Source organism: Vibrio sp. 970 (assembly GCF_033339075.1).
This window is the reverse complement of the sequence record NZ_JAWOTW010000003.1, coordinates 1-57,671: the sequence shown is the minus strand read 5'-3', so window position 1 is coordinate 57,671 and position 57,671 is coordinate 1. Positions and strand designations below refer to the sequence as shown.

At 43.3% G+C, this 57,671-nt stretch carries 55 protein-coding genes and 2 pseudogenes (1 of these 57 running past the window's edge); 18 read left to right on the top strand and 39 right to left on the bottom strand.

Features of this window, described 5'->3' with window-relative positions:
• The 3 genes from R7Q11_RS05155 to R7Q11_RS05145 all read left to right on the top strand — a co-directional run.
• Positions 1 to 658, top strand: the 3' portion of a protein-coding gene (locus tag R7Q11_RS05155) for a DMT family transporter (RefSeq protein ID WP_225466251.1). 254 nt of this gene lie to the left of the window's left edge; only the last 658 of its 912 coding nucleotides appear in the window; its start codon lies beyond the left edge, outside the window; its stop codon occupies positions 656 to 658.
• Positions 659 to 854: 196 nt separating this feature from the next.
• Positions 855 to 1,316 carry a carboxymuconolactone decarboxylase family protein gene (locus tag R7Q11_RS05150; RefSeq protein WP_005376442.1) on the top strand — a complete coding sequence of 154 codons (462 nt, stop codon included), beginning with the start codon at positions 855 to 857 and terminating at the stop codon, positions 1,314 to 1,316.
• A gap of 104 nt (positions 1,317 to 1,420) precedes the next feature.
• Positions 1,421 to 2,161, top strand: a complete 741-nt coding sequence (locus tag R7Q11_RS05145) for a helix-turn-helix domain-containing protein (RefSeq protein ID WP_005376444.1) — start codon at positions 1,421 to 1,423, stop codon at positions 2,159 to 2,161.
• A 119-nt stretch (positions 2,162 to 2,280) separates the two neighbouring features.
• On the opposite strand, the gene R7Q11_RS05140 is transcribed toward R7Q11_RS05145, so the two are convergent.
• The 5 genes and pseudogenes from R7Q11_RS05140 to accD all read right to left on the bottom strand — a co-directional run bounded on the left by R7Q11_RS05140 (position 2,281) and on the right by accD (position 5,588).
• A complete protein-coding gene (locus R7Q11_RS05140; protein ID WP_149192049.1) occupies positions 2,281 to 2,775 on the bottom strand; it encodes a YcxB family protein in 495 nt (164 codons plus the stop codon).
• 224 nt (positions 2,776 to 2,999) lie between these two features.
• On the bottom strand, positions 3,000 to 3,260 hold the full coding sequence (locus R7Q11_RS05135) for a DUF5062 family protein (protein ID WP_005376453.1): 261 nt from the start codon (positions 3,258 to 3,260) through the stop codon (positions 3,000 to 3,002).
• An 82-nt stretch (positions 3,261 to 3,342) separates the two neighbouring features.
• Positions 3,343 to 3,579: pseudogene (locus R7Q11_RS05130) on the bottom strand (threonine aldolase); the annotation flags it as partial.
• Positions 3,580 to 3,619: 40 nt separating this feature from the next.
• Positions 3,620 to 4,480, bottom strand: coding sequence for an immunity 49 family protein (locus R7Q11_RS05125; protein ID WP_149192050.1), 861 nt, complete (start codon positions 4,478 to 4,480; stop codon positions 3,620 to 3,622).
• Positions 4,481 to 4,718: 238 nt separating this feature from the next.
• A complete protein-coding gene (accD, locus tag R7Q11_RS05120; protein WP_149192051.1) occupies positions 4,719 to 5,588 on the bottom strand; it encodes an acetyl-CoA carboxylase, carboxyltransferase subunit beta in 870 nt (289 codons plus the stop codon).
• A gap of 109 nt (positions 5,589 to 5,697) precedes the next feature.
• Between accD and R7Q11_RS05115 the strand changes: the two genes are divergently transcribed.
• Positions 5,698 to 6,603: a LysR family transcriptional regulator gene (locus R7Q11_RS05115; protein WP_165439074.1), complete on the top strand. Its 906-nt coding sequence runs from the start codon at positions 5,698 to 5,700 to the stop codon at positions 6,601 to 6,603.
• 204 nt (positions 6,604 to 6,807) lie between these two features.
• Here the strand turns inward: R7Q11_RS05115 and R7Q11_RS05110 are convergent, their stop codons facing one another.
• On the bottom strand, positions 6,808 to 9,450 hold the full coding sequence (locus tag R7Q11_RS05110; RefSeq protein ID WP_149192053.1) for a hypothetical protein: 2,643 nt from the start codon (positions 9,448 to 9,450) through the stop codon (positions 6,808 to 6,810).
• 311 nt (positions 9,451 to 9,761) lie between these two features.
• Here R7Q11_RS05110 and R7Q11_RS05105 point away from each other — a divergent pair, with 311 nt between their 5' ends.
• Together R7Q11_RS05105 and R7Q11_RS05100 are read left to right on the top strand one after the other, a co-directional pair.
• The gene (locus R7Q11_RS05105) at positions 9,762 to 11,522 is read left to right on the top strand and encodes an ABC transporter ATP-binding protein/permease (RefSeq protein WP_225466250.1); all 1,761 of its coding nucleotides are present in this window, start codon (positions 9,762 to 9,764) and stop codon (positions 11,520 to 11,522) included.
• Positions 11,523 to 12,014: 492 nt separating this feature from the next.
• On the top strand, positions 12,015 to 12,407 hold the full coding sequence (locus R7Q11_RS05100; RefSeq protein ID WP_064354741.1) for a hypothetical protein: 393 nt from the start codon (positions 12,015 to 12,017) through the stop codon (positions 12,405 to 12,407).
• Positions 12,408 to 12,447: 40 nt separating this feature from the next.
• On the opposite strand, the gene R7Q11_RS05095 is transcribed toward R7Q11_RS05100, so the two are convergent.
• From R7Q11_RS05095 to R7Q11_RS05080, 4 genes and pseudogenes are all read right to left on the bottom strand, one after another.
• On the bottom strand, positions 12,448 to 13,452 hold the full coding sequence (locus tag R7Q11_RS05095) for a metal-dependent hydrolase (protein ID WP_154204330.1): 1,005 nt from the start codon (positions 13,450 to 13,452) through the stop codon (positions 12,448 to 12,450).
• A gap of 328 nt (positions 13,453 to 13,780) precedes the next feature.
• Positions 13,781 to 14,239 (bottom strand): hypothetical protein, encoded by a 459-nt coding sequence (locus R7Q11_RS05090; protein ID WP_005388759.1) that lies wholly within the window; start codon positions 14,237 to 14,239, stop codon positions 13,781 to 13,783.
• A gap of 93 nt (positions 14,240 to 14,332) precedes the next feature.
• Entirely contained in the window at positions 14,333 to 15,361 is a 1,029-nt protein-coding gene (locus R7Q11_RS05085) for a phospholipase A (protein ID WP_017820977.1), read from the bottom strand.
• Between the two features lie 226 nt (positions 15,362 to 15,587).
• Positions 15,588 to 16,091 (bottom strand): annotated as a pseudogene (locus R7Q11_RS05080) (DUF2938 domain-containing protein).
• A gap of 84 nt (positions 16,092 to 16,175) precedes the next feature.
• Between R7Q11_RS05080 and R7Q11_RS05075 the strand changes: the two are divergent.
• A complete protein-coding gene (locus R7Q11_RS05075; protein WP_165439075.1) occupies positions 16,176 to 16,583 on the top strand; it encodes a helix-turn-helix domain-containing protein in 408 nt (135 codons plus the stop codon).
• A 72-nt stretch (positions 16,584 to 16,655) separates the two neighbouring features.
• Here the strand turns inward: R7Q11_RS05075 and def are convergent, their stop codons facing one another.
• The 7 genes from def to R7Q11_RS05040 all read right to left on the bottom strand — a co-directional run bounded on the left by def (position 16,656) and on the right by R7Q11_RS05040 (position 22,318).
• Positions 16,656 to 17,162, bottom strand: a complete 507-nt coding sequence (def, locus tag R7Q11_RS05070; protein ID WP_017635324.1) for a peptide deformylase — start codon at positions 17,160 to 17,162, stop codon at positions 16,656 to 16,658.
• Between the two features lie 234 nt (positions 17,163 to 17,396).
• Entirely contained in the window at positions 17,397 to 17,861 is a 465-nt protein-coding gene (locus R7Q11_RS05065; RefSeq protein WP_149192055.1) for an ABZJ_00895 family protein, read from the bottom strand.
• A gap of 32 nt (positions 17,862 to 17,893) precedes the next feature.
• On the bottom strand, positions 17,894 to 18,223 hold the full coding sequence (locus R7Q11_RS05060; protein ID WP_017820979.1) for a YceK/YidQ family lipoprotein: 330 nt from the start codon (positions 18,221 to 18,223) through the stop codon (positions 17,894 to 17,896).
• A 391-nt stretch (positions 18,224 to 18,614) separates the two neighbouring features.
• Entirely contained in the window at positions 18,615 to 19,154 is a 540-nt protein-coding gene (locus R7Q11_RS05055) for a tetratricopeptide repeat protein (protein ID WP_033906511.1), read from the bottom strand.
• A gap of 1 nt (position 19,155) precedes the next feature.
• The gene (locus R7Q11_RS05050) at positions 19,156 to 19,926 is read right to left on the bottom strand and encodes a hypothetical protein (RefSeq protein WP_136977145.1); all 771 of its coding nucleotides are present in this window, start codon (positions 19,924 to 19,926) and stop codon (positions 19,156 to 19,158) included.
• Between the two features lie 296 nt (positions 19,927 to 20,222).
• The gene (locus tag R7Q11_RS05045) at positions 20,223 to 21,668 is read right to left on the bottom strand and encodes an AGE family epimerase/isomerase (RefSeq protein WP_225466249.1); all 1,446 of its coding nucleotides are present in this window, start codon (positions 21,666 to 21,668) and stop codon (positions 20,223 to 20,225) included.
• 107 nt (positions 21,669 to 21,775) lie between these two features.
• Positions 21,776 to 22,318 carry an AAA family ATPase gene (locus tag R7Q11_RS05040; protein ID WP_213911920.1) on the bottom strand — a complete coding sequence of 181 codons (543 nt, stop codon included), beginning with the start codon at positions 22,316 to 22,318 and terminating at the stop codon, positions 21,776 to 21,778.
• Positions 22,319 to 22,355: 37 nt separating this feature from the next.
• Between R7Q11_RS05040 and R7Q11_RS05035 the strand changes: the two genes are divergently transcribed.
• Positions 22,356 to 22,625, top strand: coding sequence for a hypothetical protein (locus R7Q11_RS05035; RefSeq protein ID WP_225466248.1), 270 nt, complete (start codon positions 22,356 to 22,358; stop codon positions 22,623 to 22,625).
• Here R7Q11_RS05035 and R7Q11_RS05030 read toward each other — a convergent pair.
• A complete protein-coding gene (locus R7Q11_RS05030; RefSeq protein ID WP_213911919.1) occupies positions 22,602 to 23,945 on the bottom strand; it encodes a magnesium transporter in 1,344 nt (447 codons plus the stop codon). The two genes, R7Q11_RS05035 and R7Q11_RS05030, sit on opposite strands and share 24 nt — an antisense overlap.
• Before the next feature lie 215 nt (positions 23,946 to 24,160).
• Here R7Q11_RS05030 and R7Q11_RS05025 point away from each other — a divergent pair, with 215 nt between their 5' ends.
• Positions 24,161 to 25,036 (top strand): universal stress protein, encoded by an 876-nt coding sequence (locus R7Q11_RS05025; protein WP_225466247.1) that lies wholly within the window; start codon positions 24,161 to 24,163, stop codon positions 25,034 to 25,036.
• Positions 25,037 to 25,079: 43 nt separating this feature from the next.
• Here the strand turns inward: R7Q11_RS05025 and R7Q11_RS05020 are convergent, their stop codons facing one another.
• Positions 25,080 to 25,469: a MazG nucleotide pyrophosphohydrolase domain-containing protein gene (locus R7Q11_RS05020; protein WP_047101463.1), complete on the bottom strand. Its 390-nt coding sequence runs from the start codon at positions 25,467 to 25,469 to the stop codon at positions 25,080 to 25,082.
• Between the two features lie 26 nt (positions 25,470 to 25,495).
• Positions 25,496 to 25,924 carry a PaaI family thioesterase gene (locus R7Q11_RS05015; protein WP_186585354.1) on the bottom strand — a complete coding sequence of 143 codons (429 nt, stop codon included), beginning with the start codon at positions 25,922 to 25,924 and terminating at the stop codon, positions 25,496 to 25,498.
• A 211-nt stretch (positions 25,925 to 26,135) separates the two neighbouring features.
• Here R7Q11_RS05015 and gloA point away from each other — a divergent pair, with 211 nt between their 5' ends.
• Both gloA and R7Q11_RS05005 read left to right on the top strand, forming a co-directional pair.
• Positions 26,136 to 26,522 carry a lactoylglutathione lyase gene (gene gloA / locus R7Q11_RS05010; protein ID WP_005376490.1) on the top strand — a complete coding sequence of 129 codons (387 nt, stop codon included), beginning with the start codon at positions 26,136 to 26,138 and terminating at the stop codon, positions 26,520 to 26,522.
• Positions 26,523 to 26,533: 11 nt separating this feature from the next.
• Positions 26,534 to 27,634, top strand: coding sequence for an alkene reductase (locus tag R7Q11_RS05005; RefSeq protein ID WP_054866340.1), 1,101 nt, complete (start codon positions 26,534 to 26,536; stop codon positions 27,632 to 27,634).
• A 117-nt stretch (positions 27,635 to 27,751) separates the two neighbouring features.
• Here R7Q11_RS05005 and R7Q11_RS05000 read toward each other — a convergent pair whose 3' ends face one another.
• Positions 27,752 to 28,027, bottom strand: a complete 276-nt coding sequence (locus R7Q11_RS05000) for a nitrogenase-stabilizing/protective protein NifW (RefSeq protein ID WP_104980619.1) — start codon at positions 28,025 to 28,027, stop codon at positions 27,752 to 27,754.
• Positions 28,028 to 28,268: 241 nt separating this feature from the next.
• On the opposite strand from R7Q11_RS05000, the gene R7Q11_RS04995 reads away from it, so the two are divergent.
• Complete coding sequence (locus R7Q11_RS04995) at positions 28,269 to 30,119, top strand: acyltransferase family protein (RefSeq protein WP_213914871.1); 1,851 nt, start codon at positions 28,269 to 28,271, stop codon at positions 30,117 to 30,119.
• 79 nt (positions 30,120 to 30,198) lie between these two features.
• Here R7Q11_RS04995 and R7Q11_RS04990 read toward each other — a convergent pair whose 3' ends face one another.
• The 4 genes from R7Q11_RS04990 to R7Q11_RS04975 form a co-directional block, all read right to left on the bottom strand.
• The gene (locus tag R7Q11_RS04990) at positions 30,199 to 30,669 is read right to left on the bottom strand and encodes an RES family NAD+ phosphorylase (protein ID WP_005376497.1); all 471 of its coding nucleotides are present in this window, start codon (positions 30,667 to 30,669) and stop codon (positions 30,199 to 30,201) included.
• A gap of 1 nt (position 30,670) precedes the next feature.
• Positions 30,671 to 31,123 (bottom strand): antitoxin Xre/MbcA/ParS toxin-binding domain-containing protein, encoded by a 453-nt coding sequence (locus R7Q11_RS04985; RefSeq protein ID WP_017820987.1) that lies wholly within the window; start codon positions 31,121 to 31,123, stop codon positions 30,671 to 30,673.
• Between the two features lie 153 nt (positions 31,124 to 31,276).
• On the bottom strand, positions 31,277 to 33,451 hold the full coding sequence (gene katG, locus R7Q11_RS04980) for a catalase/peroxidase HPI (RefSeq protein WP_017820988.1): 2,175 nt from the start codon (positions 33,449 to 33,451) through the stop codon (positions 31,277 to 31,279).
• A 186-nt stretch (positions 33,452 to 33,637) separates the two neighbouring features.
• Positions 33,638 to 35,179: a glutamate synthase-related protein gene (locus R7Q11_RS04975; protein WP_047101447.1), complete on the bottom strand. Its 1,542-nt coding sequence runs from the start codon at positions 35,177 to 35,179 to the stop codon at positions 33,638 to 33,640.
• Between the two features lie 156 nt (positions 35,180 to 35,335).
• Between R7Q11_RS04975 and R7Q11_RS04970 the strand changes: the two genes are divergently transcribed.
• Positions 35,336 to 35,815, top strand: coding sequence for an aminoacyl-tRNA deacylase (locus tag R7Q11_RS04970; RefSeq protein ID WP_005376501.1), 480 nt, complete (start codon positions 35,336 to 35,338; stop codon positions 35,813 to 35,815).
• 174 nt (positions 35,816 to 35,989) lie between these two features.
• Here R7Q11_RS04970 and R7Q11_RS04965 read toward each other — a convergent pair whose 3' ends face one another.
• The 3 genes from R7Q11_RS04965 to R7Q11_RS04955 all read right to left on the bottom strand — a co-directional run bounded on the left by R7Q11_RS04965 (position 35,990) and on the right by R7Q11_RS04955 (position 38,663).
• Positions 35,990 to 37,402 carry a coniferyl aldehyde dehydrogenase gene (locus R7Q11_RS04965; RefSeq protein WP_017820990.1) on the bottom strand — a complete coding sequence of 471 codons (1,413 nt, stop codon included), beginning with the start codon at positions 37,400 to 37,402 and terminating at the stop codon, positions 35,990 to 35,992.
• 125 nt (positions 37,403 to 37,527) lie between these two features.
• Positions 37,528 to 38,100, bottom strand: coding sequence for a GNAT family N-acetyltransferase (locus R7Q11_RS04960; RefSeq protein ID WP_047101443.1), 573 nt, complete (start codon positions 38,098 to 38,100; stop codon positions 37,528 to 37,530).
• Between the two features lie 104 nt (positions 38,101 to 38,204).
• A complete protein-coding gene (locus R7Q11_RS04955) occupies positions 38,205 to 38,663 on the bottom strand; it encodes an NUDIX hydrolase (RefSeq protein WP_191115916.1) in 459 nt (152 codons plus the stop codon).
• A gap of 168 nt (positions 38,664 to 38,831) precedes the next feature.
• Here R7Q11_RS04955 and R7Q11_RS04950 point away from each other — a divergent pair, with 168 nt between their 5' ends.
• The gene (locus R7Q11_RS04950; RefSeq protein WP_005376505.1) at positions 38,832 to 39,737 is read left to right on the top strand and encodes a DMT family transporter; all 906 of its coding nucleotides are present in this window, start codon (positions 38,832 to 38,834) and stop codon (positions 39,735 to 39,737) included.
• Positions 39,738 to 39,816: 79 nt separating this feature from the next.
• On the opposite strand, the gene R7Q11_RS04945 is transcribed toward R7Q11_RS04950, so the two are convergent.
• A complete protein-coding gene (locus R7Q11_RS04945) occupies positions 39,817 to 40,131 on the bottom strand; it encodes a DMT family transporter (RefSeq protein WP_005376506.1) in 315 nt (104 codons plus the stop codon).
• Between the two features lie 394 nt (positions 40,132 to 40,525).
• Here R7Q11_RS04945 and R7Q11_RS04940 point away from each other — a divergent pair, with 394 nt between their 5' ends.
• A complete protein-coding gene (locus R7Q11_RS04940; RefSeq protein WP_225466246.1) occupies positions 40,526 to 41,890 on the top strand; it encodes an endonuclease/exonuclease/phosphatase family protein in 1,365 nt (454 codons plus the stop codon).
• 283 nt (positions 41,891 to 42,173) lie between these two features.
• Here R7Q11_RS04940 and R7Q11_RS04935 read toward each other — a convergent pair whose 3' ends face one another.
• The 4 genes from R7Q11_RS04935 to R7Q11_RS04920 form a co-directional block, all read right to left on the bottom strand.
• Positions 42,174 to 42,707 (bottom strand): hypothetical protein, encoded by a 534-nt coding sequence (locus R7Q11_RS04935; RefSeq protein ID WP_025767838.1) that lies wholly within the window; start codon positions 42,705 to 42,707, stop codon positions 42,174 to 42,176.
• Positions 42,701 to 43,087, bottom strand: coding sequence for an MAPEG family protein (locus R7Q11_RS04930; RefSeq protein WP_005376510.1), 387 nt, complete (start codon positions 43,085 to 43,087; stop codon positions 42,701 to 42,703). The genes R7Q11_RS04935 and R7Q11_RS04930 overlap by 7 nt, the downstream gene beginning before the upstream one ends.
• Before the next feature lie 209 nt (positions 43,088 to 43,296).
• Positions 43,297 to 44,202, bottom strand: coding sequence for an EamA family transporter RarD (rarD, locus tag R7Q11_RS04925; RefSeq protein WP_025767839.1), 906 nt, complete (start codon positions 44,200 to 44,202; stop codon positions 43,297 to 43,299).
• A gap of 103 nt (positions 44,203 to 44,305) precedes the next feature.
• Entirely contained in the window at positions 44,306 to 45,028 is a 723-nt protein-coding gene (locus R7Q11_RS04920) for a sulfite exporter TauE/SafE family protein (RefSeq protein WP_225466245.1), read from the bottom strand.
• 444 nt (positions 45,029 to 45,472) lie between these two features.
• Between R7Q11_RS04920 and R7Q11_RS04915 the strand changes: the two genes are divergently transcribed.
• Positions 45,473 to 46,003 (top strand): prepilin-type N-terminal cleavage/methylation domain-containing protein, encoded by a 531-nt coding sequence (locus R7Q11_RS04915; protein WP_053303523.1) that lies wholly within the window; start codon positions 45,473 to 45,475, stop codon positions 46,001 to 46,003.
• Between the two features lie 49 nt (positions 46,004 to 46,052).
• Here the strand turns inward: R7Q11_RS04915 and R7Q11_RS04910 are convergent, their stop codons facing one another.
• Positions 46,053 to 47,033 (bottom strand): chemotaxis protein, encoded by a 981-nt coding sequence (locus R7Q11_RS04910; RefSeq protein WP_025998672.1) that lies wholly within the window; start codon positions 47,031 to 47,033, stop codon positions 46,053 to 46,055.
• A gap of 682 nt (positions 47,034 to 47,715) precedes the next feature.
• On the opposite strand from R7Q11_RS04910, the gene R7Q11_RS04905 reads away from it, so the two are divergent.
• On the top strand, positions 47,716 to 48,324 hold the full coding sequence (locus tag R7Q11_RS04905) for a response regulator transcription factor (RefSeq protein WP_017821556.1): 609 nt from the start codon (positions 47,716 to 47,718) through the stop codon (positions 48,322 to 48,324).
• Here the strand turns inward: R7Q11_RS04905 and R7Q11_RS04900 are convergent.
• The 5 genes from R7Q11_RS04900 to R7Q11_RS04880 form a co-directional block, all read right to left on the bottom strand.
• Entirely contained in the window at positions 48,321 to 49,208 is an 888-nt protein-coding gene (locus R7Q11_RS04900) for a LysR family transcriptional regulator (protein ID WP_017635345.1), read from the bottom strand. The genes R7Q11_RS04905 and R7Q11_RS04900 overlap by 4 nt on opposite strands.
• A gap of 157 nt (positions 49,209 to 49,365) precedes the next feature.
• Positions 49,366 to 50,736, bottom strand: coding sequence for a GGDEF domain-containing protein (locus tag R7Q11_RS04895; protein ID WP_225466244.1), 1,371 nt, complete (start codon positions 50,734 to 50,736; stop codon positions 49,366 to 49,368).
• 9 nt (positions 50,737 to 50,745) lie between these two features.
• On the bottom strand, positions 50,746 to 51,342 hold the full coding sequence (locus tag R7Q11_RS04890) for a response regulator transcription factor (RefSeq protein ID WP_017635347.1): 597 nt from the start codon (positions 51,340 to 51,342) through the stop codon (positions 50,746 to 50,748).
• Positions 51,335 to 52,501 (bottom strand): EAL domain-containing protein, encoded by a 1,167-nt coding sequence (locus tag R7Q11_RS04885; protein ID WP_005376519.1) that lies wholly within the window; start codon positions 52,499 to 52,501, stop codon positions 51,335 to 51,337. Before R7Q11_RS04885 ends, R7Q11_RS04890 begins: the two co-directional genes overlap by 8 nt.
• A complete protein-coding gene (locus R7Q11_RS04880) occupies positions 52,485 to 56,150 on the bottom strand; it encodes an ATP-binding protein (RefSeq protein WP_025767845.1) in 3,666 nt (1,221 codons plus the stop codon). Before R7Q11_RS04880 ends, R7Q11_RS04885 begins: the two co-directional genes overlap by 17 nt.
• A gap of 447 nt (positions 56,151 to 56,597) precedes the next feature.
• On the opposite strand from R7Q11_RS04880, the gene ylqF reads away from it, so the two are divergent.
• Complete coding sequence (gene ylqF, locus R7Q11_RS04875; protein WP_005376521.1) at positions 56,598 to 57,542, top strand: ribosome biogenesis GTPase YlqF; 945 nt, start codon at positions 56,598 to 56,600, stop codon at positions 57,540 to 57,542.
• Positions 57,543 to 57,671 lie beyond the last annotated feature (129 nt).

The window sequence follows — 57,671 nt, the reverse complement described above, 5'->3', positions numbered from 1 at the left end:
CTCTATTTTCTCTGCAATGAGATTTACTACCCCAGTTAACGCAGCGGTTGTTCAGGCAAACCTACCACTTGTCACTATCTTGTTGTCGGGCTTTATTCTCAAAACTTCCATTTCGGTTAAAACTATTTTAGGTGCACTAATCAGCTTTTGTGGAGTGGTAATCGTCATTACAGGGGGAAATATTCATTCTATTAGCAGCAATAGTAATATTGGTGATCTATACATGTTATTTGCTTTAATTAGTGGGTGTTTATACACAATTCTAGCGAAGCGTTTAACATCTCATATCTCAGTAACTCAGCAGTTACGTTGGGTGTTAAGTATTGGTGCCATTCAAATGGTCGCTATAGCGATGTACCACGGCGACTTTAGCCGTAGCTTAAATGCCATAACATTTAAAGACCTAGCATTAATAGCTTACATGAGCCTGTTTGGAACTTTGATTGCTTATTACTTTTGGATGAAAGGCGCTATCGTTCTTGGTCCAGATAAGATGTCTCCATTATTTAATATTATGCCGGTATTCACTCTACTGATTTCGTTCATTTCTGGTGAGCAGGCTCAATGGGAAAATGTTTTAGGCGTCTTTATCGTTGCGGCTGGTGTGTATATAGGTAACTCAGCACCTTTTGCTCGTTTACGGAAGGTGGTGGAGTAAAAATAGACGCCAACCTTAAGTCGCATTATTTAGAGCAATACTTTGTTAATTGGCATAAGTTTTCTTGGTTTCCAATAGGTACACTTTTCGCTTTCGTCGTTCACTCTTTTATCTAATTTTATTGAGTGCATGTCGAAAATCTTCAATCTTTTGCTAAGAGCGTTTTTTACTATGTAAAAAACAGAGGAGAATGACCATGAAAAAACGACTCAACTATATTGAAGTAGCGCCAAAAGCAATAGAAATCCTATACGCTCAGGAAGCTTACTTCCATGAACAATTTAGCCAATCAGAAACTATGAACATGATCATATGGGAACTGGTTAAGTTACGCATATCGCAAATCAATCAATGTGCATTTTGTATCGACATGCATAGTAAAGATGCGCTTAAGTTAGGTGAAAAGCCGGAACGCATATGGGGGCTTAGTGCATGGAAAGATATGCCATTCTACAGCGATGCAGAACACGTTGCGCTTGGCTGGGCTGAATTACTAACTGCTGGCCTACCAGTAGATGATGATACCTATCAGCTGACCTTGAATACCTTTGGAGAAGAAGCTATGGTCAACCTAACAATTGCGATCAACGCGATCAATAGTTGGAACCGAATAGTTAAGGCATTTAAGCCAAAGGTTGGAGTCTATAAACCTCGATAATTCTATTTGACGGTTCTTACTTGTAAGCCACTGCTTATGCCTCAACTTTATATGATGAAAAGTACATGTGTATCACTTTCTCATTTAAGTTGAGGTTAAATAGGATGATTCATTTGAACTTAGAATTTGATATTTTAAAACCTCAAAAGGCTTTAGCTGGCTATGTTCAAGCCATTTGGTCAGCATCCGTCAAACCTGATACGACGCAAACCGTACGTAAACAATTACTCAGTGATGCTGGTACAGGTGTGGTATTCATTTTACAGAATGAAGTACAAATGGATGGTGAGTGGCAAACGCCGGGGGTTGTCCTACTGCCTATAAGCATTCTCGCACATCAGGTCTGCCTACCGCCAGGCGCGGTGATGACTGGCGTACGCTTTCATCCTGCTGTTGGTTATCAACTATTTGGTAAACGTCTAGAACAGCTATTGCGGATTCAAGACGACCACCCTTTGGCTTCTTCTGCGCTAGCAACATTTGAGTCTCTGCAAACAGCGCGTTCGCCATATGCAAGGATTTCTACGTTATATCGCTGGGTTCAAACACTGATTGAGGAATATGAACCGCAGTATGTCGGCCACATTATTGAACAACCTACAGGGACCATCAGTCAGCGCCAGAGAGAGCGCAATTTTCAGAAATGGTTGGGGATTACTCCTAAACATTACCAACGCATTAAACGAGTGAAGCACACTTTAGAGCAACTCCGAGCGCAACCCGATCTTACTTTATCGGAATTGGCGCTGGAGCAAGGTTTTTCCGATCAAGCACACATGACTAGAGAGTGTAAGCAGATTGCGCGCATGACACCGAAGCAGTATGTCCGAAAGAGAAACCTCTAAGCCTTATTAGCTTTCTACATCAAACCCCATTGATTCAGAATCGACCATATACTTGTTACAATGTTCGATCATATATCACCTACTTTTTCGATCGCTCATTCCAGCTTGATATGAGCTGGTTAGCTCGCTTTTGATGCTGCGTGCTGCTCTACCATAAACGCGATCACTTCTTCGTTTAAGCAAGATTTGCTGATGTATTGGCGTTGTTTACCAAGATGAAGGATAAAGCCCAAATCGGTTTGTTCGAGTTGGTCGATTTCACTCCAAGCGAGGCTGCGATCGATTTTACCGCTTTTATAGCGCACGCCATCTGCATTAACTTCAAACACTACTTTGCTGCCACGGCTTGAACTGATGGTTTGACGCCATAGCCACCAGGTTCTTTTGAAGTAAACGCTACACGCTTCAATCACACTCAATACGATAAAGAACCAACCGACATAACCGTTAGGTAGCAGTTCAAACTCCAATAAGACCACGCCAAAAATTAGAAACAATATCGCTTTTAGGTAAGCATGCGGGAACTTCGTTGGCTGGCTAGTTTGATCATAACACTCAGCAAAGAAAGGCTTGTCGAGTGTGTATTCTGTAGTGAATTCGAAATCTTTAGACATGTATGGTTACTTTAAGGCTTCTGTAAATGAGTATTCTTGGTTGCACTCTTGCAACGCGAGCATTGTAGCGCTTCTCTGGCTTTATCTTTAGCCCTTTTGATGCTGTTTTGTAAATCAATAATAACGAAACATTAGAAGACCTCGGTGCACTTGCCAAGATCAGACAAGGCGAACCATCTGGCTCGCCTTGTTAATTAATGACCTATGTAACTTCTTCAGGCTTTCTACTTTAGAGGGTCGTTGTCTGGCAACGCACTGTGTATCCATACTGCTAGTCGGTGTTTGATGCTTGCGCCATCTAGCTTGCTTTCCGGTAATGGCGTGATCTGTTTGGCATCGACCAAGAATAGGTAAATCGCTTTTACTCTTAGAGGTTGTGGTGACTGTGGAAGATCAAAGCCTTGTAGCTTCGCCATCTTCCCACCAATCTCTAGTGCCTTCTTAACCAGTTTGTCTTCATTGTGAAGCTTGGAGCTTTTTGACATTGATAAATCCTCTTCTTCGCTTCAATTAAGAATACATGAAGTGTCACGTATGGCGTGTTAGTAAGCTCGCATATTGATAAGTTTATGTCTTACCACCGAGTAACTGGTTGAAAAATAACCTTAATTCTTCGTCACCAAGGCTGAGCAGGTAGTCACCGACATACCATTCAACGATGGATTGATGTGGATGTGCCGTGACTTGCGGATTACCAAACCAAATGCCCTTTTCTGTAGCGAAAGTATGTTGAAGTTCTTTCAACTTTTCACAGCTGAAAGGCAGGATAAGGTGCAACATGTTTGCTCGAGGTGCTGCCGAACGGCATTGCTGCAGACACTACATAAGGTGTTCTATTAATGATTTATTTAGAACAAAGATCCTGTTCACCGTAAACGAGCCATTTCGGCAAATATGCGGTTTCTGGAATTGTCCAGCCATACTTATCGTATGCCAATGCAGCAAGACCAATCAGTTTCAAAGAAACATTCCCTTTTGGCGAATAACGAACATCTTCATTCATGTAGAACTGGTAATGCGCCTCTAACGCATCTTTCAGTGCTTCTTGATAATGCGCCTCATCGCCATCGATAATGGCAACAAACACATTCACAAATGGAATAAACAAAGAATGTACATAGGGCACTCTGGTTGATTCTAAGTATTGCGGAGAAGATTTCTCCATCACAGTTTGCAATAACTCAGGTAACGCTGATGAATTGCTAAATACACCGTTAACGAACTCGACTAGCGCAACATCGAATGGATCTTTTAAACGCACTAACGACTCATCCATGATGGTCATCAGCTCTACGCCGCGCCAATCTCTCGCGGCCATCGTTAAACAGATTTCATCCAACCAAGCATCCATCGTTCCCCCTGCAACAGAACGGTTACCTACTTCCGAACAATGTCGGTGCCCAACGGAGAATTCAACAACTTGCTCTGAATGATTGGCCAGTAAGTACACGTTATTCAGTAACTCAAGCGCTCTTTTTATATAAGCTGGCGAGGCATGATGTTGTCCATATTTTGAAGCAGTGAAGAATGAGCGGAGCGAATGCCAAGCATCGCCTTTCATTCTTTTGAGAGGTTGCTGATAAAAAGATTGTTTTTCATCAAGCATTTTTTCCCAAAAACTATAGAAACGTTCGTCTTCTTCACGAAAAATACGCAATTTTCTTTCTTCAGGTATCTCTAAATAGTGATTTTTCATTGGTTCCATCGTTCCCTAGCCTCGCATTATAAGTTGTTCTAATTTTTGCCGTGATGATAATCATCCTCAAAATCAAGCATTGAATGATGCCGAAGTTGTTTTATGAAATCAATTTATAATCAGTATCTTATATCGAAAAGCAATACTTAATTGAAATGAATCGAAAAGCCGCCTTTACGCTATTAAATCAATCGATTGCATATCAGTAAATATCTCAAAGAACATATAAAGCATGAGCCAACCGCAATTACTTAACTTCTAGTCGGATGCTTGTATTAGTGAGTTTTGCTATCAACCCGCCTATCCTCTCGCGCATATCGTGCCTTTGCACAATCATATCTAAAGCGCCATGCTCAAGCAGAAACTCGCTTTGTTGAAAGCCATCCGGTAGCTTTTCTCGCACGGTTTGTTCAATCACACGACGCCCTGCAAACCCGATTCTTGCCTCAGGCTCACCAATATTGATGTCCCCCAGCATTGCCAAGCTTGCCGAGACGCCACCAAAGGTTTGATCGGTCAATACCGAGATATAAGGCAAGCGCGCATTGGATAAACGCTCCAACGCAGCGCTGGTTTTTGCCATTTGCATTAAAGCCATCAGCGACTCTTGCATACGTGCGCCACCACACGCATAAAAGCAAACTAACCCGCAATTTTCCTCTATCGCCGTATTCACGGCATCAACAAAACGAGCACCCACAACCGACCCCATCGAGCCAGCCATGAAAGAGAACTCGAACGCGCAAGCCACGATGGGTAAGCCCAACAGCTCGCCTTTCATTACGACCAACGCATCTTTCTCGCCAGTACTTTTTTGAGAGAGAGCAAGACGCTCTTTGTAGCGTTTCTTGTCCTTAAAGTTGAGCAGATCTTTCGGCTCATATTCGCTAGCAAGCTCTATACGCTCACCTTTGTCCAAGAAGCTATCTAAACGATGTCGCGCAGACATTCGCAAATGGTATTGACACTTGGGGCAAACTTCCAAGTTTTCCTTGAGCGCGATGCGATACAGCACTTGGTCACAAGACGGACACTTAGTCCATACGCCTTCCGGAATCGACGCTTTACGCGTATTAATGATGTTCTTTTTATCTAATAGTTTTTCTAACCAACTCATTGGAAAACCTTTATGCCCAAACAACGGTAACTCGCATTGTATAAACCTGTTTTAAGTAACAAAGTGCAACTTATTGGCTTTATAATCCAACCAAATGGGATTAATGGAGATGCTTGAGAAAATTGATCAGCAATGGCTAAAAAGCTTCCATTGTGTCTACGAGAACAATAGCTTCAAAAGAGCCGCCGAGTTTTTATCTCTGCCGACATCAAATGTCAGTCGCCATATTGCGTTACTTGAAGAACAGCTTGATGTGCGTTTATTCGACAGAACGACTCGACGAATCTGTGCAACAGACGCTGGAGAACAGCTCTATTTACGCACACAGCCTTTGTTAGACAAACTGAATGATGCGCTTGAAGAAGTGACGCAACACTCTCGTGAGGTCATGGGGCAGCTCAACGTTGTCATGCCAGATTCACCAGAACTAGCTAAAGCCGTCGTCTCTTTTTGTGCTCAGTACCCTGCTATTTCATTGAATTGCGAGACGAACCTAAGCCCTAAAGAGGACTTGCTCGATGGGTTTGACGTTATCTTGAGTTTTCACCGCGGCAAGCTTGAAGACAGCAATTGGATTGCAAAAGAGATCAAGCGTTGGCCGAGTATTGTGGTCGCATCACCTAAGCTATTGCACACACGTCAGAGACCTTTCAAAATTACCGATTTGAAGCACGTTCCTTGTATCAGCAGCTTTACTGCATTGAAAGGAACACCTTGGGTTTTCAGAAATTCGGAAGGAGAACTGATAAGTCAACGAGTACAATCTGCATTTAAGGTCAACAGTGGGCAACTTGCAAAAGCCGGCGCGTTAGCAGGATTCGGGTTTGCGATTCTACCTGTCGAGTTTTGCCATGAAGAAATCGAATCAGGAGATCTGGAAGTGATCGAACTGGAATATGAACCCGAAGATTTGGTGCTGTATGCCTTTTACGCTTCAAGAAAACACTTAGCCAAGAAGATCCCGGAGTTTATCGAGCACTTAAAACGCCAAGCGAATAACGAAACAAGTGGGTAACTGTCAGATCAGGTCTGAATTAGTACCAAATTAACACAAGTAACCTTATCCGCTCTTCTTTGACTTAGGGTAAGTCTTGCATTTAGCAAAACGCAAAACTTGCCCCCATGATTAGAAACTTATCAAACCATTCATTCTCGTTATTAGCTTGACACAAAATTTAAGTCAGATCGCAAAGATTCACCCTTGCGCAATTTCTTCGCTTCATGCCATTAAGTTTTTAAGACGATGCGCATCCGGATGATTTTCCTGAATAAGTACCCGACTCAATGCTTCAACGAATTCACGCTTCATGACATCAGTCGATGCTTGCTCAGGTTGCGTCATTGTTAATACTGCAAACGGATTGGGTGCAAGGTGAATGTCTTTCCAGATACTTCTACAAATCTCCGCATGAAGATGTTGAGGTAATTGTCCTGATTGTAAAAACAACCCCATGATACTGTCATCATTCACAGACCATAAATGACGATAAGCACCTTCAAATAGTTGCGATGGATGGAGTTTTCCCCTGAACCCTTGACAGCTGTACAAGACATTTAACACATCTGCACTCCATTGCTGCCAAATATCTTCAGGCAAATGAGTTTTCAGGTTGGCATACTGACTGATAATCCAGATTGAATCGACATACATAGAGTCTCCACGAACTAGCTCACTCAAAGTCATAAACCAGGATTCTATTTCCGACTTATTACGTTCGTTATACCCTTCTACTTCTAACGTGCCTTTTAATACTCCCAAGTAGAAAGTCACATGATCAAAACGTCGTCGATATCCCTTCTGTTTCACTGCCAATATTTCAGTCATCAGCTCAGCACGAGATGGCATAGAAAGCCGACAACTTAATCGACTTAACTGGAAAAATAGCTTCCACACCCATTGAGGGAATACTTTAGCAACCTCATTCAATAATGAAGTCAATAATTCAGGTGTTATTTGTTCAGGGCAGTCATTTAAATAGTCAAGAACAACCTTTAGTGGCTCCACTGCATAATCACCATCGCCTGGCTTACTTTTCCCTTTGTTCACTGAAGGTATCAATGCGACAGCCTGATCCACTCTACCTGCGACAATAAACAGCTGAATGATAGCACTGCGATCGTCATAGTTTTTTTGATATTTCTTCAACTGAGCTGCTTTTAATACTGCATGAACAAACGCTTCATCCTGCCAGTGCTTCTTGACAGCGTCTAATAGTGCAGTTGCAGTTTTACATGTTTTAATGACCGAAGGAATATCTGCAACCTCTCCCGAATAAGGCCGTTCATTCTTACTATTTTCGCTTTCACCAATAGTGATGAACGGTTTATCTGCACGGAACCCTCTACGATAATACGGCGTCCACTCTTCAACTGACGTCGCCTTACCAAGTTTACCAATAACTCTTGTCGCTTTTAACAAATCTCCCTTTGTAAACCAATAAGCAGCAAGTAACGTTAGAGGTTTATTTTGTTCACTCTCTACATAGAATTTTTCTGCCTTATCTAACAACTCCGTAGTTAAATAGGGAAGAAGACGCTTTGTGTAGTTACCAAATTCATCTCCTTCTGGATACGCCTTAATTAGATAGGGTAATATACGTTCTGGTTGCCCTTCAAAACCCCACGCAACACCATTTATTAGAGCCGATTTCTGCCAGCGAGGAGCAATTTCCGAGTATAGCCTTTCTAGTTCATCATCGGGTAGGCAAAGCTTACACCCTAGTTTTAACCGATTTTCTTCTTTTGCGCCGAATGGATTTTTTTTGTCTTCATCAATCATCCTTTGTTCAACTAGTGCACAAACATCTTTGCCAGCTTTTACTGCATTGGCCAGTTCAGTGTCGGCATCTGGCTTGTGCTGACTTTTGCTGTCTACATATTGGTTGAGGATAAATACAGGGTCATCAATAGCCGACCAATCATACCCAATCAGTTCAACATGTTCCTTTAAAGCCTCAATTGAGCATTTTTCCATTTGATAGGATGCCAATTCTAAAGCGATGCTAGCTCTCTGATTGAGATCTGCACTCCAGATATACTTACTTAGCGACTCAGCAATTTCATACCATCGCTCACAATTTTGTTTTCCTGCAAGCCTCGCCGCTGCGACAGCTGCACGAAATGTACCGCCAGAGCGACAATCTCTTGGCGCATAATGACGAGCAAGACGTAACAATCCTTTATAACAACGCTGCACTTCAGGGTGATTGCTGTCTAAGTTGATGGTTGCGAATGTTTCAATAGCTGTGCCATAGGCAGCCGCCTCATCCCCCCCGTCTTGAATCATTGGTCTAAGTGCACCAAGAGAACTCAAGCTACAAATTGCTTGATCTTTTAGCTTCCCATCGGCTAATCCTCGGATAATCTCAGCCCATGACTCTGCTACGTACTCGCGATTGTAGGTATTAGATGCCTTTGCATAAGGTATCGCTTTTTCGTGCTTGCCTTGGGCACAGAGAGCGCGAATCACACCCTCCAATGCGCCATCACTACGGGAGTATTGGTTACGATACATGACATCATCATAAGGTAATAAGACAGCAACTTTTTCTGTCCAAGTTCGGTTCAACTCATGATAGATCTCAGAGGTTTTCAGCGACTCAACAGGTACATTTTCACGTAAGCCCAGTGTGAATAACGGTAACTGAGTGACATCTCCCCCCAATTCAACCAACTGAATTTCAAGCATTATGGTGCTCAAGTAGTATTGCAGTTCATTTAATTCTTCTAGTGCCGATACTGCACCACAAACATCACCGAGCTTGAGCTTATCGTAAGCATCCAAGAAAGGTTTACATCCTTCACCGGGTTGTGAAGACAACAATTTCTCAGCAATATCGTACCAGTTTATTACTTGTGGCATTAAGCCAGCCTCCTGCTTATTGAAAGCTTAGAACCTAATCGAATAAATTCATTATAAACCAAACGCTTAGGTAAGGATAGACTAATTCTAAAGCATTATATTCTTCACTAGAAATTCAAATGGAAAATTGGTGTGCCGTGGAGTTGGCTAATTGAAGTAACTTCCCCTGACAATTCTTTGATTCCTTGGGGTCAAATAGCCCACCCTAGCCTCAGTAAAATGGCGTCTTTTACTCGAACCAGAGCCCCACTGGTCTCATCAACCAAACTGGCTTACTATGCCAGGTACCTAAAACGCTTTGTGAGTCACTCATGAGCAGAAAAAATAACAAAAATCTCAGCATTCTTCTTAAACTCAGCACCTTTATTGCACCTTATAAATGGCGGGTTGCGGCGGCCTTGGTTGCCCTTGTCGCGACAGCAAGTTTGACGTTATCCGTTGGCTATGGAGTGCGCATTCTTATCGACCAAGGCTTTGCTCAGCAATCACTGCAAGAGCTTACCAATGCGATTCAGTTTATTGTCGGTGTAACATTGTGTATTGCCATTGGGACTTTCTTTCGCTTTTACCTTGTCTCTTCCGTAGGTGAGCGCGTTAGTGCGGATATTCGCCTTGCGGTGTTTAACCATGTGATTACGCTGCATCCGAGCTATTTTGAGACCAACAGTAGCGGCGACATAATGTCGCGCCTGACTACCGATACCACATTGCTGCAAAGCATTATTGGTTCATCGTTCTCGATGGCGATGCGTAGCGCTTTGATGTGTTTTGGTGCCATCATTATGTTATTCGCTACCAACGTTAAGCTCACGCTGATTGTGCTTGCTTCTGTGCCTTTGGTTCTGGTTCCGATTTTGTTTTATGGACGACGCGTGCGTGCTCTCTCTCGCCAAAGTCAGGACTCAATGGCCGATGTTGGCAGCTACGCTGGAGAAGCGATAGAACATATTAAAACCGTGCAAAGTTTTAGCTCAGAGTCGCATGAACGAGCGGCTTTCGCTGTCGAGGTGGAAAAAGCTTATGAAGTAGGTAGACAGAGAGTAAAACAGCGCGCGATCCTGATATCAGGCGTTATTGTGCTTGTGTTCAGCGCGATTGCAGGCATGCTTTGGGTAGGCGGCAGCGATGTGATTCAGGGAAAAATGTCTGCGGGTGACCTAGCCGCATTTGTGTTTTATACCATTATGGTTGCCTCATCGACTGCAACCATTTCAGAAGTCATGGGTGAATTGCAAAGAGCCGCAGGTGCTACCGAACGGCTGATTGAGATCCTTCAAGTAGACAGTGATATTAAAGCGCCAAGCAACCATTTGCCTGTCCGTGCCGACATGCTTGCTGAGGTTAACTTTAATTCGGTGAGTTTCAACTACCCTTCTCGCCCAAATCAACCAGCAATCAAAGAATTAAATCTAACCGCTGAACAAGGAAAAGTACTGGCGTTGGTCGGCCCTTCTGGTGCAGGTAAAACAACACTATTCGAACTGCTGCAACGATTTTATGACCCACAGCAAGGGCAAGTGTTGTTTGGTGGTGAAGATATTCGACAGTTCGACCCAAACGAGCTTCGACGTCAAATGGCGCTCGTACCACAACAACCAGCGCTGTTTAGCCATGATGTTTTTCATAATATTCGCTACGGTAATCCTGAAGCGACGGATGTACAAGTTATCGAAGCCGCGAAAAAAGCCCATGCCCATGAGTTTATTGAGAAGCTTCCCGAAGGCTATCACAGCTTTTTAGGGGAGCGCGGCGTTAGGCTATCGGGCGGACAAAAGCAGCGTATTGCGATTGCTCGCGCGATTCTAAAAGATCCAAAAATCTTACTGCTAGACGAAGCTACCAGCGCCCTTGATAGTGAAAGTGAACATCACGTTCAACAAGCACTTGAAGCTCTAATGAAAGGACGCACAACGCTGATCATTGCTCATCGTCTTTCGACTATCCAACATGCGGATAAAATTGCGGTGCTCGACAATGGCGAGTTAGTCGATGTTGGTAACCACCAATCATTAATGCAAAGCTGTGAGTTGTATCAGCGACTTGTGGCATTGCAATTTAAGCACTTGGAGTAACGCCTAGTTAAGCGTTCAAAAGTAAGCAAAGGCGGACCAAATAATTTAATAACAGGAGTTTAACGATGTTTTTGTGTCAGTCCAGCGAGCCTTGGCGAGACTAAGAATCTAGCTCTGAGTGGTTAATGAGATAATTTAGACCATGAAGAGCTAGGATAGAAGATCCCACATCATGTCCCATCGTCGCTGTACAAGGTGACGAAATACAAAAGATGCCACTCGCAGTTAAACGAGCGGCATTAAACCAAGCAGCTCGCCTTTTAACAAAGGAATTCCAGTAAGAATCCAGTAACCAGCGTATTCTCCCTTCAACTAGAAACACTCGTTCACAACTACCATATAAAACCCAATCAACTTCATTTGTAACAATTAAGGTTTCAAAAATAGGAAATCATTACTGAAAAAGTTTACCGCGTTTTGTGTTGCTATCTATGGTTACAATGTTTGAGACATCAATGCTTTCAAACCAAGCAACACAAAAGCGGCACCGATATGAACAGCGAAGCGAAACAACTATTTTCTTATCTATGTCAGCGATACGATGCGCTTTCTCAAGAGCTTGAGTCTCGCCCTTTTCCTGAATTTTCTGAGACTATTACTCATCCTCTTGGGCACTGTTTAGTCCGTTGCCCAGCAGGTAGCCAACGCTTTTCTATTGTAGCAGTCAACTTTGCACCCTCCGTTCGCGGGCAAGGCGTGCTTACTGCATTTATCGACTACATCAAAAGCAATCCATACCACTACCAAGGTGTTGAGGTTGCAATCATTGAAAACAAGAACTTAGCTAAACGACTTTTGTCTCTTGGCTGGAAGTACAAGTCCCTGTTTGGCAAAATTTTCTTCGCTAGCAAGCCGACCCTAGTAAAGGACTTTCAGTCTACGTAATGGTTATTACGACACCGCATCGACATCCAAAGTAAAGCCATCACTCAAAATCCGTAAGCATGTTGAAAAAAACTTGGCGATCTTCTGCAGTACTTCCTCGATGAGCAGTGTATTCAACGTGCGCGTCTGCGCTGGCTTTTGGGGATAGATTGATGCCCCATAACGCATTAATTTGGTTTGGTACGATGGAATAACGCATATCAACAATTCGCATTTCATTATTCGGATCCGTCGCTACAAAACCGTTTGAAAACCAACGGAAACGTTCGATGTCTCTTGCTTGTTGCGATTGCGGGTTTAGCCACGGAAATTGCTCTTTTATATTTAACTTTGGAGTTGATTCGCCAGGGTAAATTTTTATTGAACGCCCCACCCTTACGGCATCTACATAGTAGCTCTCTTCCGTTTCATAAATTAGTTTCCAAACCAAAAGATTGCTGAAACTTGGTTTGGCTTTTAATTGTATAGCGTTGTGTTGTCGCTCTTTGACGATTTCCCAACCAGCTACTTCTGCTCTATCTCGCTGGATCATTCCAAGACTTAGGTAAGCCAGGCACCATAAAAATGCAATGCGGGCATAGTTTGGGCTTCGCTTCAGTGCAACAAACAAAAGCAATATTAAAATAGGGAGTGTGAACGCGGGGTCGATTACCGAAATAGTGTTCCAAGCATAACGCGTGTTGCTTATCGGCCATAGAAGCTGTGTTCCATAACTGGTGCATGCGTCTAATAACGCATGGGTACTATAACCAAGCGCGCAGTAAAACCAACTCTGCCGGAAGCTTAGTCCTCGCTTTTTTGCGAACAATGGATACAACACCAAAGCACAAATGAAACTACCAAACGGGATAAACAAGAGCGAGTGAGTAAATTGGCGATGGTATTCCAAATACAGCAAAGGATCAGTTGAAGAACGGATGAGCACATCTAAATCCGGAGCCATCCCAGAGACCACGCCCAACACGCCAACAACTGCAAGGTTTCGCTTGTTGCTCACGGCCAGTGGCAAAGCTGCACCCAATAAACCTTGCGTTAACGGATCCATCGTTCACTTCCTTTAGATAGATGAAGCTCAGCTGGAAAGCGTACACGCTCAATAGTCGGTTCCAATTTAAAAACCAGAAGGTTCTTCGACATAAATTATCCGCATTTAAGTGGAAAACAATACACGACTTAGTCATGCATTTGCTTGTTTAGCAACAAACACCTTGATTTAGTGTAAGAAGGAATCACGCCGTTCGCTAGTGAACGAACAAATCTGAGTCTAGGCTTGTTTGGTATTTCAAGCCCGAAGGTTTATCTGACGCGAAAAAACAAGGCGAACCAAATGGCTCGCCTTGTTTCTAATTTACTGAACGATAAACGACAGGTGTTTAGTCTTGAGGATTCTCTTTCGCGTTGATTTCAGCGTAAGTGTGCAGCAGCTCCGTCAATGTTTTTACCCACGCAAAAACATCCGAAGGTGCATTTTCGATTAGTTTTTCCACTAGAGCACAGTGTGTTTCTAGCGTGATGGCCTCTTCCAAACGGAATGAGATCGCGTAGAAATGCCAAAGCACCAATCGCGTCATTCGCTCGCTATTTTGCTTTGCGTTGTCTGAGTCATCAAACGCTTGTTGAATTTCACTCAGTGCGATTGCTGTCATGCGTAGCATTGCATCAAGACGTGCAGACAACATGCGGTCTTCACTATCCACTTCTTCTTGATCAAAAGTGAACAGCTCATTCATCACGTCTTCTGGCACCATTTTACTGATCATACGAGCACTAAACTCTTCCAGCTCATGGCGAGGCATAGTTACAAGACAATCGAAGGTGTAATCACGAAGCATAAAATCACTCTAGGTTAGAAATCAATTTCAGCCTCGCATTCTAAATATTGAAATTTCAATTGCCAGTGTTAATTTCTATCCATCTACGAAAAACTACAAAACACCGTTGATTGCAATACCAACACCAATCCGCTGCTGATTATGATCATAGTCGATCAAACTCTTACCATAACCCGCTGAGTATTGTGCGTACCCCTGAACTTTGCCCCAAATCGGAAATGACACACCGAGTTCTGCAAAACCCTTATGTGTTTGAAAGTTCTGGCGACCTAAAAAGGTAAACTCGTAACCATTCCACTTGTAAGCACTCGATAGCTCAAAGTGTCCCATATAGTCTTCGATATCCGGGTTATCATCACCTTTGGGATCATTAGGCGATGTCTTTTCATCTTCAGGTATACGCCACCAAGGCTGGATAGAAACCGCAAAATTGTCTTTTGCAAAGGTTAAGTTGGCATAGACACGGTTCCAACTGCGCGATAGCTCCTGTCTCTGACCGTTAGACTCATGTTCAATACCAAAACCTAACCAAGTCGAACCATCAAGTGGTTTCCAGTCTGTTGGGGTGTAGTAAAAAAGCTCTGGACGATAATTGGTTTCACGGAATGGACGAGATGCTGCACCCGTGTATACCTGCCAAAATGATTTAAGAGTCATTCCAAAAAACAGACCATCTCCATCAAACAACAAGTCATCATAGTTCATTGGTACTTTAAAACTGATTTGGAACTCCGCCTCTTCCTTACGCAGTTCATCGCCGTATTTGGTGTCGGCATACGCGCGTTTATTTACACGATCACTGTATGTAAACGGAAGAATATAGTTAACGCGATGCGCGACCAGACTAAACGGTTCGAACGCGTTTTCTCGTTCTGATTCCAAACGCTTGTCGACCAAACTTTCCTGAAGTTCTTCAGGCTCTTCAATTTCTGGATCAGCGGGCACTGTGCTGGTTACTGTGTCAAGCTCACACTGCGCGCGAATGCTCTTTATGGTTTCTTCACCTTTGCTTTGCTTTATTTTGTCTAGCAAACATAAATCATAAGCACTGGCTGTTTCTCCCATCGCAACTGGCGCTGCCAATAAACTCAGTATTGATATCCCTGCCACTTTTGAAGCCATCTGAAACCCTTAATATTCTTTATGTCAAACCAGATAATTTTAGTTTTTCTTGGTAAACCGCTTGCCATTCTGACGTTAAGGCAATGTTAAATGTCCGCCGACTTTACGTCTTGGATAAATGCAACAGACTTTAGACATATCGGTCAACTATGATCAAAGCGCAAAAAACAACCAAGAGTTGAGCATCATAGATAAAAACCACTCGTTTGCATGATGCTCATTTTATCTATGCAAAATACTGGCTCGTAACTTTGATTGCAAACCCGGCTATGAATAAACCCAAACCATAACCCAAATGCGCCAATGTGCTAAGAAAACGGGCTTTCCAAGGTGTTGGGGTTTTACTCGCAGCAAAACCAAATCCTAGACAAGGTTGAATGACCAAAAATGGGAAGATCAACGTTACCACGCCTGTAATTAAGCTGGGCATTAGACTGGGCTCTACCAACCAATGATGACCAAAAACAGTAACGTGAGCCAAAGCGAAAGTAACGCCGATGGCATAATGCAAAAACCAGCCAAGTGACTTTTCTCCCGGCATCGCCTCTGACGCCATAATTGGCACATGCATAAACTTTCCTTGGGGCATGTACAAAACTCAGCGCGCAACCAACGCATAGTTTAATGAAGGAATACCAAACACTCTCCTTTGTAACCATGCCCATAAATCCATTATCAAAGTGGCACCAATCCCTATTAGCACCGCTTGCAATCCCATTAAAAGCAGCATTTTTCTCTCCTCAAGTTTTTGATTTGTTAAGGTCTTAGTTGCATGCTACAACTTAAAGCCAACTTGAAGTCAATGGGGAATAATATGGATATTGCAGAAGTGGTTAGAAAATCAGGATTGCCGACTTCAACGCTCAGGTACTACGAACAGCTGGGGTTAATTCGCTCGATAGGAAGGAATGGATTGAGACGCCAATATTCACCAGAGGTACTCAATACACTCAATTTAATTAGCTTGGGGCGTATCGCTGGAATATCGCTTAACGAAATGGCAGAAATGTTGAATCAATCAGAAGTTTCAAAGCCATATATCGATCGTGACTTACTAACGAAAAAGGCACTTGAGATTGATGAGCAAATAAAACGTTTGAAAGCGGTGCGAGACAGCCTAAACCATGTCGCCTCCTGCCCTCATGAATCGCATATGGACTGCTCTTCATTTCAAAGGCTTATGAAGGTCGTAAAGCGTTATGTCCCCCAAAAACAGAGATAAACCGCTCTCACTACCGTCCTATTCTTGATTTAAAAGGAAGTAACTCGACATGGAGGGTTACTTCCTCTCATATTACTTAGCTTTCGCTTTTACGTACTTCTTCACTTTTTTCATCGCCATTTTTTGCTTCAGCGGTGAAAGGTAATCAATAAACAAGTTACCCGATAGGTGGTCAATTTCGTGCTGCATCACAATCGCCAAGAACTCATCGCTCTCGATTGTAATCGGGTTGCCATCACGGTCTAGTGCAGAAACAACAACTGACGTGTAACGCTCTACATCTGCGTAGTACTCAGGAACAGAAAGGCATCCCTCTTGACCAAGTGCTTTGTTTTCTCCGCTCACCACTTCTGGGTTAACCAAGATTAAAGGATCATTGCGTTCGTCAGAGATATCGATGACAACAACCGCCTCTTTTCTGCCTACTTGGGTTGAAGCTAAACCGATACCATTGCCCGTTGCGTAAAGTGTTTCTAGCATATCGTCTATCAGCGTTTGTACTGTCGATACATCAGTGACTTTTTCTGCTTTTACTTTAAGCCTTGGGTCGGGAATGGAGAGAATTTCGAGGACTGCCATACTTACCTTTCATATCTATAAATCGTAATTCGTGGCGAATTATACACACGTTTCTCGATACATAAACCTGCTAAGCTATCTTGCGCACAAGGCATAAAACATTAACTCAAACGACAACACAATAAATGGGTTTGCCTTTTAGACAAAAAATCCTACAAACAGGAAACTAAAACGCCAGCACATTATGGCTGGCGTCTTGTCATGATCCTAATTGAATCGTTTGTTGTATTTTATCTACTGACTTTCCTTGGCTTTGAGTAATACTCTAATCGCCATTTTCTCACCACTTTTTAAAATTAAGTAGGCGATGCCAATCGTTATTAGCATTATGATAGCAATAAAAATACTTACCCCACCGAGCTCAGATAATAAATAAAACGGAGAAATATCTAACGACATTAAGATAAGAGAGAACACTGCCAAACTTGCTAAAGTCCACAGTAAAACAGCATACCATCTTGTTTTTGATGGCATTACATCTCCAGTCTTGTAGCCGAAGTAATAACCAACACTCATGGCTGGGATTAACGTGCTAAGAAAGCCTGTACCACTCATTTCTATCCCAACAATATATTCAATGGCCAACAGCAATGCAGCCCAACAAACGGACGCCAGACACAACAGAGACGTAACAAGAAGTACCGATGGTGGCTGGTTTATTTCTGATTCTGAATAGTTACTTTTTAATTCCACTTTCATTTCCTTCCATTTATTTGAATAAAATAAGCGTTTTAGATCATGCTTCCGCTTGGACAACCTAGAGAAACAACACCGCCATAACTCGTTGTTGGCGTAACTACCATGACTAAATCAACAGGAAGAAACACAACGTCCGTTGCTAACGACAAAGGAATGTCAATCAATGATAGTGGGTATAACGCGATAGAAGTAATATCAGCTCTTAAATAGCAAGGTTGTCGTGCGACTGATAACGCGGTGCCTGAAAACGGCTTTCCGTATCCGCCACCAGCATGCGCATCTATAGATGAACACCCCACCATTAAAGATGCTGACACCACAAGAAATACAACTTGTAGCTTTTTAAATAGTTTTATTTTCATTTAACCTAGATTCCAACTAACTATTATTTTTACAACTAAACCCTCTCTCAAATTGTATGTTCAATGAATTTACTCATATGGGCCAAGTGCAACCATGTTAATACGTTCTATGTATTAGAAACAATTCATTTATTTCCAATGACACTAGTGAGATCATGCGACCTGATTGGAATCTCACTTAAGTTTTCATGGATCTATCGCGCTGAAAATTGAAGCCTCTACCTGTCATAGAATAAAAAGCCGTCAAAATCAGTGGTTCTGACGGCTTTTTATTTTCTATTACACACTCGATTATTGTTGCAGCTTCGCTGTGGCTTCTACTGCTTTGTAGAAGTCCAGCACTCTCTGTTTGAGGTTCGATTAAAACCCTATAAAACATTAAGCCGCAATATTAATTGAGTTGTTCTATATAGCGATTCAGCTCTACCGCATATGTTTTTTGATCAATCGCAGTGTCACCTATTTCTTCATCTAGAAATCCAAGTAGCATTTGTGCACCACCTTCACCATTATTTAACGCTTGCGTCAAGTAATAGGCTGAAAGCACCTTATTTTCAGGTAAACCACAGCCATCATCATACAAACATGATCCTAAATAAAATTGTGCACTCGCCAACCCATCATCAGCAGCCTCTGAGATTAAAGAAAAGCCCCGCTTAACATCCATGACTTTTGGCTCTTTCAGAAGGATTATCCCTAAAAGCTCTTTACTATGAACATCATCCACTTCGATAGCTTTGATCAATAAAGACTTTGCTCCTTGCACATCACCTTGTTCATAAAATTTATTTGCTTCGCTGTACAACTGCTCTGGAGCTTCTCGGTTCTTAGTTAGGAGGCTTTCTGTCGTTTTAGTTGCCTCAAACTTTGACGTAGTATCGTTACATGCCGTAACAAGGAGCACTACTAATAAAACGTTAACAATTCTCATGTTATTCCCATGTGCATTTGATAAACAAGACTGCTGTCGAGTATGAATCGTCATACTGACCGCTTACAATTTGAAACTTTGTATTGATCGGAGCTTTAGCACTAGCTTCACACATATTGGCAATTTGACCACGAACATAAGCACTCGAATCAAAGTTATACTTGTCTTCTTGAGGAATTACACTTGCTAATGAAACTCTAGATAGTTGAGGAGCTTTCCCATATTCCCTTTCGACTTTCAAATACTTCACATTAACAATCAAAATGCAGCCAGATGATTCTAGATTTGCATTGTGTACTCGATTAGCTAGTACTCTAACGTTTTGTCGGATAATATCAAAGAGAAGCATAGCTCTGCCTTTCTGTAATACCATCCCTAAGGCCATGGCCCTTCCACTATTTGCTTTCATTGCAGTAGAAGCTAGAGTTGACGACTGTATTGGAGCTAGAGACGAAAATTTACGTGAAGGAATAACAGCTTTGTTTTTCCAGTGCATTCGATCGGTTAACATACCAGACTTAACCGCCATGTTGCGATCTATCTGTTCCTTAAGCTTTTGTAACCTTTTCTCACCTGTAATATCATTTGGAAGCTTACGTAATGGTCCCGCAAGAGAAGTATCTTTTATGGTATTAACGGGAATTTTCTCATTATCTAATTTGCTTCTTAGTTCGACACAAGAGCTAAATAGTTTGTCAGCTGGATACATGTAATTAATGTAGTTGATTGATAACGGCGTATCTCTCTCGTGCGTTAGTATAGAAATGTACATAATGATTCTCTCAAAACCATTATTATGAACAGGATTGCATAAAGTTCCAAGCTCTAAGTTGTCCTAGTTGTGAGATATACCCTAATCAATGAAAGTTAATTTATAGTTAGATATTTGTTAGAAACACTCAGCGGTCATTACAAATAAACATTCGTTAACTATATGTGTTGTCACCATTACATGTAAGATTATTAAAAATAAAGGCTAACCAGTTGGTTAGCCTTTATTGATATTACTGCTACAATTTTGCTTTGGCTTTTACGCGGACTTTAATTAACACATCACCATCGACCAACCTAAGGTCGAATATTGGTGAATGTCGCGGTGGTGACTCCATCACTTTGTGACGACAACGATTTTACGTCTGCGCTAAAGTAATACGGATTAAGTGGCATTTTACTCTCGGCTAGTCGCGCGTAGTAAAGCTTGGCGGGCTGTTTTGCCATTTGTTGCGCGTACAAATACCCGACCAACGCATGTTCAAACTGGTGGTAACCATTTCCCCAATGGAACGCTTTGGTTGATTTAGGACTCAGACCGACTCCTCCATATTGATGATCCACCCATACGTCCATAAAAGTGGGTAACGTGTATTGAAGCGTTTCTTTCATCGAACCATCAACAAGGGAAACTGTCATTGCCGCTTGATCGAGCTCTGCCCATTCCCAAGACGAGCTATAGTGCTTGTATGGTCTTGATTGCCAAGCAGGAATGCTCTCTTGCGTCCATTTACTCTGCCATTCTGGTGAGAAAAGCGCTTTGACTTGCTCAAAGTTTTGCTGGTATTGCGCTTGCTTAAGCGTGTGTTTCATTCCTTTGAAACCAAACTCTGTCCACTTTGAATTTTCCAACAACTGACCTGTCAGATACGTCATCCAATACGCCTTGATGGTGTGTCCAAAATCATTGTGTTTCGCATTTGGCATCATTACCGCTTTGTGGTGTATCGCGCCATAAAAGCGCTGCTCTTTGACGGAATGATAGTTATCTATCATCACTTGCGTCAGCCATTGCAGATCTTGCTTCCACTTGGCTTGCGCTGGTTCTGGTAAAAGTGGCGCCGTTAACAACAGGTAGCCATTAATTTGGTCAAGTTGAGCGACTAACTCTTGCTGCTTCTCACTTTCCCCATCACCATCTTTCAAAACCCACGCCAGACCGCGATCATCGCTTCGTCGGTATTGTTTAAATATAAACGCTTGCTGGTCGATAAGTGCTTGTTCAACCTTTGGATCTTGCGTCAAGTAGTAGTACATCGCCAAGCCCACCAAAGCGTAAGCTTGGTCTTGAGAAGTTCGCTGTTGCCACTCCATCCCCGGTTTTCCACTACGCGTAAAGCTCACGAAGCCGCCGTTTTTCTCATCTTGTAGATGATCAATCAGGTAATAAGCACCTTTCTTTGCCAGCTCTAATGCTTGCTTGTCACCCGTAAGATGAAAAAGCACGCCATAAGCGTAAGTTTGGCGCGATTTCATGCGGGTGTATTCGCGATCGAAGTGCGGGCTAATCCACCCTTTGTTTAATTCTTCACACGGCTTTTGTGGGTCGAGAATGACACCGTTATCACAACGAAATGTCGGAAAATTCCCCGCAGGTTGCCCATGCGCGCTTTCCATCATCCAATATGGGGCTAGGCCATTCGTCACATGGTTTAACCAATCATCCCCCGAAGGCAGGCCTACATCAGCAAAGCTGCTCATGCTCGTCGTTGCGAGCAATAAGGTAAGATATTTAAAAGACATAACACTCAATTAAGTTATTGAATTTTATCCAGTATAAATAACTCCCTTTACGCATATTGTTGTCGTGCTCACAATAGCCTTACGCATTTGTTTGCATCAATCATCTTTCAGCCTTGTTCGATGACTGAGCCGAGAATAAACGCTACTCTGTCTTCGACTGATATTTTGGGCACTTCGATCAATTTATAACCAAATTTGTGATAAGCGTTGACCATCTGTTGATACGTAGCCACCGCTTCAGAAAAATCTTGCTTTCGCTCTTCGTCGTTGCTGAATATCGATGCCCAAGGTGGAAAAATGAACACTTGAGAATGATAACGAAGCATCTGGCAATGCGTGATGAGCTCATGCGAGATTGGCAGTTGTTCCAATTTACTGTAGCCATATACGTCCACAATACTGCGATCAAAAAACACGTCCCCTTGGTAGGCATTGAAAGCTCGGTAATTGCTCACTTCTACCTTCATCATTTCGTCTCGAAAAGCTTGTTTGTCATTCCAAGGTAATGCTGAACCGTGATTGGCAACCTGCGTTTGTATTATTTGACGGCCGGTTTCTGGCGCGCAGATAAAGCCTTGTGTTTTTAGTTGTTCGATAACCGAGGTTTTTCCTGCACCGGGACCACCAGTGAATACGATGAGTTTGTTCAAAATCTTTTCCTTATTTTTTGTTTGAGTGAAGTAATGCGTGTACAGCCAAGAAAATGGGCATCATTTGGCGTTTGAAATTGGCACGCCAGCGTTAAGCGAGATCGGTAGTGGGAAATTTGGGGGAATAGAACTGAGCAGTGAAGAGATTTACAAAGTAAGAACCGAAACGACGTGTTCATCGGTTATGGACAACGGAGGAATGCTGAGCGAAGCAAGCTCGCCCAAAATACTGGGTTGGGAAGTGGTGCGATTGGTTCTGATGGTTAACGCGTCAATTGGATATCTATATCAAGAAAATGGCACCTAAGCCTAAGAACGCAAAGAAACCGACGACATCGGTAACGGTCGTCAATACTACCGAGCCAGCCACGGCGGGGTCAATGTTAAACTTCTTCAACGTGAATGGTATCAACGTACCCGATGCCGCGGCCGCCAAACTATTGAGGAAAATGGCACAACAGATAATAAGCGCCAATGGCCAAGAGTCAAACACCATGTAGACGACACCCGCGATCACTAATCCCATGATCAAGCCATTAATGGTGGCGATTTTTAATTCCTTATTCACCAATAGCTTCAAGTTACTTTGGTGCAAGTGGTTTAGTGCGATACCTCGAATGGCCACCGCTAAGGTTTGGCTACCCGCGATGCCGCCCATACTCGCCACAACAGGCATTAAGATAGCAAGCGCAACGACTTGCTCGACCACATTATCAAAAATACCAATGATGGCAGAGGCAACAAAAGCGGTCAGCAAGTTAATCACCAACCAAAGTGCTCTTAGCCTTGTCGCCACGCTTAATGGTGTAAACAAATCTTCTTCGCTTCGTACGTTTTCTGCCACTACAGCTTGTAGGCTGAGTTCACGCAAGGTAATCGCGATGGTCGCCATCGACAAGACGCCCATAATTTTGCCACCAGCCATGATAGGAAACCAATGTGCTCCACCATCAATCGAGACTTGTTTGCTGACGCTTTGAATCGTTTGAATATCTTCTAGAATTGGCGTAACTACGGTCAAGTCGGTAAGTTTGATATGATTCTCGTGCAGCAACAGGGTTTGCGGCTCTATCGTACCAATCACACCACTTGCATCACGCACAATAATCAACCGCACTGGACTTTGCCCGCGTTTTAGCAGCTCGGTTTTGATGCCTCCTACGCTGTTTTTAGGGTTTGCGACCAGAAAGTGAGGCTCGGCATAACGTCCAACTTTGTTGTCTTCATACGACAATGCTTGTTGGATATGCGCGACAGACTCTTCACTTTGATCAATAAGGTATTCATCTACAAATTCGGTCGGTAAAAAGTCCGCAAAGATGATCAGTTCAGAATCCGTTATGTACGCCAAGCGTTCATGTTGTAAGTCTTTATTGAGTGATTGATGAATGTGCTTGGCGGTGTCGTATCGGAGCAAATTTAATACCGTCCAATACTTCTCAGGCGACACTGCTTCTATGACACGCTTACGGTAAGCAATGTTGACCGATTCCAAAATGTTCGCAATCTGTGCTTCTTGATAGTCTTTCAAAAAGCTCAAGTCTTCGGTCGATTCTATCGCTTTAATGATCTCAGCAAGCAAATGTGGCACTTTGCGGTTAATTTGCAATTGGTTGGAATCTATCATTACTTTTACCTATAGCTTTCACTACCACATTCGCCGCATTGACGATATGTGCTATCCGAAGGCATGAATTCTTGATGTTAAAATTCTAGGCGATAGTTGACTTAATTGCGGAATTTATATTTCGCTCGCAGAAACAAAACGCCTCTGCATCAGTTCATGGTATAGACTTGAATGTGTGTCAGGCTCATTCGCCTTGTTTGATAATGGAGTAATCAATGGCACCTGTATTTTTTCTGACTCAGCAGGCCGCCTTACCAAGTCGTAAGGTGCTTCGTAAAGTGATTCAATTTTCGACAGCGTTGGCTCAGCCTATTGTGGTTTTAGTGGAAGACCATCGCCGAAGTGAAGATCACGCATTCGCTCATTTTCTCAGTTTCAACTCTGACCATATAGAAAAAAGACAAGCTGAGTTTGAAGCTTGGACCTTAAAGTTCAACGCATTAATTGTCGAACTTTGTGAAGAAGAAGAGCTTGAAACGCCAACGCTCTCTTACGAGCATTTCAAAGGGAGTCATTGGGTTGAGCAAGTTGCGAAACGACTTGTTGACCACACTGACTTACTGCTCGTGGGACACTTTAACAAACACGAGATTCAAACGATACTCACAGAACTAGCACAACAAGATTGCGACTTGTTGCTACTGAGTGAGCGTTCATGGCCTTCTCACGCCAACATGCTTTGTGCAATCGACCCACTTCATCGAGGGGATGAAAAGTCGATAGTAGATAAAGCCATCGTCTCGCGAGGCTCAAAATTAGAACAAACCTTAAGCGGGAAAATGACGCTCGTTTACTGCCGATACGTCGCGCCATACCTCTCTCGCTATCGTGCAGAGATATTAAGCAATCAAAAAGCAGGCATTACAGATTTTATTACTGCGCAAAAGTTAACGCGAGTTCCATTACTATTACCGGAAGGAAACCCTGAAACGGCGTTACCAAAAGCAGTTAAGCAATCACAAGCAGCGATTTTGATTATGGGTGCATGTAAACGAAGCATGTCATCCCAATTTTGGTCTGGCAGCACTGTAGACACGTTACTTGACCAACCACCTTGTGACCTACTGTTGGTCAACAGCTCCAAGGGCTGACTAGGTATTCCCTATTAACCTATCCTTTCAATACCAAGCGCAGTTATTGGCTCTTTACATCTTCTAACTGCGCGGCTTCATGTTCCGCGTTCAAGGCTTGTTTCTGCTGCTGTTTTATCTCATCCCAACTGCGTCCCGATTCAATCGCAGATACACGCTGCTCGTATTTAGTGCAGGCTCTTTCGAGTACTTTCTCAGGATCTATACCCTTTTCTCTTTCCAGCGCTTTTAATACGTTAAGGTAGTTCCACAACACATCGCCTAACTCGTCTTCCAAATGACAAAGGCGATCCTCGCGAATCTCTTCGCGGACTTCATCAACTTCTTTGCCAATGGCCTCCAGATAAGTCTCTACGCCTTTAAACCAAGTATTGGTTTGGTCATATTGAGATTTTCTCGTCGCAATTGCATACAGCTCATCAAATTTCTTCATTGCCTCTCCGTAGAACACGTTTTTATTTATGCCTTTTTAGGACGAATAAACTTCCCTTTAGCCGTCACTCTAACTTCGCTTTCGACCCGCAATTGAGCCACCAGTTGATATATACCGCGTCGTTCACCTTCACAGAGTGCGGTAATCGTGACTCGATCATTTAACTGAATAGGTGCATGGTAGCGCACATCCAACTGCGCCGTAAGGGCTTGAATGTCTCTAGATAACAAACAATGCGTCATTGCACCATCGAGAAGCGAACTGGCAATACCACCATGCAACAGGTCTGTGTAACCTTGATGACGCGGTAAAACGTGAAACTCTCCGACAACAGAACCATCGGCTAGGTATTGGTAGTTCACGGCCAAAGAGTTCGGATTCACATTAATTGAAGAACAAACCGCACATTGATGATGAGATTCGTGAGTGTAATGACAATAGCTGTTTGTGGACATGATAGTTACTCGGTTTCTCAAAAGAGTAATTAGCATATGCCAACAATTAAAAAGAAACGGCGAGTAATCTTTGTTTGCATGTTGCAGGGCCAGCAACCTCGCTTTTCATAACACTAAATAATCATTTTAATAATTAACGATAATTTCCAGTTTATTTAGAGTGGCGATATGGTTTGCATAGTGATTACGCAACGTTATGAAAAGGCGACTTATGAAGTTTCTCCACACGATGATCCGTGTAGCTGACCTAGACAAATCTATCGAATTTTATACAAAAGTTCTGGGAATGAGTGTTTTGGATCGTTTTGAAAACCAAGAATACCGTTACTCACTGGTGTTTGTTGGTAACCCTGATCAACCAGATGGCGCGACCATCGAGCTAACTTATAACTGGGATACCGACAGTTACGACTTGGGTAACGCATTCGGACACATGGCACTGGGGTCTGAAGATATTTACGCCGCTTGCGAAAAAATTAAAGCGCTTGGTGGCAACGTTACTCGCGAGCCAGGTCCAATGAAAGGCGGAGAAACTCACATCGCGTTCATTAAAGATCCCGATGGTTACCAAATCGAACTCATCCAAACTCAAAAATAACGAGGTTTCCTATGACAGACGCATTATTTCAACCCATTCAACTTGGCTCTCTCTCATTAAAAAACCGTATCGTTATGCCTCCGATGACGCGCTCTCGTGCTTCTCAACCAGGTAATATCGCTAACGACATGATGGCGACCTACTATGCTCAACGTGCTGAAGCGGGCCTAATCGTTGCTGAAGGCACACAAATTTCGCCAATGGGTCAAGGCTATGCATGGACACCAGGCATTTACAGCCCAGAGCAAATTGCTGGCTGGAAAAAAGTAACTGATGCAGTGCACGAGAAAGGCGGCGTTATCTTCGCGCAATTATGGCACGTTGGTCGTGTGACTCACCCTGATAACATTGGCGGTGAGCAACCTATTTCTTCTTCTGCGCTAAAAGCAGAAAACGTGAAAGTATTTGTCGATAACGGCACAGACGAACCGGGTTTTGTCGACGTGGTTGAGCCACGTGAAATGACCAAACAAGACATCAAGAACGTTATTGAAGAGTACCGCCAAGCCGCACTAAACGCGATAGAAGCCGGATTCGATGGTATCGAGCTTCATGCAGCGAATGGCTACTTGGTTAACCAGTTTATCGATTCTGAAGCGAATAATCGCACCGATGAATACGGTGGTTCCATTGAAAACCGTCTGCGTTTTCTTGGTGAAGTGGTAGAGGCGATGACGCAAGCTATTGGCGCAGAGCGTGTTGGTGTTCGTCTTGCACCATTCACTTCGTTAAATGGCACCGTTGATAGTACGCCAGTCGAAACCTACACCGCCGCTGCAGCGCTGCTTGATAAACTCAATGTGGTTTACATTCACATTGCAGAAGTGGATTGGGACGACGCGCCAGACACTCCGCACGACTTTAAAACCGCAGTTCGTGAGGCGTATAAAGGCACACTGATCTATGCCGGTCGTTACAACGCAGAAAAGGCGCAACACGCGATTGAAAGTGGTTTAGCCGACATGATTGGCTTTGGCCGTCCGTTTGTTGCAAACCCAGACTTACCAAGCCGCATCAAGCATGGCTATCCGCTGGCAGAACATGACCCTGCCACATTGTTCGGCGGCGGTGAAAAAGGCTTAGTGGACTACCCTGCGTACCACGCGGGTTAATTCATCTACGTAAAGCTGATTCGCAACTCGCGATAAACCAATAGCGAAACCAAAAGAACCTTGCTCTTCCCCCTGTAACGCCAAGATGCAGGGTTCTTTTTAGGCAAGCCACCAGAATTAACGTCTTTGACAAGATGTACAACCTCGACACGCAGAGCGCGTCGTTTTACTGAGCAAACTGCGTTGTACTTTACAGTAAGCATTCTTTAAAGCACGACGACCTGAAAACCAATCATCCGGTTTAGTGAGGATTAAGTAGCCGTTAAACCTCTTAACCAACTCGGTTCGGTTGTTTTCGATAAATCGGCTATCAAACTCGATGTCGAAGTAATCCAAAGCCTCTTCGATACAAGTAAAGCTGGCAATTTTTTCCTGAATCGTATTCTCTGTCATCGTTTCTTTAGCGTAATCATTTTCAATGAAGTCTAAGTTCCTCGCGCTTTACGTTCTTTGATTTAGCGCTTCTTAAGATCATTCTTTATGGGGTTTCCATATTGAAATTCAATTTGGGAATTCGTTAACCCACCTAGCATTTTCATTTTGACAATCACTTTAAGGCACTGATTTAAATAAACATTATTTCTGGTTCATATTTTGCTCTACTTCATTAAACGGAATGTTGGAGCAACACTATATGACTTACAGAGCAGAAGTAGACGGATTAAGGGCGATTGCTGTCACGTTGGTGATTTTGTTTCATGCAGGAGTTGAGCAATTCGCTGGTGGCTTTATTGGCGTCGACGTGTTCTTTGTGATCAGCGGCTATTTGATCACTGCCATCGTGATTAACGACTTAGAAAACCAGAAGTTCAGCCTTGGTGATTTTTATGAGCGACGCATTCGTCGCATACTCCCCCTCTTACTGGTGGTCATCGCCGTCAGCTATTTGATGTCTTGGTGGCTATTTTTGCCGCAAGCACACAAAGACGTTGGTCAGTTCGCAGTGTCTTCTATTCTTTCTTCATCCAACATTCTTCTGTATCTAAAAGGCCACAATTACTTCGGTTTAGAAGATCAAGCCAACCCGCTGTTCCACACATGGAGCTTGGGCGTTGAAGAACAATACTACATTGTCATTCCTTTGCTACTCATGCTACTCGCTCGTGGCAAAAACGCGTTTTACTTGACTTTTTTCATCGTGGTATTTGCGCTGAGTTTGATGACTATTGTCTACGCGAGCAACGATCCTGATTTCGCTTTTTACATGATCTTCTCTCGCGCTTGGGAGCTGGCAACCGGTTCATTACTCGCATTAGTGATGAGAAAAGTCCAAGTTCAATCTAACGATACTCTAGCAACCATTGGCATCGTTTTGATATTGGCTTCCGCGCTTTTGTTTGAAAAATCGCAAGATGGCGCGGGCATTACGCTGCTGGTGCCGGTCATCGGTAGCGCGTTGGTGATTTTGTTTGCCTCTAAAGACAATGTCTGCGGTAGATTACTGAGCCTAAAGTGGGTCGTGTTCGTCGGCTTAATCAGCTACAGCTTATACTTGTGGCACATTCCATTATTTGTCTTTTACCGCTACGTGTTGGACACAACACAAGACGTCAATATCCCGCTTTACGTTATCGCTCTTTTTGTACTGTCTTACTTCACTTGGCGCTTTATTGAAAAGCCGTTCCGTAGCCGAAAAGCCATGAGCATGCGCACTGTGTCCGCGGTTATTGTGTTGTTGACGTTGCCCTTGCTAACGCTCGGCGTTATCGGTCATCAAAACGGTGGTTTTCCAGAAAGAAGCGCATTTTTCGAGGCCATGCGCGTTAACAACGGTTATGGTTTAGATTGCAACGGCAACACCAACGTTAACGATGTGTGCTCGTCTGCGCCGCAGCCCGCCATCGCTGTGTTAGGCAATAGTCACAGCATGGTTTACGTGAAGCGTCTATCTGAAGTAACACCAACTGGCGTGGTGCAACTTACTCAAGATTCCTGTGCGGTCGGTTATGTCGACATCCTAGAAGCTGCTGGCTCAATTTCTTGCCGACAGTTCTTCAATGAGGCTGTCGATACCATTCTAAGTACCCCTTCCATTCGTCGCGTTGTTATCTCTTCTAATTTCAATAAAGAGCTTTCACAAGCCGATTATGAAGCATCATTAACCAAATTATTGAATGAACTGAAAGGAAAGGAAGTGGTCGTTTTCGGTCCAACCCCTTCTGCACCGTTTGCGGTAGGAGAATGCCTTTGGAAAGCGCGTTTGTTTGGCGAGACAGAAGAGTCTGCCTGTGACTTTTCTCCCAAACAACATCACCCTCAAAACGTGGCGAAGTTAGTGAACTACTTTGAGCAATTTGAGCACGTTGAGTTTGTCGACTTGACCGATGCCATTTGCAGAAATGGCGTATGTCGAATGAGAGTTGGAGCAAACAATGCGATGTATACGGATGACAGCCATTTATCTTACAAAGGTGCTGAGTTGGTGCTTGGGCATTACCTCAACACTACAAATGAAGCGCAACAGTTCACTTACGACCGACAATAACCAAGGAAATAAACTTTTATGCTTCAGCGCTTATCTCAGGTAAGCGCTGAATGCTTTAAAGCAAGACAAAGCTAGGCGTCTATTTGAAAATGCGCGGATCAAACGCGAAATCGAGCTTTTCGGCTTTCTTGATGATCTCTTTCATTTTGGGATGATTTGGATTCACCACGTAGTTTTTATCACGAGGTGAAATCGTTGAAGGCACTTGCAGCGCGGCAAACTCTGGATGAGGATCATTGAGAAACTGATCGCCAATGTACTGCGTAGACTCGCTCGCCGGTATTGCTCGCCACGTCACAGGGAGATCTTCTTCATCTAAGGTGGCGATGAGGTATTCTGGCATTTCAATACGATATAAATCGTAAAGTTTGGTGATAGCAGGATCGTTGTTTACGTGAACAAATACTTCCAACGAGCAAAGGGATTCCGATTCAGAGAAGTAGAGGGCTTCGGTTCCTTTTGAGTTCCATCGCCCTCCAAATAACTTTGCGCCAACGGGGCTGAATGGCGTGTCAGCAAATTTCTTTTGTGTGAGACGATAGAGCTTCATATTACGAGAATACCCCGTGCTCTAAACGGCCGATCAAATCTTTTACGATTTCAAAATCCACCGTGGTCGAGACCATATCAAGTGGACGTTTTCCACCTAAGCCGTACACATTCTCTCTCATCCATTTTAACGCGCGCTCTTCGTCGTCAAACAGTTCTGTCGCGAGTTTCAATAACATCGCTAATCGATAGATTGCATCACTTTCTTGCGTATTGAAGCGTTCATCGTTTTTTAGACGACGCTTGATCGTGCTGACAGGTATCAATGTGACGTTTTGAAACTCACTCTGAGAAAGCTTCACACGCTCAACAATATTGCGATACACCTTTGGCTCAAAGCCTTTGTGAACCGCATCAGTGCGACCTGTTTCAGCGTCTTCAATACCCAACATAAACCAGAAATTGGCTTTATGAGGTTGTTTCGGTTTGAAGCTTTTTAATGCTGCAGTTGCCATATCAAGCTCCTATGGTTCATATGGTCCAGTTATTATGGTTCAAATGAGCTTAACTTTCAATCAAAGTAAAAAGATAGGTAAAGAAAAAGGCGAGCTTTTCGCCCGCCTCTCTTACTTATTCATCAACCCATCTACTGACGGGCATCGTTTCACTTATTGCAAGTCAAAACGATCCGCGTTCATGACTTTCGTCCATGCGGCGATGAAGTCATGGATGAATTTTTCCTGATTATCATCTTGCGCATACACTTCCGCATACGAACGCAGGATCGAGTTTGAACCAAAGACAAGGTCCACTCGAGTAGCCGTCCACTTAACAGCGTCGGTTTTACGATCACGGATTTCATATTGATTAGCACTCACTGGTTTCCACGTATATGCCATGTCAGTAAGGTTCACGAAGAAATCATTCGACAAAGTGCCTACTCGGTCAGTAAATACGCCCTCTTTTCCACCGCCGTAGTTACTGCCTAGAACGCGCATACCACCGATAAGTACCGTCATTTCTGGCGCAGTTAGCCCCATAAGCTGAGCACGATCTAATAAAAGCTCTTCTGGCTTAACCGCGTAGTCTTTCTTCAACCAATTTCGGAAACCGTCAGCAACAGGCTCAAGTACTTCGAACGATTCCACATCCGTCATCTCTTGGGTGGCATCACCTCGGCCTGGCGCGAATGGTACGGAAACATCATGACCTGCGGCACGCGCAGCCAGTTCAATACCTACGTTACCAGCAAGCACGATAGCATCTGCAACACTACAGCCCTCTTCTGCTGCTATTTTTTCTAACACCGCAAGAACACGTCTTAGACGTTCAGGTTCGTTCCCTTGCCAATCTTTTTGCGGAGCCAAGCGAATTCTCGCGCCATTTGCACCGCCTCGGCGGTCAGAGCCACGGTAAGTACGCGCACTATCCCACGCCGTACTTACTAACTCACTAATGGATAGGCCACTTGCTTCGATTTTTGTTTTTACTAAATCAACATCGTAGTCTGTCTTACCTGCGGGCGTTGGGTCTTGCCAAATAAGATCTTCGCTTGGCACATCAGGGCCGAAATAACATGATTTTGGTCCTAGATCGCGGTGTGTCAACTTAAACCAGGCACGAGCAAAAACGTCATCAAAGTACGCAGGGTCATTTTGGAACTTTTCTGCAATCTTACGATATTCAGGGTCCATTTTGAGCGCCATATCGGCGTCGGTCATGATTGGATTGTAGCGCTTAGAACCGTCTTCAACATCGACAGGCTTGTCTTGTTCTTCAATGTCGATTGGCTCCCATTGCCATGCGCCAGCTGGGCTCTTTTTCAGTTCCCAGTCATACTTAAATAGTAGGTGGAAGTATCCGTAGTCCCATTGTGTAGGGTGCGTTGTCCAAGCACCTTCAATGCCACTCGTTACCGTGTCACGGCCAATACCACGTGTTTTGTGGTTAATCCAGCCAAGACCTTGCTCATGAACGTCTGCTGCTTCGGGCTCTGGGCCAAGGTTTGCGGCATCACCATTACCATGACACTTACCCACCGTGTGACCACCAGCTGTGAGCGCGACGGTTTCTTCATCGTTCATTGCCATTCGCGCAAAGGTCACTCGCATGTCATGTGCTGTTTTGAGAGGATCTGGGTTACCGTCTACCCCTTCAGGGTTCACATAGATAAGACCCATCATTACCGCAGCAAGCGGGTTTTCTAAATCTCGCTCACCAGAGTAGCGGCTGTTATCAGCGTCACTTGTGGCTAACCATTCTTGCTCAGAGCCCCAGTAAGTGTCTTTTTCTGGGTGCCAGATGTCCTCTCGTCCAAACGCAAAGCCAAAGGTCTTAAAGCCCATGGATTCGTACGCCATGTTACCGGCAAGGACAATCAGGTCTGCCCAACTTAGTTTGTTGCCATATTTTTTCTTGATTGGCCATAAAAGGCGTCGAGCCTTATCCAGGTTGGCGTTATCTGGCCAAGAGTTGAGAGGAGCAAAGCGTTGGTTGCCTGTAGCAGCACCGCCACGGCCATCCGCAATACGATAACTGCCCGCTGCATGCCATGCCATTCGGATCATTAAACCACCGTAGTGTCCCCAGTCGGCAGGCCACCAGTCTTGGCTATCAGTCATTAAATCTTTTAAATCTTTTTTAAGTGCTTCGACATCTAGCTTTTTCAGTTCTTCTTTGTAATTAAAGTCCTGACCAAATGGGTTGGTTTTGGAGTCGTGTTGATGCAGGATGTCTAAGTTCAAGGCATTCGGCCACCAATCCATCACCGACTTATCTGTAGATGTTTGCCCACCATGCATAACTGGACATTTACCTACCGAACCGCCGTTTGCTTTGCTCATATAATGCTCCTTCGTGTCGTGGTTGTGGTAACCACTCTTTGTTATTCAATAAATCGAATATCCACCTCAAACAGCGTAGTTCATACACTGTTTTTTTAGTTAACGCCAAGTCAAAATTTCAAACATTTCAGCGAATAAATAATTGTTATCAAACATGTACCTATATGTAGAAAATATGGATAGAGATCAGTTTAAGTCCATACCTGAATACTTAATCCCAGACAGCCTCGCCATGTTGTGATCCCAGGTCGCTAAATCATGATGACTAAATTCACTCAGAGCGTGATGACCACACGCCCTTGCCATAACTTGCATGAGCTCGACCGAGGATTCGAAGAAATTTTTCAGTTGCTGGGATGACTTTTCAACGTCGAGACGCTGCCTCAAATCGGCATTTTGTGTCGCAATGCCTGCCGGGCAATTATTGGTGTTGCAGATGCGAGCGGCGACACAACCGATCGATTGCATCGCACTGTTTGCTATCGCCACTCCGTCTGCTCCAAGTGCCAACGCTTTGACAAAATCCGTAGGAACTCGCAACCCACCGGTGATGATTAATGTGACGCGGTCACTTGCACCTTTTTCATCTAAGTACTTACGTGCACGAGCTAACGCAGGAATGGTGGGCACACTAATATGGTCACGGAACATAGTTGGCGCCGCACCCGTGCCACCACCGCGACCATCTAAGATGATGTAATCAGCCCCAGCATCAAGCGCAAACTGAATGTCTTGCTCAATATGGTTGGCACTGAGTTTAAATCCAATTGGAATGCCGCCTGTGATGCCACGAACTCTGTCAGCAAACTTTCTGAAATCGTGAGTAGTGTGAAGATCTTTGAACGTTGGTGGTGATATCGCTGGTTGTCCCTCGGGGATGCCTCTCACCTGAGAGATCTTACCTACATTTTTATTTGCAGGCAGATGACCACCCGTGCCCGTTTTTGCTCCTTGCCCACCTTTAAAGTGAAACGCCTGAACATTAAGAAGCTTAGATTCGTCGTAGCCAAATTGAGCACTAGCAAGCTCATAGAAATACCGTGAATTAGCGGCTTGTTCTTCCGGTAACATGCCACCCTCACCAGAGCAAATCCCAGTCCCTGCCAACTCTGCACCTTTTGCTAGTGCAATTTTCGCCTCTTCAGAAAGTGCGCCAAAACTCATGTCCGACACCAACAAAGGAATGGCGAGTCTGAGCGGCTTACGCGCGTTTGGTCCCACAATCAACTCGGTAGACACAGGAACGTCTTCCAACAACGGTTGTGTCGCCATTTGCGCCATCATGATTTGTATAGCATCCCAATGTGGTAGCAAATGCCTAGGAACCCCCATTGCAGCCATCGGACCATGATGACCGAGTTTAGAGAGTCCTTCTCTCGCTAATTGGTGGATAAACTCGAGGGTTGGTTCTTCTTGAGTAGCAGACGCCGTTGGTTTGTCTCTTTTCTCTCGCTTTTGTTCCGGTCCCTCTTTACCGACTTGCTCTGCGGTAAATCGCTTGTGTGTACCATCACAAAAAGGAGCATTGGCGGTATGCTTACATTGGCAGAGATAGGCATCTTCGTCTTTTTCCGCACTAAAGCTCATTGGCTTTAAGCCGGTTCCCGAATGAGCCCCATCGCAGTAAGGTTGATTTTTAGAACGCCCACATCGGCAGAAGTAATATTCTTGCCCAGCTTTCAACTCTACTTTGATCGGCTTGTTATCAGCGATGATTGGCTTGCTCATGTTGCCCCCTATTTATTATTGTTAACCATGCTTTCTCGCTGGCTTGCAATAAGCGTAGAACAGGAGCGTAAAGAGCGTCAGTGTCGCCGAGTAAAATGCGCGATTGTCGCCCGACTAACCTATACTTTTTATGGGTCTCATACACGTGGAGGCTATATGACGATTGCAACCCGATTAGATGAATATTTGACTGAGCATAACATTCACTTTCAAACCGTGAATCACAGCCACAGTCATAGCTCGCTACAAAGTGGTGTTGCAGCAGGTGTGCCTTTAATGAATATCGCAAAAGGTGTGATTCTAGAGGATCATGAAGGGCGTCATATGATGGCGGTCTTACCTGCCAACAACAAAATCAGTTTGTCGCGATTAAACGACGAATTTAATGCCACCTTCCACTTGGTGAAAGAGCGTATGGTTTACCGACTCTTCACCGATTGTGAACACGGCGCTATTCCACCGATTGGTAGCCCTTACCACATGTCGACAGTTTGCGATGAAAGACTAGCAAACTTGGAACATGTCTACCTTGAAGCTGGCGATCATGAAACTCTGATTAAGCTGGACCGAAAGGCGTTTAAAGAACTGATGAACGACTGTAGATATCTAAGATTCAGCAGTGAAGTTCTGCATTAAACTTGCCAAGATCTCTCGACACTTCCTGAACAAGGCTCTTTCAACAGAGCCTTTCTTTGTTTTGTTGGTAGCACGCGATGGAAGTTTCTCGGACTTTGGTGCCCAGCGTTTCAGAGCATATAGAAACAAAAAACCGCCTATTCGGGCGGTTTTTTATCAATCAAATCATAATTATTATCGAACAAAGATCTTTTGGATCGCTTTTATCGCCATAGCCCTACGGCGCATTAATACGCTCGTTCTTGGCAACCATTTCGGTGTGTGAAGAATGGTTTTCGCATGACTAAAAGTTCTGAATCCTTCCTCTCCGTGATAATGCCCAATACCCGATTCACCAACGCCACCAAAAGGCGCATCTTCAGCGCCAACATGTAAAACCGTATCATTAACGCCGACGCCACCACTGTGGGTGTTGCGTACAATATGTTTGATGGTCGATTTGTCGTCCGACATAACATACAGCGCAAGTGGTCTTTGGTGCTGATTAATGTAGTCAATCGCTTCATCAACGGCATTGTAGGGCTTAACAGGTAGAAATGGCCCGAAGATCTCCTCTTGCATGATTCGCATATTCGGCGACACATCCGTGACCAAATGAGGATACAGAAGTCGTTCCTCTTGGGGCGACGCTTCAACAGTGTGAAGGTTAGCACCTTGCGCTTTTGCATCCTCAAGTAGCGCAGTCAAACGATCATATTGTCGTTGGTTGACAATATGGGTCAGCTTTTGATTCTTGTTGGATTTTAAATAGAGCTTTTCAAAACGTTTTAAGAATAGCGAAATGAATTCTTCGACACGTTCTTGCGGTACAAATGCGTAGTCAGGCGCGACACAAATCTGGCCTGCATTAATGCATTTACCAAACAAGATAGCATCAACGGCTTTCTTCATGTCTGCATCTTTTGCAATGATCACCGGGGACTTTCCACCCAACTCTAACGTCACCGGGGTAAGGTTTTCCGCTGCCGCTTTTGCCACTGCGCGGCCAACACTCGTAGAACCCGTGAACAAAAGGTGATCGAATGGCAGTTGGCTGAATGCTTGTGCGACGTCTGCTTCACCCTCAAAAACTTCGACATACTCAGACAACCCACGGCAAATATCGACGATGACTTTATTGGTTTTTGGCGTAAATTCGCTGAGCTTCATCATCACGCGGTTACCAGCAGCCAATGCTGTCACTAAAGGCGCAAGGCTCAAAATCACAGGAAAGTTCCACGGTGAAATGATCCCGACGACACCTAACGGTTGATACTGAACGGTTACTTTAGAAGGTGCGAGCAATAAGCCGGATTCGCGCTTGCTGGGTTTGCACCATTTTTTTAGTCGTTTGAGGGTATAATTAATATGCGAGACCGTTGGCAAAACGTCGGTCATGGCGGTATCAAATTCTGAGCGATAGCCAAAATCGTCACTTAACGCTTCAACCAAAGCTTGTTTGTTCTCAAGCAGCGATTTTTTTAACAAAACGAGGCGCTGTTTACGTTCATCCAAACTAGGATAAGGCTCGGCTGCATATGCCGCTTTTAAGCGTTCGAGGCTTTGCTGTAACAAGTTATCTACTTCAACCTCTGTGATTGCGTTCATGATGCTTCTCCTAGCCTAGTTTCTGCCAATGACGCCCCAAGTTAACACGAGCGCAACAATGTTACTATTGTAGCGCTCGTGAAGTTAGAGTTCGAACTCTGATTAAAATATTTCTGGGGTGGATACTACATCAAACGTAGTTCATAAATGCCTAGTCGTTGAGAGCGGTCAAGCATATCGAACTCATGATCAACGTATTCTTTTAATGTGGCGCCTGCACGCTCAGCAATATTGATGCTAGCGATGTTATCTTCCATACAATGGAACTGAATGAATTGTGCGTGCCCTTTCTGCTTCAAAAAAGGGATCAATACTGCGAGCACTTGATCAATCACACGATGGCCTCGCCCATTGTTGGCAAGCCAGTAGCCAATTTCAGTAACACGCGTATGTGAATCCACACCTTTAATGCCAATAACACCCGTAAGCTGCTCATCAAAATAAATTGCACACCAGTGGGAATCCAGCGCGTTACTGTTCACTCGCTGGGAAATGTAGTTAACGGCCTCTCTATGATTCGTGACAGAATCCGTCCAAGGTAGATAGCCCTCAAGGCTCTCTCGGTGAGTGTTCACAACCTCTAGTAAAGCGGACGCGTGTTTCGTGTTGAGGGGCTCAATTGAGACCCTTTGCGAGACGGAAAAACGCTTCTGTAAGTGATTTCCTTGATACGTCTCTTGGCATGTGACTTCATCCATAGATGTTATTCCTTTTTATTGTGAACGCTCAGCGCAAATCCTAACGCTTCATTTTATGAGAACAAACCTCTCTATAAAAACTAATCAAAGCCGTTGCCGTTCATTTAGCCCTTTTGATCGATCAGCGTAAATGGCGTTAGTGATGCCACATCTACATAATGTTTCCATACATGTTCATATAGGTGATGCTGATTGGCAAACGGAGCCAGCTGCTTAGCTTCTTCAAGCGTACACCAGCGATACTCTGTATGCTCTTCGTTAAGAACAACTGATTGGTTAGGCGGACAAAATAGCACAAAACATGGGATAACCATGATAAGGTTATTTTTTGCTTCGTAGAACTGCTCTAGAAAGTCTGCTGTATGTAACTCAACTTGGTCAATTAGTGTCTCTTCTTTTAACTCTCTTAAAATGGTTTGCCACCCGGCTTCACCCGCTTCGATACCACCTGCAACATGGCACCAATAGCCACCTTTTACGCGTTTGAGTAACAGCATTTTTTCTATGCCATCAATTTTTGAAATGACAACGCCTGAAACATGCGTTGCTTTTATCGGGATCATGTAAGCTCCTTAAATATCGAGTTTTTATTGTTACGCTGAGAGAGGCAGATTAATTGCTACGTATTCTACTGTTTATTCATCTTGTCGACAGAAGTGTTTGAGTTGAGAGGATTTAATCGCTAACTAAGTATGCTAAAGTGAGATCTGTCGCAACAAATGAGCAGTAAAATGTCCAATTCATTCAACACTATGATTCCCATCGGTGTGCGCTTTATGGTGCTTTCCGCGTTCGGCTTTGCTCTGATGTCGGCTACAGTAAAGCACGTCGGCAACTACGGTATCCCCGTTTTTGAAATCGTTGCAGCAAGAGCGCTCGTTTCACTTATCATTAGTTATTTCGATGTAAAGCGAAAACGAATTTCTGTATGGGGCAATAATAAGCCATTACTATTTGCACGCGGTGCTGTGGGTACGATGGCTCTGATGTGTGTATATTATTCAGTGACCACCTTACCTTTGGCAGAAGCGACGATATTCCAATATATTCATCCGGTATTTACTGCACTACTCGCCGTATTTTTCTTGAAAGAGCGCATCCAGCCGTCAACTTTCCTTTGTATTGCGTTGTGCTTACTCGGCATCTATATCATGGTAAGCCCAGAAACGGGGCAAGGCTCAGATAGCGCTTTACCAATGTTTAGCGTCATGATTGCGATCTTAGGCGCATTTGGTAGCTCAATTGCCTACGTCATTGTCAGAAAACTGAGTCAGACAGAAGACAGCTCAGTGATCATTTTCTATTTCCCGTTGGTTGCTCTCCCCGCTTCACTCTTACTGATTGGCGACGATTTTGTAATGCCCGATCTATATCTGACTTTCATGTTGGTTCTAGTTGGTGTCTTTACCCAAATTGGACAATTGGGGTTAACCAAAGCGATGCAAACTCAACAAGCGGGTAAAGCCTCCGCTTATTCGTATATCCAGATCGTATTTTCTGTGTTGTTGGGCATCATTTTCTTTGGCGAGGTTCCGATCATTTGGACGTACGTCGGTGGCGGTCTGATTGTTACAGGCGCATTAATTAATGCGTTTGGTCATCACTTACGGTTACCTTTTATTAAGCGCAACGCTTGATATACCTACCTAGAACCGTAAACACGACATTTAGAAAAACAGCCAGAGTGACTCTGGCTGTTTTGTGTTTAGCCTAACGTTAAGCTGATATTTTTAACCCTGCGATACCAGCGACAATCATTAGCAAGCTTAAGGCTTTGATAAGTGTTGCTGGCTCATTGAACAGATAAATACTCACGACTGCCGTGCCTATTGCGCCAATCCCTACCCATACGCCATAAGCAATGCCTAAAGGCAAGGTTCTTAACGCAATGCCAAGCAACCAAAAGCTCAATAACATAAAGACAATAGTGAATGCCGAAGCACCGAATTTGGTAAACCCTTGTGAATATTTAAGACCGACAGCCCATGCGATTTCACACAAGCCCGCAATGAAGAGAATTCCCCAAGCCATGTCACATTTCCCAACGAGATGGGGTCGTCCCCGAGAAAAGATAGAGCGGTGAGGTCGTCCTCACTTCTGATTGACTGCTTATTATATACAGAAATTTAAACATAAAAAATAAAACACGGCGATAAGCATACAACTCAAACATCTCATGCACGCTTAAATTCTACGCTTTTCTTTTTAACGGTGGCGGACTCTCTATTTCGCATCAATAACGACACCGTTTTTTAACAATTTACATATAACCTTCTGGTGTTGAAAGTGTTGCATTTATTGCACAAATCACACAAAAACTAATTGAACATGTAAATATGAAAACGTTTGTGTGACTAATATCGCTTAAAACAATGACTGATGACTTTAATATTCAGCCGAATTAATTATAAGGTATGACGTACCCATGAAAGCAATCAAAACCTCTATCGCTGTCCTTGTTGGCGCCGCTCTACTATCTGGATGTAATGACGATACTGAATACGTCAATGTTCAGCCTAAAGAAGTAAAAATAGCGACTTACAACCTCTCTTTTGACCGCGCTACCTTCGAAACTTTGGTAGATGAAATGCAAATTGAACCAACGCAGCAAGCTGCGTTGGTCACCTCTTATTTAGACGGTTCAATCGCAGCCGAAGACAAAACCACTGCGGAAAAAGTCATTCAAATTCGTAACGTTGCAGCAATCATTCAAAAGAATCGTCCTGATGTTCTCATGATGGCGGAATACAACAACGACGGAACAGGCGAAAACAAAGCAGCCATTGAAGGATTCCAGAAGAACTACTTGTCTGTCGCGCAAAGTATCGATGGCGCGGGCGGTGAAGCAAACCTTGAGCCTATTGAATACCCTTATGCTGAATCTTACTCAACTAATACAGGGTTGTTGAGTGAGTTTGATCTCGACAACAACGGAACCGCAGGTCAAATGCCAGGTGATGCATGGGGCTTTGGCATGTACCATGGTCAATATGCATTTGCCCTTATGTCTAAGTATAAAATTGACACAGCAAACACACGTACATTCCAAGCATTTAAATGGAAAGATATGGAAGGTGCGAAAATTCCAACCATTACTATCTGTGACGGTTCGCAAAAGATTCCAGACGGCATGAAGTGTGGTGATGAATGGTACTCAGCGGAAGAATGGGATCAAGTGCGTCTATCTTCGAAAAATCACGTCGACGCACCAATCATCATTCCAACTCGCAATGGCGAGGAAGTTGTACACTTGTTGATGTCTCATCCTACTCCACCAGTATTTGACACCGGTAAAAACAAAGCGCAAAACGCAGCAGAAGTGGAGTTTTGGCATCATTACATTCAAGGCAAAGACTATTTTTACGACGATGCGGGTAAAACAGGTGGCTTAACGAACGGCGCTAAATTCGTAATGATGGGTGATCAAAACCTTGATCCAGTGGCTGGTGACGGTATTAGCTCTGTAATGCAAGAGCTGCACAACGATCCATTGGTTAACCAAACCGTGATGAATGGTGCGCTTTACCCAACAAGCTTTGGTGCAGCTGAACACGCTGTTGACCGCAGTTCAACTCACTCATATCCGAATCGCATCACTTCAACGTTTGGCTTAGGGGTAGACTATGCCTTGCCTTCAGCAAATTTGAATGTAATAGACTCTGGTGTGTACTGGTCAGCGTCTTATGAAGAGGGCCGTAAACTATTTAACGATGCACGTATCGGTAAGTATGGTGATGGTAAGGATGTATCTTCCGACCATCGCATGATCTGGATTAAAGCACAGTTCTAGACTGCATAAAAAAAGCCAACCACAAGGAGTCGTGATTGGCTGTATATATTTGTGAACAAGATGGTTCACTAACAACGTCAGTTGGCTAGGTGACCCTCGGCTTAGAAAGGGTCACTCATACTAAAGCATGAGGCGTGCCAACTTTTCAGCGCACAAAAACAGGTTGTTATTTAATCACTTTCATTAAAACTTAACCAATAGCTACTGTTTGCTCACAGAATAAATTGCAATTTGCAAACTACCATTGGCATTTCGCAATAAACCTGATCTTTAGCTCTTGCTTTTATTGCTTCCTAGCTAAGTCGCGTGCAAGGATTAACGCAAGTCCGAATACTTGCAAGAAGAGTCCGATATTCTTGTACCAAGCGATCTTTTCATCCTGCTTTGCCATTACCTCATTGAGCTCTACATTCTCAATGTAGTAATTATCGATGCGGTCTCTATACGAAGCTTGTGCCTGATTTATCTTTGACATTAGTTGCGGAAGTTGATCAATTTGTATTTCATCCGACTCGTTGTGAACCCAAGAAGATAAATGCCCTGCTAATACCTCTTCTAGCTCTAAAGGTATCGCTACGCTCTGACTTATGTGCACATGCAGCAGTAAAGCTTCTCTTTTCCTTTCTAGGGTTTCCACACTGTTCCATGCGAGTTGGATGGAATACAAGTTTTCTGCTGTTTGCTCTGCGAGCTGCGAGTGCTGTTTACCCAACTTATCAAGGACTAAGCTAGTAACGATGATCGCGCCAATATTCAGTACTAATCCAATCAGAACGAGTACCCATGGTGGTGGAATGTAACGTCGCAGACTTACCATAACTTATCGTATGGCAGGTAAATCATATTTAACACAACCAATGAAAGTATCACCAGAAATGTCACCTGCATCCCTCTAATGCGCTTTTTCAAGTCTTTTTTCAATATGCCTTTAGCATGAATAACTCGACCAATTACAAAAATAATACCGGTGAGATGTATCCATGTTGGGTAAGCACTATTGAATTCTAAAAGTGCCATTAAAATCAGGGTGATGGGGATATATTCTGTCGCATTACTCTGGGCACTACGAGCAATTTGTAGAGCCTCTACCCCACCATCGGCATAAGCAATTTGATTTAAGCGACGTTGCTTAATTACTTGAACAGCCAACCAAATAATGAGTATTGCGAGAATGTTGGCATACAGAGCAGTGATCATATGTCGTCCTTCTTGATCTGGTTTTCACTTATATAAGCGTGTCACTTGGCTATAACTATAGCGGTATCATTATGATAATGCGTAAAATAATCTCAAGTTATGATTTCTATTCAGGCAAAAAACGAAAGCCAATGCTTCATGACATTAAAAATGCCCTCGAATGGAGGGCATAAGAATAAAGAAGCTAATATGTGAGAATATTGAAACCACTATAAGGGGTGTTTGACCAGCTTTTTGCGCCGATGCCCTTTGATAATACTTTCAAAAATGGTGAACAACAGCCCTACCCAAATAAATGCAAAGGTCACCGCTTTCACTTCGTCAAACAACTCGCCAAAAAACATAACTGCCAACACAAACTGCAAGCTTGGCTCGATGTATTGCATTAGACCGACGGTTGATAAATTAGTTATACGTATTGCGATAGAATAAAATACAAGTGGTAAAAGTGTGATAGGTGCACTGCCAAAATACAAAAGCAATGTTTTGGTATCTGTGCCCGAAGCCAGTTCACCAGTTGCCCATTGTTTATAGAGCAAATATGCGAGTGCAACTGGAGTCAGTAACAACGCCTCAACAAACAAGGTTGTACTCCAGTCATAATTTATCTTCTTCTTGTAAAGCCCATACAAAGCAAAGAACAACCCCATCGTTAGTGCGATAACGGGCAGCTGACCATAGTGAATCACTTGATACATAACACCAATTGTTGCCAGCACGATTGCAATAAGTTTGCCTTTTGAGAGCTTATCCCCAAGAATAAATACGCCTAGTGCAACAGATACTAATGGCCCAATAAAGAAGCCTAAGCTGGCATCAATGACCCGATGATGGGTCAAAGCCCAAGTGAACGCACTCCAAGAAATACACATCAAACTGCTCGCCACAAACGTGTACCACAAGGATTTTTTATCAAGCCAGATTTCTTTCCAATTCAACCCTCGACGGGTTATCCCAAGTACAATTAGAAACCCGACAGGTACAGACCCAATGATTCGCCATGCTAGCAACTCATCCATAGAAGCATTTGGTAAATAACGATAATAAATTGGTAGCAATCCCCAGATCACAAAGGAGAATGCTGCCATAAAAGTGCCATAACGAGTGTTATTCATAAAACTATCGCCCATCTAAACGACCAAATTTGGCGTAAGTAAACAAGTCCGCCATACATAAAAAGGAATGCAATCCCGCAGTGACTTTATGATGCAGATGGCATTATTGGCTCAACGCTTGTACGACGGCGGTAAAGCCACTCACAAAACACAACATAAGTGCCCCAAACCGAATCTTTTCTTTTGGTAACGACTGGGTAGTTTTCATTGCTAGCCAGTAACCAAGCGCCGCAGCAGGTAATAGAGGAATAGTAATGACCAAATGATGCAATGTGAAGAAGCCCACTGGGATTTGTACTATTAGTGAAATAATCGAACTGAAAACAAAAAAAGCCGATAAGTTGCCGCGTAACTGATTTGCTTCTTGATGCTGCAACAATAACGCCATCGGAGGGCCTCCAATCGCAGAACTGGTACCAAACAACCCAGAAAAGAAACCAACACATGTCATACGCGAAGGCGTAGGCTCAACCCGAAACGGTAAAACACTCACCACGACTGCAAACAGCACCAACAAACCAATCCAAAGCGTGAGAGTTTGTGTAGATACAAAAAAGAGTAGCAAGCCACCAGCAATTGATCCCGGCACTCGCCCAATCAACGCCATCTTTAAGCCGCCGATCTCAACACTACTGCGGTGCTTCATCGCATTCATCAACGAAATAAATAACGCGACTAAACAGATTGGCGCAGGAACATATTCTGGCGCCCAAAGAATCAGTAAAGGTGCGGCAACAATAGCCAAGCCAAAACCGATTGCGGTCTGGACATAAGAGCCAAGAAATATCAAACCTATTGCAAGGAAGTTTATCGAATCGAATTCCATTTAGATTATTCTTATATTTGAAAAATAAACACAAAACCAAAGCACATTCGCATGATGAATGCCTCAGGCACACTGCGATATGAATTCCGCGTAGCATTCATCAAAGTGAATAAAAAGACAATCCATTTGTGCGGTTCGCCCTCATTTGCATTTTGTATTTCATTCCGCTGATGTACATGTTTGCTTACATCGAAGAGGATTCATGCTCGCCTGTTCACGCAGCATTTCTTCAACGGAATTAATGACCTCTTAAAATCTAGCAGAATTAGACCCGTGAATTCTCCATTGCATTTAATGGATTCAGTCAATTAGTGCGGCGTCGGTATAGCACTTTACAACTCACCTCCTTATACTACTGATCAATTTATCATTACCGTGCTTATTTACACAATAAACAAGTGTACGGTCAGTGTTTTTCTACCTTTAACTTGCTGTGAAAATAATATGAAAAAACAAACGGGATTTACTCTAATAGAGTTAGTCGTAGTTATTGTCGTGCTCGGTATTCTTGCTGTCACTGCCGCGCCACGCTTTTTAAACCTTCAAAGTGATGCACGTGAAGCTCGTTTGGAAGGAATGAAAGGCGCTATTGCGTCAGCATTAGGCGTCGGTTATGGGAAAATGGCGATTGCGGGATTGGAAAGCAAGCCTTACGTTTCAAACTTCGTAGACAGTGCTTTAATGGCAGATTTACCATTTGACGGCTGTAATATTGGTGGTTCAAAGCGCTGTGTTTTTTTATATGGATATCCTGATTCTGATAGCGAATCGATGAAGTTACTCGTGCAAGGACTGAACGAAGAAGACTCGGATTGGAAAACATTTCATCACCCGGCTGGTTCAACAACTCGCGAAATGGTCATTGCTGCAGCCGACGAAAAAAGAGCTAGCCTTACACAATGTGGAATTTTATATGGGCCACCGCAGACTCCAAACAAGAGTTACACCTTAGATATTCTTCCCTGCCCTCAATAAAAATAAGGCTGCCAATCGGCAGCCTTATTTGTTTCATCTGATCGGTTTTTTACGCAAAGTTAAACACGTATTTATCCATCATATTCACCATGCGGCCAATCTCTGGCTTGGTAATCGTATCATTTGCGCCAAGAGATAGTGCTTTCGCTCGGTTATCCTCACTCATCAATGACGAGAACATAATGATCGGCATTTCATGAAACGCTTCGGTATCGCGTAGTCTCTTCACTAAGTGCATACCATCCATTCGAGGCATTTCTACGTCCGTAACCACCGCATCTAATAGCTCTTTGACTGGCAAGTTTTCTTCTTTCGCAACCTCGATCAAGCTCATCAACTTCTCATGCGCCTCACCACCGTCTTTACATGTGATCACATTGTAGCCTGAAGAAGCTAATGTATCTTGGATCAAAGAGCGAATAAATGCTGAGTCATCCACCACCATGATCGTTTTAGCATTACGCTTACCGACCATTCTCTGGTTGAGATCCACCGACTTGTCCCCTTTCACATCGTATTTTTCCATACTCAATTCTGGGTTGATGTCTGCGATGATTTTTTCAAAGTCGAGAATCATGATCAGGTTGCCTTCTTTACGGACAACGGCTACTACACAATCTTGTTCGCCCGCTTCCAAAAACTGACTTGGTGATTCCACATCATTCCAAGAGATACGATGAATACGCGAAATGCTGTCAATTAAGAAGCCATTGGTCATTTTGTTGAAATCCGTAACGATTACAAACTTGCGCTCCAGATCTTGTCGTGTTGGCACACCTAACCAACCAGCTAAATCCACTAAAGGCGTCAGTACATCTCTGGATGAGAACACACCAATCATATGAGGTTGTGCGTTTGGATAATCGGTTGTTTCTGGCACGCGAATCACTTCTCGTACTTTCGCAACGTTAATGCCGTAATAACAAGTTTTTGTGCTGCCATCTGGCAATGTTTTTTCTAAATGAAACTCGATGATTTCAAGCTCATTGGTACCACTTTCTGTCAAAATGGTGCTGGTTACGTTACTCATAAAGCCAATTATCCAACCAAAAATACGCATCAGAAAAAGTTTGATGCAAACGCCATGAGAAGCCATTCTCTGGCTAAAAATCCAAAAGTCCTTTTTAGTCGTTACAACAAAATTTGTAAACCATCAAAAGGACGGCTAACGCACATTTCCATACCAAACCATGTAAAATTGTCTCATTTTTGAACACGACATTATGAGTGGCCAAAGTGCGAATTAACACCTCCACTTTTAGCGGCCGAGTCAATGAAAAGTTTAGAAATAATTTGAAGTGATGTTCAGCGTCAATAGCCAAACCTATCCAACAGATATCAGTGCAAAGTTGGCTAGCGTGCTCATGCCTGGTGTAGAACAAGCTCTCTTCAAGTGGCATGGTATAAAACTGCGCTTGTGAACACGGGTTTAAATCGAAGCGCTAGAGGCATCGCAAGAAAATCTGAAGGCATAGAACACTGAAAGAACACTTTCAGTTTGTTAGTTTTCTGTCAGCGTAAGTTTTAAGCAATCATCCTATCACTAGGTATTTCAATACCTGACATCGCTATTCCCATAATCAAGACACTGATTTTCACTTTTGGAAATAGTCATTTTCCTTCCTCTTAGCAAGGTTTTTCCTACAATCCTATTCATCCAATTGCGCTGTCGCCTGACAGCACACTAGTTGATGTATTAGGTGAGGTTAACTTTGAATAATGTTCTTATTATCGACGCTCAACCATTGTATAGCGAAGCACTTGCTTCTCTAGTTGAATCTGTAATCAACGCAGCTGAAGTGATTCAAACCACTGACAGTGCGGAAGTGATGGATCTTGTTCGAGGCCAAAAGATTGATTTGATTATTCTAGACGTAGTGCTTGGCGATCGCGATGGTATGCGTTTAGCCAAAAACATTTTAGCGACGGGATATCGTGGCCGACTGTTATTTGTTTCTTCACGCGACTACTCGAGTCTTTCTAAAGCAGCGTACGAAATGGGTGCAAACGGCTTCTTAAGCAAACATGAAACAAGAGAGACCATTATCGACGCAATTGTGAGTGTTTCACGCGGTTACTCAATGTTTAAGTCGACTCACACACCATCGTCGGGTAACGTAACACTCTCAAATCGCGAAGCCATGGTGTTCCATTATCTTGTACAAGGCTACTCAAATAAGAAGATTTCTGAACAACTTTCACTCAGCGCTAAAACAATCAGCACCTACAAAACGCGTATTCTGAAAAAGTACCATGCGGACACGTTGATTGAACTTCTGCATACTATTCCTCAGTCAGAAAACATTGAGTTTTGCCGCTAAGCGCTCATGTATTTTGCAATAGCACCGATTAACAACTGGTGCATTGCATCATGTCTTAAGCTTTGCTTCACCTGTACAACCACTTTTGGCCAGCCATCTGGGTAAAAATGCTCTGGCACTCTTATAAATTTATATCCATCAATTGGCGCCTGATATTCAAGTAGCACGGTTGCGGCGCTTTTTTGCTTAATTAGCTTCAATACGCTGCTTACGTTGTCTAGAGCCGCAATACGGTTGATGACCATACCGTGGCTTTCCATTGCACGCTTAACGAGCTGCTCTTTCTCTTTCCAACCGATAATCTCTAACATGATAAAGGGAAGTTTGGCCGCTTCTTCCAGGGTGGTAATTCCCAGCTCTTCAGGGACAACTACCACAGCAGGCGCATAGCCGATGAACTTCTGATAAACAGATTTCGGAACATCCTCGTTGAAGTAATGTAACTGCGCATCCACTTTGCCTAGGATTATCTCTTCTATCGTATACTCTGTAATCGTTGCTATCGAAATGTGCGCCTTGGGAAACAGCGCCATTAAATCCATTGCAAGTAAATGCCCAAATGAGTATTGAGCGGTTTGCGGTAAACAAATGGTGATGTCTTTTTCGTAATTTTCCGGTTCAAACTCATCTCTAATTAGACAAGTTTCAAGCTTCTCGAGTGCATCGGAAATTTTAGGTAATTGACGTTTTAAATAGTCCGTTGGTTCCATGTGATGAGGATGCCGAATAAACAATTCATCGTTTAGCTGGAGTCGCAATCGGGCAAGGTATTTGCTAATTGACGCTTCACTCTTCCCCATCGCTTTCGCAACGGGCTTAAGCTGACGGTGCTTATCCAGTAAGACAAGTATTTTAAGTAAGTTTAAGTCGAGATCTTTGTTCACGTGCGACACCAGATGTAAGGTCGAGAATAAATAGAGCAATCACTATTTGTTGACTGCTCTAATATAAAAGACCACTCATTCTGTTTGGTCAAATTAATCAAACAGTTATGTCATGGTTATGTTCCGTAACTTAACATTGAGTCAATACTAGCGCTGCTTAATGGGACTTTTGTCTGTGTTTTTTCATCTCATAGAGACCTTCATCTGCACGTACAATAACGTCCTGAAGCGTTTCGTGTAATTCATTCGCCGCGATACCAGTACTCACACTAACTTCGATATCCAAGGTCTTTAGTCGGTTATCTTTAACGACACTACGAAGCTTCTTCGCCAATATTGAAGATTGACTGATACTGCAACCCGGCAGAATCGCAACAAACTCATCACCACCAGTTCGAACTAGATAATCACTATTTCGAAACACTTTAGACATAGCATCAGCAATAATTCCAATAACTTCGTCCCCTACATGGTGACCGTAATGGTCATTGATTCGCTTGATCCTATCGCCATCTATTGCAATGACGGAATATGGCGCGGTTTCCAAACGACGTTTGAACTCGCTATCTTGAAAAACTCTGCGGTTAAACAATCCCGTTAAATCATCTTTCGTCACGTTCGTCAGTGCCTTAGCGAGGCGAAGTTTGCTCTCTTTAGATTCATAAGCTTTGTTGTAATACGCTAAGGTTACGAAAAAGAAGATGATAAACAAGAACACGTAATCCAATACAATTTTACTGAATGGGTACATGTAAACGATAAGATTGTTGTTGTCTGCAACATATGATTGGGTGTACGCGAATGATGGAAAGGGGTAGCCAGCGAAATAAATCACCATTTGCTTGTTCCCATTCGCTATTTGAACATCTACCGCTTTCCCATCATTGTAAAGCGGCGAGAGGTACAATTGTTCCGAGAACTCCCCCACTAACTCACCTTGAAAGTAAACCGGACTCATGATGCTTATCGCCATGTCATCGGAGTATGTCGTTTTAAATGGTAGGGAAAACAATACCCGGTCCGTCAGTTGCTCTTTCCACGCAGCTAACACACAAGAATAATTACTTTTACACCAATCAACATCAAATGTGGCTTTCACTCCCTCTAACGCTTCAATCGGTCTCTCTAAGATGAGTTTGTTTCCAGTATAAGAACGAAAATACATAACGGCATTTTGTCGATTGAACGCATTTGATAAATACGCTTCAGCCTGATGAAGCGATTTCCGTGCAACAGATTCAACGTAATTGAGTTTTTCATAAGGTGACAGGGAGTAAATCGCATCTTGAAAGCTCAGCTCTGTTTGCGCTTCTACTTCACTCACGCTCATGCCTTTGTATTGCTCGAGCTGCGCTTCCGTCAATAGCCCCACGAGAATCACTTTTTGTTTTATTTTGGCTAAATTATTCGCGTAAGTGTTGAACTGCTTTACTTCATAAGAAATTAACACCGCACCAATCATTGTGACAGAAGTGACGAATAGTAATGTTGCGATGAAAAGAGACAACGCGATACTTTTAAGTGTCATGATGCGGTCTTACGCCCCCGCCACTCTTGTTAGCTCAACAATGTTCTTTACGTTAAATTTATCCAATAGACGACGTTTGTATGTGCTGACTGTTTTGTCACTTATTGATAGCACTGAAGCGATTTCTCGATTGGACTTTCCTTGTAATAAATACTTCATTACTGCGCTTTCTCTGCTTGAAAGTTGTGGCATTTCTCGAACGCTATTAACAACTTGCTTAAATTTGAAGAAGGTATACCCCTTCTCTACCGCTTCTATCGCGTCTTTAAGAATGTCGTGATTTTCCGATTTACACACATAGCCATCAGCGCCAGAACGAAAAGCCATTTGGCTGTACATTTGGCTAGTTTCAGCGGAGAAGAAAATGACTTTGCCTTCATAACCATGGGATTTGATACGTTTGTAGAAATCAAACCCATCGCAATCTGCCAAGTTCACATCTAAGATCAACAGTTGAATTTCTTCCTTTTTCAATATTTGTAATGCCATCTTCGCTGATGTTGCAGTAAATACCCCATTTGTTTTCCCTAACTCTTCCAACAATGACTTGATTGCAACACAAACGAGAGGATGATCGTCAAAGATCAAGTAATTCAATTTATTCATATCTTTCATTTAGTATGGTTATGGCTTCTAGTGGCATGGGTTTATCAATGTAGAAGCCTTGGCAAAGATCAATCCCATACTCACGTATCGCTTGCAGTGTGACTTCGTCTTCAATACCTTCCGCGACCAGTCGTATATTTAAACTTTTCGCTAACGCGCAAATAGCAACAACGATGTTGCGTTTTTTGATGTCGCATTCGACACCTTGTACAAACGAACGATCGATTTTTAACTCGTTGAATGGCAGTTGAGCCAGTTTTTCAAACGTCGATGACCCCGTGCCAAAATCATCTATTGAGACAGTGACACCGTTCATCCTCAACTTGAGTAAATTCTTGTACAGGGACGCGCTAGTCTGAAATGTATCTCGCTCTGTAATTTCAATGGTGATTTGTGATGGGTCAATTTCGCTCTCTAAACATTGCTGTAAAAAGTAATGAGAGAACGCCGTATCTTCTAAGTTTTCATGGTCTACATTGATGGATACGTTTTGCGTCAATCCGCGGTGTTTCATGTCATAGATAACATTACTCAATACAGCTTGAAACAACTCTCCAGAAAGGCGGCAACGCTCTACAATTGGCAAAAAATAATGAGGGGGTAACACACCATAAATAGGATGATTCCAACGCGCGAGCGCTTCATACCCAAGCACTTCCCCACTTTGCACATCGACTAAAGGCTGGTAATAATTTTTCACTCGCCCTTCAGCCAGAGCAAACAGGAATTCTTGATCTTCCACTTCAATAGGTTGAGCAAAGCTGACTTGTTTCGCTTTTTCATCTTTTATTTTACCCAACAAATCAACGACTTCATTTTCATCGTATGGCTTAGGCAGCTTCCCTAATACTTCAAAGCTAAATCCCTCGCACATGGCTCTTACCGCAGAAATAATGGTCAATTCCATTGCACTGACCAGTACAACTTGCCCCTGGTACTGGACTTTATCGAGCATTTCCATCATATCGATGCCGTCTTTTCCGGGCATTTGGATATCACAAAAAATTACGTCAAAATGTTGTTCCTGCACACTCTGAATAGCAGCATCCACACAGTTAAAGGGGATGACTTGCGCGCAATAGCGATCCAATATTTGCGAAAGTATTGTGGTTTGTAGCGGATGGTCATCAATCACCATCACATTAAGTTGTGTATTCATTTGTCTCTACCCAATAGTTTATGTTTTCGATCTCCTGCTCGATTCGTAAAATTAGCTCCGCTGTTCGCCTGTCAAACTCCGCAGCACTAACTCGTTCTGCCTCAATACAAAGCTCAGTCAGCATGCTTACCCCTATCGCCCCAACCGCTCCTTTGATGCCATGAATGACCCGTTTTTTGTCTCGCTCAGTCGATGCGGCGTTTAAGTTTTTTATATCTGTAGACATTGATTGACTAAACACGCGCGCAATCTCTTTTGCGTCCTGTGCTTTGAACCGTTTAATCCAGCCGGGCAGCCTACCCCTCTCTTTTTCGCCAATAAATGGAATCAAAACGGTTTTTAATTGATTAAGGTCATAGGGCTTGTAGAGCACATCATCAATGCCGATATCCTGTGTACGTTCAATGGCAAGACGAGCATCTTCTGCTGTCACACCGATGATTGGAATTGCTTTAAATTCGGAGTTTTTCACGTGCCTAACAAGCTCATAGCCATCCATTTCTGGCATATGAAAATCGGTCAGCAGCAACACAACGTTTTCATCTTGGTTGATGTATTCCCATGCTTCGCGGCCGTTATTCACAATGACAGGTTCGATTCCAAGTTCATGAAGCTGCATTGCTATCACACTTTGGTTAATGGGATTATCTTCTGCGACCAGTACCGTGCCGAGAACCCAAGAAACCACTTCTTGATTTGCGTCACTAAGCTTGGTTTCTTGCTGCGTTTGGCTGAGCAAATTGAACAATGTATCTGGATATTGAAGCTCTCTTAGCGTAAGACTGCCAAGTACCCTTTGTTCGTCACGCAGCATTAGGCCATTAAAACTGGCATCGCTGTCGTGTATAGGGTGAAGGTTCGCCACCATTGTTTTTAACGTCGCTGGACGCATTTTCCACGCGTCACACCACTGGCGAACATTAAGTGGTAAGCTCTCGCTATACGTCCAGTTCAAACAAACGTCTGGCTCAGAGTCGCAATGCTCAATTGGCAGTCTGACGGTAATCGTCGTGCCCAAGCCAAATTGTGAATCGATGCAGAGCACGCCGCCCATGCTGTCGATCAATCGGTCAACAATGCTTAGCCCCAATCCAGTACCGCCATATTTACGCGTAATAGTGTCATCCGCTTGAACAAAAGGATTGAGAATGCCTTCGAGTTGGTCATCCGTCATGCCGATACCTGAATCCGCCACTTTCAAAATAAGCTGCTTTTCATGAAGAATGACACTGATTCCAACCTCTCCTTCGGCAGTGAATTTCACCGCATTGGAGAGCAGATTGGTGGTAATTTGCACCAATCGCAGCGCGTCGATTTCAATGAAAGCATTCGAAAATGGTTTGATTGTCACTTTGTAATCCAAACCTTTCGCAAGCGCTCGTGGTTCAAAGCTTCGAAACACATCGCACAAGGTTTTAAGCAAGTCGGTCTTAACTGGGGCGACGGTTAAGTGCCCTGCCTCTAACTTTGAATAATCCAGTACTTCGTCTACTAGCGTATTCAAATGATTGAGCGAGCGTATGGCTTGGGCAATTAACTCGCGATTTGAATCTGCCATCACTTGGCGATTTAGCAAATCGAGGATGCCGTGTGCTGCCGACAATGGCGTTCTTAATTCGTGACTCATGGTTGCCAAAAAGTTTTCGCGCGCACGTACCGCGGTTTGCGCTTCTTTTTGCGCATCGATTAACGCCTGCTCACGTTCTTTTTGCTGGGTAATATCTTGAATAACAGTCAGTACAAACTTGTTCTTACCGCTAGGAGAAGCGATGACTTTGCGTTCTCGATATACATGTTTAATATCAAGTTCACAGCCCGACGAGGCAACCTCTTCTGAAATACGCTTTCCAGCAATAACAGTGGTTAGTTCATCAAAATTATTCACCAGAGGAGCGTGCGCAGAATCACTTTTCAACTTACATTGTTGGCACTGTTTACTGTTGTAGTTGGCACAATTGCTCATCTCCATATGGTTATTTTCACTATGGATAAAAACCAAGCTATTGATCTCTTTGATGATGTCCATCAGCCATTGCTTTTCCGCTTCCTCATTGTCAGCATTAAATTCGGCTAACCTCACTTTAAGTCGCATGTGAGATAAGATGAAATACGTCGCAATTAACATGAGACAGAATATGAATGAACCAGCAACAACAAATGTAGCGATCTGCTCCGCGTCATAGCCATAAGTCAGTTTGAAGCTTCGGTGAGAACGCAGCAGTTTTTCGATCTCGTTAGAATCAATGGTTTCGATGATGCTGTTCAACATGTGTTGCAGTTGTGTATTGTGGTTTGCAACCGCAAATGCATTAGAGAACGTCAAAACGTCCTCCGCATTGATCACCAAGCCATCGACTTGATCTTGTGCAATCATGTTGTGAACGATGTCGTCAGGAATGTAAGCCACATCCAAAACGCCCGATTTCAAATCGGTAAGCAGCTTTTTCAAATCATCATAATGATCAACTTGGCCTCGCTGCCAAGTGCCCAAATGAACTAACCCTTGCTTTTTCAAAGTGAGCAGAATACCCGCTTCTTTCAATGCAGATTTATCGCGCTTGCTCTGCTCCGCTTGGATAGCCACGTAATTACTGTGCATGAATGGTTTAGTGAACAACCAATCTGACTTAGGTAGATCACCCACATAAGAAACGGGGACTATATCAGCATCAAATGCCGTTAATCCATTGGAAAGGCTCGACGTCGGCTTCACATACTTAAAGCTCAAGCCAGTACGAGACTGCAATAAGTCGATGAAGTCTGGAAAGAAACCATCTAACTCGCCCGTTTGCGAATCTCGGTAGAGAAACGGATAAGCTTCGTCACTGCTGCTGTAAGTTATCACTAGTTTGTTTTGATGATTACGTCGGTAATCTACCAATAACTTATCACTGATATGGTAAGGATTTTTCGAGGCGACGGAGCGAATGTTTTTTCCATTTTGCTCCCACTGAAGGATTTTGTTGATGTCATCGATCAGACTTTGTTTGTCCAACGAAGCGATAAAACTCACCTCTTCGTTTTTCAACCAACTGGGAATATCGACAACCCCTTTTACAATGTCATTCAAATCCAAATATTGGGTAATACCAACATAAGTGTAAATCAGCGCGTTCGCTTTACCTCGCTTAACTTCATTAAACGCCTCTAAACGTGTTTTAACGTAATGTATCTTATCGATACCGCGTTCAGTGAGGTTGTCACAATATACACTGCCCTCAACACACACCCATTTAAGATCACGCGCATCACTATCTCGGTAAGTGGCATTCCGATACCAAACAGCGATAGTGCTCGAAAAAAAAGGCATCGAAAACAAGAAACGCTTTTCTCTTGCTGCTGTTTTACTAAATCCAACCGCACCATCAATCCTCTTGCTTTCGACATCCGCAAGTAAAGACGGAATATGCTTGTAAGTCCGAAGTTCTAACTCATAATCCAGAGCTTTAGTAATGTTAGACAAATACTCAAGACTAATTCCGTACGAAGGACCAACGCTACCGTCAAACGAGTCTTTAGCTTCGTCTTGCGCAATAACACCAACGATGACCTTCGGTTTAGGACTCTGTTTGGCAGTTGAGCAAAAAGAACTCGCTAAAAAAATTAAGGCGACGGACGATACCGTAATACTTCTAAGAATACTGAGCATGACTGCTTCCTCTGAATGGAAGCTCAGACTAGTTTTTGTCAGATAAAAGTCAAACTTCGCTCAACAGCGAAATAAAAATAACACTTTGATATAAAAGCAGAAAACCAAAATTCGTCAGAACAATCTGACAACACAATCCACCTTTGACTACACAGCGTTTGCGTTCGGTCTCTCACCCAGACGGATATTCACTGCGAGTCGGTATATATAAGAGATGTGTGCGCTTAGGTTTGCACGCCATAGCTTTTTACTTTCATCTTGAATGATTCATCATCATTCCATGATAAACTGACGCATTAACATGAAAGAAAGCTCAACTCCGCGGTTTCGAGCAGCTTGAAGTAAACACAGTTTTAGAAAATGCGTTCTAGTATTGTATTACTCAAGATTCACATTGCTACTTTTACAACCGCTGGAGCATTAGAAAAATTAAGGTATTAAATTCAAATGGTTAATAACTCAATCCAGTGGTTTCCTGGCCACATGCACAAAGCACGTAAAGAGATCGAAGAAGCAATCCCTCAAGTGGATGTGATCATCGAAGTACTGGATGCTCGTATTCCTTTCAGTAGTGAAAACCCTTTGATTTCTCAAATCCGTGGTGACAAACCTGTCGTTAAAGTTTTGAACAAACGTGATTTGGCCGATCCAGAGTTAACTCAACTGTGGATTGAGCACTTGGAGCAAGAGCAACATGTAAAAGCAATGGCGATCACGACTTCTGAACCACAAGAAGTGCATCGAATCATGGAGCTTTGTCGCAAACTTGCCCCACACCGAGAAGAAATTGGTAAAAACATTCGCACCATGATCATGGGCATCCCAAACGTTGGAAAGTCGACGATCATTAACACCCTCGCAGGTCGAACAATCGCTGTAACAGGTAACCAACCCGCGGTTACACGTCGTCAACAACGTATCAACCTGCAAAATGGCATCGTATTATCTGATACTCCAGGAATTTTATGGCCAAAAGTGGAAAATCCACACAGTGGCTTCCGCCTTGCGGCTACCGGCGCGGTAAAAGATACAGCGATGGAATATGACGAAGTCGCATTCTATACCATTGAATACCTAGCAGCTCATTATGCAGACAAGCTTAAAGAGCGTTATCAAATTGAAGAGCTTCCAGAATCAGATATCGAGATCATGGAAGAAATTGGTCGTCGCCGCGGTGCACTACGTGCAGGTGGACGTGTTGACTTGCACAAAGTATCAGAGATCTTATTGCACGAACTTCGTCAAGGCACTTTGGGCCAAATTACATTAGAACGCCCAGAAATGATCACTCAAGAGCTGATTGAAGTCGAGATTGAGACCGCCCGTAAAGAAGAAGAAAAAGCGAAGCGTAAAGAAGAGCGTCGTAAGCGCTATTTACGTAATAAGCGATAAGCTTGTCTCTTATCTACTCATGTTTCAAGGCGCGATTTTCGCGCCTTTTTTGTTTTCAGCCCTAAACCACCTACTTCAGTAGGTGGTTATCATCCGTTTCGGCTTTGCCTGTAAAACTACTCATGCTAA

Bases quoted from the DNA above. Each gene is read 5' to 3' on its own strand.
- R7Q11_RS05150 (WP_005376442.1), top strand. From the start codon at position 855: ATGAAAAAACGACTCAACTATATTGAAGTAGCGCCAAAAGCAATAGAA.
- R7Q11_RS05145 (WP_005376444.1), top strand. From the start codon at position 1,421: ATGATTCATTTGAACTTAGAATTTGATATTTTAAAACCTCAAAAGGCT.
- R7Q11_RS05140 (WP_149192049.1), bottom strand. From the start codon at position 2,775: ATGTCTAAAGATTTCGAATTCACTACAGAATACACACTCGACAAGCCT.
- R7Q11_RS05135 (WP_005376453.1), bottom strand. From the start codon at position 3,260: ATGTCAAAAAGCTCCAAGCTTCACAATGAAGACAAACTGGTTAAGAAG.
- R7Q11_RS05125 (WP_149192050.1), bottom strand. From the start codon at position 4,480: ATGGAACCAATGAAAAATCACTATTTAGAGATACCTGAAGAAAGAAAA.
- accD (WP_149192051.1), bottom strand. From the start codon at position 5,588: ATGAGTTGGTTAGAAAAACTATTAGATAAAAAGAACATCATTAATACG.
- R7Q11_RS05115 (WP_165439074.1), top strand. From the start codon at position 5,698: ATGCTTGAGAAAATTGATCAGCAATGGCTAAAAAGCTTCCATTGTGTC.
- R7Q11_RS05110 (WP_149192053.1), bottom strand. From the start codon at position 9,450: ATGCCACAAGTAATAAACTGGTACGATATTGCTGAGAAATTGTTGTCT.
- R7Q11_RS05105 (WP_225466250.1), top strand. From the start codon at position 9,762: ATGAGCAGAAAAAATAACAAAAATCTCAGCATTCTTCTTAAACTCAGC.
- R7Q11_RS05100 (WP_064354741.1), top strand. From the start codon at position 12,015: ATGAACAGCGAAGCGAAACAACTATTTTCTTATCTATGTCAGCGATAC.
- R7Q11_RS05095 (WP_154204330.1), bottom strand. From the start codon at position 13,452: ATGGATCCGTTAACGCAAGGTTTATTGGGTGCAGCTTTGCCACTGGCC.
- R7Q11_RS05090 (WP_005388759.1), bottom strand. From the start codon at position 14,239: ATGCTTCGTGATTACACCTTCGATTGTCTTGTAACTATGCCTCGCCAT.
- R7Q11_RS05085 (WP_017820977.1), bottom strand. From the start codon at position 15,361: ATGGCTTCAAAAGTGGCAGGGATATCAATACTGAGTTTATTGGCAGCG.
- R7Q11_RS05075 (WP_165439075.1), top strand. From the start codon at position 16,176: ATGGATATTGCAGAAGTGGTTAGAAAATCAGGATTGCCGACTTCAACG.
- def (WP_017635324.1), bottom strand. From the start codon at position 17,162: ATGGCAGTCCTCGAAATTCTCTCCATTCCCGACCCAAGGCTTAAAGTA.
- R7Q11_RS05065 (WP_149192055.1), bottom strand. From the start codon at position 17,861: ATGAAAGTGGAATTAAAAAGTAACTATTCAGAATCAGAAATAAACCAG.
- R7Q11_RS05060 (WP_017820979.1), bottom strand. From the start codon at position 18,223: ATGAAAATAAAACTATTTAAAAAGCTACAAGTTGTATTTCTTGTGGTG.
- R7Q11_RS05055 (WP_033906511.1), bottom strand. From the start codon at position 19,154: ATGAGAATTGTTAACGTTTTATTAGTAGTGCTCCTTGTTACGGCATGT.
- R7Q11_RS05050 (WP_136977145.1), bottom strand. From the start codon at position 19,926: ATGTACATTTCTATACTAACGCACGAGAGAGATACGCCGTTATCAATC.
- R7Q11_RS05045 (WP_225466249.1), bottom strand. From the start codon at position 21,668: ATGTCTTTTAAATATCTTACCTTATTGCTCGCAACGACGAGCATGAGC.
- R7Q11_RS05030 (WP_213911919.1), bottom strand. From the start codon at position 23,945: ATGATAGATTCCAACCAATTGCAAATTAACCGCAAAGTGCCACATTTG.
- R7Q11_RS05025 (WP_225466247.1), top strand. From the start codon at position 24,161: ATGGCACCTGTATTTTTTCTGACTCAGCAGGCCGCCTTACCAAGTCGT.
- R7Q11_RS05020 (WP_047101463.1), bottom strand. From the start codon at position 25,469: ATGAAGAAATTTGATGAGCTGTATGCAATTGCGACGAGAAAATCTCAA.
- R7Q11_RS05015 (WP_186585354.1), bottom strand. From the start codon at position 25,924: ATGTCCACAAACAGCTATTGTCATTACACTCACGAATCTCATCATCAA.
- gloA (WP_005376490.1), top strand. From the start codon at position 26,136: ATGAAGTTTCTCCACACGATGATCCGTGTAGCTGACCTAGACAAATCT.
- R7Q11_RS05005 (WP_054866340.1), top strand. From the start codon at position 26,534: ATGACAGACGCATTATTTCAACCCATTCAACTTGGCTCTCTCTCATTA.
- R7Q11_RS05000 (WP_104980619.1), bottom strand. From the start codon at position 28,027: ATGACAGAGAATACGATTCAGGAAAAAATTGCCAGCTTTACTTGTATC.
- R7Q11_RS04995 (WP_213914871.1), top strand. From the start codon at position 28,269: ATGACTTACAGAGCAGAAGTAGACGGATTAAGGGCGATTGCTGTCACG.
- R7Q11_RS04990 (WP_005376497.1), bottom strand. From the start codon at position 30,669: ATGAAGCTCTATCGTCTCACACAAAAGAAATTTGCTGACACGCCATTC.
- R7Q11_RS04985 (WP_017820987.1), bottom strand. From the start codon at position 31,123: ATGGCAACTGCAGCATTAAAAAGCTTCAAACCGAAACAACCTCATAAA.
- katG (WP_017820988.1), bottom strand. From the start codon at position 33,451: ATGAGCAAAGCAAACGGCGGTTCGGTAGGTAAATGTCCAGTTATGCAT.
- R7Q11_RS04975 (WP_047101447.1), bottom strand. From the start codon at position 35,179: ATGAGCAAGCCAATCATCGCTGATAACAAGCCGATCAAAGTAGAGTTG.
- R7Q11_RS04970 (WP_005376501.1), top strand. From the start codon at position 35,336: ATGACGATTGCAACCCGATTAGATGAATATTTGACTGAGCATAACATT.
- R7Q11_RS04965 (WP_017820990.1), bottom strand. From the start codon at position 37,402: ATGAACGCAATCACAGAGGTTGAAGTAGATAACTTGTTACAGCAAAGC.
- R7Q11_RS04960 (WP_047101443.1), bottom strand. From the start codon at position 38,100: ATGGATGAAGTCACATGCCAAGAGACGTATCAAGGAAATCACTTACAG.
- R7Q11_RS04955 (WP_191115916.1), bottom strand. From the start codon at position 38,663: ATGATCCCGATAAAAGCAACGCATGTTTCAGGCGTTGTCATTTCAAAA.
- R7Q11_RS04950 (WP_005376505.1), top strand. From the start codon at position 38,832: ATGTCCAATTCATTCAACACTATGATTCCCATCGGTGTGCGCTTTATG.
- R7Q11_RS04945 (WP_005376506.1), bottom strand. From the start codon at position 40,131: ATGGCTTGGGGAATTCTCTTCATTGCGGGCTTGTGTGAAATCGCATGG.
- R7Q11_RS04940 (WP_225466246.1), top strand. From the start codon at position 40,526: ATGAAAGCAATCAAAACCTCTATCGCTGTCCTTGTTGGCGCCGCTCTA.
- R7Q11_RS04935 (WP_025767838.1), bottom strand. From the start codon at position 42,707: ATGGTAAGTCTGCGACGTTACATTCCACCACCATGGGTACTCGTTCTG.
- R7Q11_RS04930 (WP_005376510.1), bottom strand. From the start codon at position 43,087: ATGATCACTGCTCTGTATGCCAACATTCTCGCAATACTCATTATTTGG.
- rarD (WP_025767839.1), bottom strand. From the start codon at position 44,202: ATGAATAACACTCGTTATGGCACTTTTATGGCAGCATTCTCCTTTGTG.
- R7Q11_RS04920 (WP_225466245.1), bottom strand. From the start codon at position 45,028: ATGGAATTCGATTCGATAAACTTCCTTGCAATAGGTTTGATATTTCTT.
- R7Q11_RS04915 (WP_053303523.1), top strand. From the start codon at position 45,473: ATGAAAAAACAAACGGGATTTACTCTAATAGAGTTAGTCGTAGTTATT.
- R7Q11_RS04910 (WP_025998672.1), bottom strand. From the start codon at position 47,033: ATGAGTAACGTAACCAGCACCATTTTGACAGAAAGTGGTACCAATGAG.
- R7Q11_RS04895 (WP_225466244.1), bottom strand. From the start codon at position 50,736: ATGACACTTAAAAGTATCGCGTTGTCTCTTTTCATCGCAACATTACTA.
- R7Q11_RS04890 (WP_017635347.1), bottom strand. From the start codon at position 51,342: ATGAATAAATTGAATTACTTGATCTTTGACGATCATCCTCTCGTTTGT.
- R7Q11_RS04885 (WP_005376519.1), bottom strand. From the start codon at position 52,501: ATGAATACACAACTTAATGTGATGGTGATTGATGACCATCCGCTACAA.
- R7Q11_RS04880 (WP_025767845.1), bottom strand. From the start codon at position 56,150: ATGCTCAGTATTCTTAGAAGTATTACGGTATCGTCCGTCGCCTTAATT.
- ylqF (WP_005376521.1), top strand. From the start codon at position 56,598: ATGGTTAATAACTCAATCCAGTGGTTTCCTGGCCACATGCACAAAGCA.